Raw genomic sequence first — 48,614 nt, 5'->3', positions numbered from 1 at the left:
CCGGGTGTTGGTGAGGGTGGCGCATTAAAAATGTGCCCGCCCCCCCACGCGCTAAACGGGGCGGGGGGGGGCGGCAGCCTCCCCGGGCTACGCGGCGGTGCGTCCCCGGATGATTGTTGCTATTGAGGCAACATCATGGTCCCTTGGCCGGGCCTACTGCCGATTTCCTTGCGGACCTACGATTTGGGCGTTGTTCAAACACACGCCACACCCGCCCAACAGGGCCGGGACACGCAAATCCACCCAGGGAGTCACCATGAGTCAACGTCTAAACGCTTTCGCGCTATCGCCCGAACTGTTCAAGAAATTCGTCGAATTCGGCATGCTCTTGAAGTCCGGGACGATCGAGCAGTCCATCCTGGATCTGATCGAGATCCGCGCCTCGCAGATCAACGGCTGCGGCTTCTGCCTGGACATGCATGTGAAGCAGGCCAAAATCCACGGTGAACGCGAGCTGCGCCTGCACCATGTTGCAATCTGGCGCGAATCCACCGAGTTCTCGCCGCGCGAGCGCGCCTGCCTGGCCTGGACCGAGGCGCTGACCACCCTGGGCGCGCATGGCGTGCCCGATGAAATCTATGAGCGCGTCCGGACCCAATTGTCCGAAAAGGAAATCTCGGACCTGAGCTTCGCCGTCATGGCGATCAATGGGTGGAATCGCCTGAACGTGGGATTCCAGACCGTGCCTGGCTCGGCCGACAAGGCGTATGGCCTGGACAAAGCCCAATTCAACTAAGGACGCATCATGAAAATCCTGGTAATCGGCGGGACGGGCCTGATCGGCTCCAAACTCGTCAAGCTGCTCACTGAGCGCGGCCACGAAGCCATCGCCGCGTCGCCGGCCACCGGCGTCAATACGATCACTGGCGAAGGCCTGGATGAAGCGCTCGCTGGCGTGCACACCGTGGTGGACGTCGCCAACTCGCCCTCGTTCGAAGACAGGGCCGTGCTGGAGTTCTTCCAGGTTTCAGGCCGCAACCTGCTGGCCGCCGAAGCCAGGGCTGGCGTGCGCCACCACGTCGCGCTGTCGGTCGTCGGTACGCACCGCCTGGCTGAAAGCGGATACTTCCGCGGCAAGATCGCCCAGGAAGCGCTGATTGTCAAAGGCGGCATCCCCTACACCATCGTCCACAGCACGCAGTTCTTCGAGTTTCTGGGCGGCATCGTGCAATCGGGCACCCAGGGCGACGAGGTGCTGCTGTCCCCCGCCTTCGTCCAGCCGATCGCGTCGGACGATGTAGCCCAGGCCATGGCCGATGCCACCCTGGCGGCGCCGGTGAACGGCATCGTCGAAATCGCCGGTCCCGACCGGGTTCGCCTGGCTGAACTGGCACAGCGCTACATGGATCGAATCGGCGATAAACGCACCGTGCGGGCCGACATAGGCGCACGCTATTTCGGTGCGCTGCTCAACGACGAAACACTGGTTCCGGGAGCGGGTCCGTGGCTGGGCAAGATCGACTTCGACACCTGGTTCAGCCGTTCGGGCGTACGAAAGTAGCGGCAACCACGAGGACCTTATGCGCAAACTGCGGCCTCCTCCCCAAAGTCTCCTGGACAAGTACCGGGGCGCGGATTTCCATCCCCTGTACACCACCAGTGTGACGGTGCGCGGCGGAGAGGCCGCACACGGCCGCGCCTCCGGCATCGCCATTTCGGATGACGGCGAGCTGCTGGTGGAACTGCGCTTGCCGCCCGAAATGGGCGGCACGGGCGGGGGCACCAATCCCGAGCAGTTGTTCGCCGCCGGCTACGCGGCGTGCTTTCACGGCGCGCTGAGCATGCTGGCCGAGCGGGCGGGCCTGGCCATTCCGGATGCTTCCGTGACGGCCACCGTTTCGTTCGGCCGCGATCCCGTCGATGGGCTGTATACGCTGACCGCAAACATCAACATCCATCTGCCTGGCGTGGCCCGCGCCGTCGCCGAGGAACTGGTGCGCAACACGGAACGGCTGTGCCCGTATTCCAAGATGGCCCAGGACGGAATCAACAGCGTCGTCGCCTTGACGCAATAGCGTCTTACGCCTCGTTCGGCAACAGGCTTTCCAATATCTGCAGGTCCCGCGCACGGATACCTTCGGTCATGTAGTCGATGAAAACGCGCACGCGCGCTGGCAGGTGTTCCCGGCTAAGGAAGCACAGGTAATGCCCGCGGTCGTCCGGCGCGTATTGCGGCAAGCAGGCAACCAAAGTGCCCGCCCTCAAGTGGTCACAGACCTGGTAGCCCGCCATTTGCGCGATGCCGTGGCCGTCCAGCACCGATTGCAGTACCAGATCGGCATCGTTGAAAGTCAGCATGGCGGGCGGCGCCACCTTGCGCAACTGGCCGCCTACCTTGAACTCCCATTCGTAGACCCGCCCCGACGCGAACAGGAAGTTCACGCATTGATGGTCAGGGATTTCTTCGACGCTGCCCGGCAGGCCATGCCTGGCCGCATAGGCGGGCGACGCGCACAGCATCATCTGCATGGGAATCACCTTCTTGGCGATCACGCGGCTGTCTTCCATGCGGCCGTTGCGAAACGACACGTCGACGCGATCCGTGGTGAAGTCGGTGGGCCCGTCGTCAAGCAACAACTCGACCGAAATGTTCGGATTGGCCTGGCGGAACCCGTGCAGCAGCGGCGCGACGACTTTGCGTCCGAAACCCACCGTGGAACACACGCGCAGTTGCCCCGATGGCGGCCCCTCGCGCAGGTCCCGCATGTCGTCCAGGGCCCGGATGATCCGATCCACGCCCGGATGGCACTCTTCATAGAAGCGTTGGCCCTCGGCGGTCAACGAGGTGCTGCGCGTAGTACGTACGAACAGCCGGATGCCCAGTTGGTCTTCCAGCTTTTGCACACTGCGGCTGACGGCCGACCGGCCGATGCCCAGCCGGTCGCCGGCCTTGGCGAAGTTGCCTTCCACCGCGACGGCGATGAACGCCATGACGCCGGCATAGCTGGTGGCGAAACTGTCGGCCAGGGAGTCCGGGCCAGTGGCCGGGGGAGCAGCCGGGGAAGCGGAGGGAGGTGTCGGCATGATGGCGGCGTCGCAAGTAGGTTGATCCTACCGTTAAGACGGCGCAGCGGGTCATTTTGTGACATCGCCCGACAAAATAAGGGATCGCCCGGGAGGTAACCCCGCATTCCCCGCAATGGTTCGTCCCTTATTTCACGGGGGTCAACACAGGAGCCCCCTCCTTCTTGATCAGAACGACCAGGAACTTGGCGGGCTGCGTCTGACTGGCGTTGCGACCCACGGTGTGGACGTCGTGGGGGCCTTCGTAGAAGGTCTGGCCGGGGGTCAGCGTCACTTCCTTGCCGCCCTTGACCTGCATGACGATGCTGCCTTCAAGCACATAGACGAAGCTATAGGCGTCGTGGCGGTGGACAGGATCGGCCGCGCCGGGCGGGTAGTCGACGACGATCATCAGCGCGTCCTTGCCAGGGATGTCCGGCAGGTCCTTGCTCATCAGCTCCGTGACGATGGCGTCGGCCGGCGCCGCACCGGAGGCGGCGTGGGCAAACGGGCTAAACAGCGCGCCCGCGGCGATAAGCGGCAACGCGAACTTCGTGATCTTTGACATGGCCAATCCTTGGCAGCGTGAAGGAAAGCCCATCGTAGGAGCACCAGCGTTGCTGCGGTAGGTCCGCGCAGGGGATCACCATGTTGCCCCGCAGGCACCAACGCCCGCGCAGGACGCCGGTATCAGTCTTGCGCCAGCGCGGCCGAAATACGCGCAAGCTTGTCCGGATTGCGCTGCACCAGGACCCGCGTCAGACGCTCACCATCCGTTTCGTAGGCCTGCACCGATTCAAGGTGGCCATCAATGAAACGCAACAGGGTCCATTGGCCGTTCACCTGAACGACTTCAGTGCGTAGGCCTTCGCGGTAGCGGCGCTTGCCGGCGTAGAACAGCTGCGCCAGGCGTTTGCCGCCCACCAGACTGGCAAAGCTCGACACCTTGCCGCCGCCGTCGCCGATAAGCTCGGCGTCGTCGCTCAGCAGCGCATGCAGGCCGTGGAAATCGCTGCGCTGCATCGCGTCGGCAAAAGCAAGCAACAGGCGTTGCAACGTCGCACGCGGCACGGTCTGGCGGGGAGTGCCCTGGCTCAACTGCTGCTTGGCGCGGCGCACAAGCTGACGGACCGCGGCCTGCGTCTTATCCAGCGTCTGCGCGATGTCTTCATAGTCGGCGTCAAAGACCTCCCGCATCAGGAAAGCCGCGCGGGCGTCCGGCGACAAGCGCTCCAGCATGTACAGAAAAGCCACCGACACGTCGTCGGCTTGCTCATGGATCTGTTCCGGCGTGGCTGGCGCGGCCATCAGCATCGGCTCGGGCAGCCAGACCCCCACGTAATTCTCGCGTTCGGCCTTGGCCGCGCGCAGGCGGTCGATGGACAAGCGGGTGGTGGCGGTGACCAGCCAGGCTTCGGCGTTCTGCACCGCGGCGCGGTCTGTGCCGTCCCAGCGCAGCCATGCTTCCTGCACGACGTCTTCCGCCTCGGCCACCGCACCCAGCATGCGGTAGGCGATCGCGTACAGGCGAGGACGGTGACGCTCGAAGAGGAGCACGGAGTCAGTCATAGGGAGGGGGTCAACGCCAAGCAAGGCGACGCGGGAGGAAAAGTATTTTGCCGCAGCCGCCCTGCGGCGACAAGCACGATGCGCCGGCGCCGCGCAATCGGATCCTGCCGCACGGGACCCCGTGGACTACAGCACGATCACGTTGGCGGATAGCCCCGGCAGGTCGGCGCTGCCGTGCATCTGCTTCAAGTCCCGCTCGACCATCGTGCTCAGCCGGCTGATGGGCACATCGTTGGCACTGCCTTCGAAGGGGTTTTCCGTGCTTTCGCCCACCTGCTCAAGCGAGGTGTAGATCCACGAGATGATCACGCTGAAAGGCACCGCCAGCCATACCATCTGGCCATGCATGAATCCGCCGACGCTCTGTCCGATCTGATCGAACTGGGCCGCCAGGCCGAACGGCAGCGCCACGCAGAACGAACGCACGAACAAGGTATTGATGATGGCGTACTGGCGCGGGTATGGAAAATTCTTGATGCGCTCGGCCTGCCCCTGCAGATCCAGCAGTTCCCTGATGCGGCTGTTGAGTTCGGCATACTCCGATGCGGTGATGGCGCCCTCGTCCAGCAGGCCCCTGACCGCGCGGCCCTGCATGGCAAGCAGCTGCGCCGCCTTGCCGTCGGCCGGCATCAACGCCGCGATCTCCGGTGTCGGCAGATACCGCGACAGTGCGGACTCCAGCGATTCGACACGTTCCGGGATCACGTACCGTCTCTGGTATTCCGCGTTGGGCCGGCTACCCGCGCTTTCCCAGACGCGGGCCTCGCGCAATTGATAGCGCAGCGCCGTCAACCAGGCCAGATGCCGGTTCACCAGGCCCGCGATCTGGCCCGGATCGCTCACGTAGGTATGGCTGATCACCCCCCAGTAGCGGCTGGCGCTGACGATGCTCATCCAGATCTTCTGCGCTTCGACCGTGCGCGCGTAGGTCTGCACATTCTTGAAGCCGACCACGAAGGTGGTGGCCGTACCCAGCAGCGACACCACCGACAGCGGCAGCGTCAGCCATTTCAGGCCGGCGACCTGGTACAGCAGCACGGGCGCGAGGCCTAGCGCCAACAGGCCATAGAGGCTCCTGCGCGTCCAGATCACGAATTCGCTCAAGCGATAGGATTTTCCCAGATGCATGGTGTCGGCCTTGCGCCATCTGGCGCCCAATCAACGCGCGGTGAGCCGCGCCTTCGAACGTCGCGCGTCTTGCGACCCTCGGGATAAATGCTAGAGGGATCGCTTGCGGGGCGGTAGGGCCGCGACACGACGCATGGTGTTGCCTGGACGACACCAATCCGCTGCTGCATTCCCAATGCCCGTGCCTGTGCCTGTGCCCATTCTCGCAAGCTCGCACGCGGCGCACCGCTGCGCCGCGCGGCGAATTGGTGCGCGCCGCACAACAGCGTGCTTCCCGGCGAGGACCTACCGCGCACCAGGGACGCAGACCTACGATGCCTTCACTTTCCACGCAGCAAGCGCAGCAGCCCCGCAATACCTCCCCACCCCAACCGGAGCACGCCCATGACCCGCAATACCTTCACCACTCAGGACGGCACGCAGATCTACTTCAAGGACTGGGGCGACGGCCCGGTCGTCACCTTCTCGCACGGCTGGCCGCTCAACGCGGATGCCTGGGACGGGCAAATGCACTTCCTGGCGCGCAATGGCTTTCGGGTCATCGCGCACGATCGCCGCGGCCACGGCCGCTCGGCGCAGCCCTCGTCCGGCAACGACATGAATGGCTATGCCGATGACCTGGCGCAGTTGATCGAAACGCTTGATCTGAAAGACATCACGATGGTCGGCCACTCTACCGGCGGCGGCGAAGTGGTGCGCTACATCGGCCGCCACGGTACCCGCCGCGTGGCCCGGGCCGTGCTCATCGGCGCCGTGCCACCCGTGATGCTCAAGTCTGCCGCCAACCCCGAAGGGCTGCCGCTTGAGGTCTTCGACGGCATCCGCGACGGCGTGGCGGGCGACCGCTCGCAGTTCTACAAGGCACTGGCCATCCCGTTCTACGGCGCTAACCGAGACGGCGCCACGGTCTCGCAAGGGCTGCTGGACCAGTTCTGGTTGTGGAGCATGCAAAGCGGCCAGAAGAACGCCTACGAATGCGTCAAGGCCTTCTCGGAAACCGACTTCACGGAAGACCTGAAAAAGATCGACGTGCCGACGCTGTTCATGCACGGCGAAGACGATCAGATCGTGCCGGTACACGATTCGGCGAAGAAGGCGGCGCGGCTGGTCAAGCACGCCAAGGAGATCTATTACCCCGGCGCACCGCACGGCCTCACCGCCACGATGCAAGACCGCGTCAACGCCGACCTGCTCGCCTTTCTTCGCGCCTGATGCCCCTGGCGTCGCACGGCAATTTGCCGCCAGTCGCCTGGCACATCCACGCCGGTTAGTCCGGCCCTCATTCAGGAGATTTCGCTATGCTTTCCACAGACAACACCTTGCATGACAGCAACGTCAAACCCATCGACCTCGTTCCGTCCCGGTACGCGGTGCAGGTGGGCGAGATCGACGCGCTGGTGGTCAGCGACGGCGTGCTGCCGTTGCCCACCTCGACGATGGCCACCAATGCCGACCCCGCTGACCTGGCGGATTGGCTGAGCCACATGTTCATGCCGCCGGATGCCTTCGACTGGCCGCTTAACGTGATGGTGGCCCGCAGCGCGGGCCAGACGATCCTTATCGATGCGGGGCTGGGCGGGCAGTTCCCGGGCTTTCCGCGTGCCGGCCAATTCCCGCAGCGCCTGGAATCCGCCGGCATCGCCCTGGAGTCCGTCACGGACGTGATCATCACCCACATGCACATGGATCACGTAGGCGGTTTGCTCGTCGCCGGCGTGAAGGAACGCTTGCGTCCGGACGTGCGCATCCATGTGTCGGCAACCGAAGTCGCATTCTGGACGTCGCCCGATTTCTCGCACACCGTCATGCCCAAGCCGGTGCCCGACGTGCTCCGTTCAACCGCCACGGCGTTCTACAACGAATATCGCGACCGGCTTGTCATCTTCGAAGACACGCATGAAGTCGCGCCGGGCGTGATCGTGCGCCTAACCGGCGGCCATACCCCGGGGCACAGCGTGGTCGACCTGGTGTCCGGCGGCGAGCGCCTGACCTTTGCCGGTGACGCCATGTTCCCGGTAGGATTTGACCATCCCGACTGGCACAACGGCTTCGAGCATGATCCCGAAGAATCGGCGCGAGTCCGCATCGGCCTCTTTCAAGAGTTGGCCGAGAACGGCGGGCTGCTGGTGGCGGCCCATTTGCCGTTCCCGTCGGTCGGCCGGGTCGCCGTCAACGGCGACGCCTTTCGCTGGGTCCCGGTCATCTGGGATTACTGACCGGGCGCCCCCGTTCAGCGGCAGCGCTCTGTCGGCAAGCCGTAGCCAATGGTGATGGCGTTGACCGGCACGTCCTTGAAGGCGGCCTCGGCAACATCGTCGAACCGGGTCTCGCAGTTGAACTTCGTGTTGATCACGTAGTCATTGCCCGCGGCCTTTTTCATGTGCGCTTCCCACTGGTCGGCGGCATCCGCCGCCTTGCCGCCGGCCAACACCATTTCCATCAGTACCTCCAGCCCGCCCGCCGCACGCGGTGCGACCCACAGCGCATAGGCCGACGGATCCACGGCATTGCCGCATTCCGTCAGGCAACTTGCCGTGTAGCGCTGGCCCCGGCCGAACGCGCCGGGCGTGATGGGCTGGCCGGCCTTGGGCGCATATTCGCCGATGAAGCTTTGCAGGTCGGCTTCGCAGCCATTGGCCAATTCCATGCGCAACGCCGACACCTTGCCCCCGCCGATCGTGGCGGTGATCGGGCAGCTCTGGACGAGGAACAGGTGGTCGTTTCCGTTGGACTCACGCGGAATGCCGGCAACCGATTCGAAATAGCGCTGATTGGTGCCCAGCATGTTGGCGTTGAAGACTTCCTTCACCGTCGCGGCCTGCGAAGCGCCTGCGCCGACCATCAGGATACCCAGGGTCAAAGCCTTGAATTTCATACGAAATGACATTCCATCGTTAATGGGTCGTGCGAAAAGGGAGGTTCCGGCTACAAAAAAACCGGAACGGAATTGTAGTCTGACACCATTATCTTGAAGGATTTGTCCCGCGCCTTGGGACGCGAGTCAGCGTCTGTTGTACGCATCCAGGAAGTCATCGGACGCCACGTGATCGGCCAGCGCGCGCAGCGTGGCGGCAGAATCGCTTCCCAGCACCTCCTCGACGCGCTGGTTGGCCGTGCCCCAGTGCACAAGGGCCTCGTCCAGGCGCTCCATGCCGGCGGGCGTCAGCGCGGCACGCTTGATCCGTCTGTCCAGTTCGTCCGTCTGAAGGGTGATATAGCCGTCGCGAACCAGCGGCCTGAGCGCGTGCGTCACCGCAGAGATCTGGATGGCAAGCTTGACCGCAAGATCCTGCAACGTGGGGGCCTGCCCGTCGCTTGCCGCGGCCATCCGCTGGATCTCCGCCAACAGACTCACCTGGGTAGCCTTCAATCCTAGGGGAGCAAGCGCATCGTCGTACAGATTGCCCAGACGGCGCGCGGCGCGCCTGAGCGCGGTGTTGGTGCAGGCCAACACCTCGAATACGTTTTTTCCATCGCTGGAAACCTTGCAAGCGCCGTCAGCCACCGATGCTGCGCCAGGATTTTTTTTTCCCATGAGGTGAAGATCTTCGCGTGTTGCGCTATTGACAAGCACCAACTATACCGCCATATACTTGAGCACTCAATTAATTAGTTGAGCACTCAAGTTAATCATGGAGATAGGTATGTCACTTTCCAAAAAAACCGCCGTCGTCACGGGTGCGTCCTCCGGGATCGGCGCCGTCTATGCCGACCGGCTGGCGGCCCGCGGGTATGACCTGATTCTGGTCGCGCGGCGTGCCGACCGCCTGACGTCATTGGCGCAAAAGCTGTCATCGGCCCACGGCGTCGGCATCCAGACTCTTGCCGCTGACCTGGGCACCGACACCGGCATTGCGCAGGTGGAAGCCGCGCTTGCAGGCAATCCGGACGTCGGGATCCTGGTGAACAATGCCGGCTCGGCCCGACTGCGTGCCTTGGGGCAGTCTTCCCTGGAAGATTCCTTGTCCCAGATCGCGCTCAACATCACGGCGCTGACGCGATTGACCCACGCGGTGCTTCCGGGCTTCCTCGCCCGCAACGACGGCGCCGTCATCAACATCGCTTCCGTCCTGGCGGTGCATTCGCTCGCCATCAGCTCGGTCTACAGCGGCACGAAGGCCTATGTGCTTGCCTTCAGCCGAGGCCTGCAGCAAGAACTGGCCGATACCAACGTGAAAGTCCAGGTGGTCCTGCCAGCGTCAACCGCGACCGAGATCTGGACCGAGGACGTCTCAGGCGTGCCCCTGTCAGCACTGCGTCCAGAATCGGTGATGAGCACGGAAGATCTGGTGGATGCCGCGCTCGCCGGGTTCGATCAGGGCGAGGCGGTCACCTGGCCTTCGGTTGCCGACGCAAGCCTATGGGAGCGTTTCGACACGGCGCGTGCCAGCCTGTTCGCCGCCACCCAGACCGGCACGCCGGCGCCTCGCTACCGCAAGGCCTGACGGTCGCGCGCGGCTGATTCCGCCCCTGGGCAGCAGATCGGCCGCGCGCACGGAAGTCGGCGAAACCCCGGCTTCGCGTCGCTCAGACACAGATACCGATACAGAGACAACCAAGGAATCCGTAATGTCGCTTCAACAACCAGGCCCAGGGAACATGCCGGCCTATTCCTGGCCAGGCGTCCTGGCTATCGCACTGGGCGCGCTATCGCTCGTCGTCACCGAGTTCCTGCCCGTGGGCCTGCTGCCCGGTATCAGCCGCGACCTGGGCGTGGCCGAGGGCACGGCTGGCCTGGCGGTCACCGCCACCGCCCTGCTTGGATTCCTGGCCGCACCGGTAACGGCGATCGCGATTGGCCGCGCCGACCGGAAAACCGTGATGCTCGGCCTGACCGCACTGCTCATTGTCTCTAGCCTGCTCTCGTGGCAAGCCGGAAGTTTCACCGTGCTTCTCTTTGCGCGGGTGATACTCGGCATTGCGATCGGCGGGTTCTGGGCCATTTCGATTACTGCAGCCGCCAAGCTGGTGCCGCCAGAAAAGGTGCACGCCGCATCGTCACTCGTCTTCGCAGGCATCTCGATCGGATCTGTCATTGCCGTGCCCGCCGGTTCCTATATCGGCGCCCACGCGGACTGGCGCGAGGGCTTCGCCTGGGCAAGCGGGCTTGCCGTGCTGTGCTTCGTATTACAGCTGGCCTGTTTGCCCCCGCTGAAAATGAAGGAAGGCGTGAACGTGCGGGACTTTTTCGGCCTGCTCAAGCACCGCAAGGTGCGCGCAATCTTTCTGACCGTCGTATTCATCGTCGCCGGCCAATACGCGGGCTACACCTTCGTGACGCCGTACCTGGAGCAGATCGCGCATCTGGATACCGCCGTGGTCAGCATCCTGCTGTTGGCGTATGGCATTGCGACGGTCGCCGGAAATTTCGTGGGCGGCGCATTCGCCGGCCGTCATCTGCACAAGACGGTGCTTGCCACGGTGTGGATATACGTGCTGGCGATTTCAGCGATCGCGGCATTCCCGGGAACCCCGCTTTATGCGGGCGCCGCCTTGCTGGTCTGGGCAGTTTCGTGGGGCATGGCGCCTGTCGGTACGCAGCTATGGTTATATAACGCGACACAGCATGCGCCGGAAGCGGCGCAGGCAATGAACACGAGTGTGTTCCAGTTATCCATCGGGCTGGGGTCCCTGGCCGGCGGCATCGCCGTCAATCATCTTGGCTTGCACAGCTCGATGTGGTTGGGCGCCCTGATCCTGGCCCTGGCGGTGGCCATGGTCTACCTGGTCGGCCATATGAACCGGCAGGAAGCCACTGCCTGAATCCGATTCATCCCGGGACGCGGAAGTCCGCGTCCTCGCTTTTCCAAACAAGGAGTGCGCAATGCAGCCGACTGCAATTGTCGTAGGCGTAGGTTCCGAAGAAGGCTTGGGCGCCGCAGTGGCCCGCCGATTCGCCAAAGGCGGTTTTCACGTCCTGGTGGGCGGCCGTACGGTCGCAAAGCTGGAACAGGTGGTGCATAGCCTGGGCCCCGGTAACGGCACGCCAGTGCAACTCGACGCCAGCAAGGAAGAAGATGTCCAACGGCTATTCCGCATGGGGGCCTCGCCTGGCGCAGGACGATCCACGGCCAGCGTCGTTATCTTCAACGCTGGCAACAACCAACATATTCCCTTCGGGGAGATCTCCGCCGCGCAGTTCGAGGAGTTCTGGCGTGTCGGTTGCTTTGCGGGGTTCCTGGTAGGGCGTGAGGCGGCGAAGCTGCTATTGCCCCAGCGTCAAGGCACGATCCTCTTCACCGGCGCCTCGGGCAGCCTGCGTGGGCGTCCCGGCTATGCGCATTTCGCCAGCGCCAAGGCGGGATTGCGCATGTTGAGCCAGAGCATGGCGCGCGAGTTCGGCCCGCAGGGGCTGCACGTGGCTCACGTCGTCATCGATGGCGGCATCAACGGGACGCGCTTGAAAAGCTCGCGCCCCGACGCCGTCGCGCAGCGCGGAACGGATGGATTGCTGGACATAGACGCCATTGCCGAAACGTATTGGCAGCTCCATCTGCAGCACCCGTCCGCCTGGACCCAGGAAATGGACCTGCGCCCATTCAAGGAACCGTTCTGAATCCCCTTCGGCACGGGGCCCCTGCGCCCGGACCGCTCCGGCCGTCCGGGTGCCCGCCCGGCCGTCCCTTCAATTCGAACCGGTGTGCGGCCGGCGTGGACGGGGACACCCTCAAATATAAGAAATAGTTATTTAATTGACCTTATTACCCGCCGTTGGTACATATAGACGCGCAACTGCACTTGGTTCCTGACTATTCTCACAGGAGGATTTTTATGAGCAAGCGAATTGTTGTCGTAGGCGGTGGGGTTGGCGGCACCATGCTGGCCAACCAGCTGGTCTCCAAGCTGTATCCCGAGGTGTCGCGAGGCGAGGTCAGCGTCACGTTGTTGTCGGATTCTCCTGACCACTACTACAAGCCCGCCTTCATGTATGTGGCCTTCAATCTTTTCTTCCAGGAAGAGTTGAAGCGCCCGGAACGTTCTCTGCTGCGCCCCGAGATCCATTTCCACGTCGATAAAGTCACGCGGTTTGAATTCAACAGCCAGGAATTGCTGACGCAGCAGGGCAAGCGCTACGGCTATGACTACCTGGTCATCGCCACGGGCTGCATCCCCGCGCCCGAGCGCATAGAAGGCCTGAAAGAAGCCGGCGATCATTTCTATCAGTACGCGCCGGCGCGCCAATTGGCCAACCGGCTGTCCAAGATCGACAAAGGTCGCATCTTCGTCAGCGTCACCTTCCCGAAGACGCCGAACGTGCCCCACCAATGCGGCATCGCGCCCATTGAAACCACCCTGATGCTGGACGACTATTTGCGCCGTCGCGGCGTGCGCGACAAAGTCGAAATCGTCTACACCTACCCCACCACGTCGCAACTCTTGCGCAACTGCCTGTTCCTGCAACAGCCCACTTGCGAGGTGCTGCCCGCCATCTTCGAGCAGCGCGGCATCAAGTTCCAGCGCGGCTTCACGCTGGCGCGCGTGGACCCGGAGGCACGCGTCGCGTATTCCGCGGAAGGCGGCGAGCAACCGTTCGACATCCTGATGGCGACGCCGCCGATACGCGCCGTCGATGCCGTGCTGGAGTCAGGCGTATCCCAGGCGGAGGACAACGAGGGCTGGCTGCCGACCGATCACGAAACCATGCAGCTCTACGGATTGCGCAATGTCTACGTCATCGGCGATACGGTGGACCTGCCAGTCAGCAAAGCGGGCGGTTCGTGCCACAACCAGGCGCCCGTCATCGCCAACAACATCGCGGGCGAAATCCGGCTGGGCCACCCATGCAGCGTCTACGAAGGCCGGGTGCAAGCCGTTGCCCAGATGGGGCTGAATGCGGGCATGCCCTTGTGGTACGACTACACCCATGACGTGCAGCCCACGCCTCCTACCAAACTGGGCGGGCTGCTTCGGCATGGATTCAACCGGGGGCTGTACTGGGCGGTTGCAAGGGGAATGCTATGAACATGAATAGCCATGATGAAACGCTGCAGGCGCTGGCCGGCAAGCTGCGTCCGCTTGTCGACAGCCAACGGCTGGACAACATCGTCGACCTGATCTCGCTCACTTCCGACCTGGTGGATCTGCTGGACCAGCCCATGGTGGAGAAGCTTGGACTGCTGTCCGAGCAAGCGGCGGGCGCCGCATGGACGGCCGCCAACAGCGTGCGCGCCGCTCACGCGCAAACGCTGGCAGAAGCACATCCGCCCAGCCTCTTGGGCCTGCTGGCGCTGTTGCGTGATGAGGACACGCGACGCGGGGTGGCGCTTGTTCTGCGCTCGCTGCAAAGCGTGGGGCGGCAGATCGGTGCACAGCGGGCCGATTACGCCAACCCCTGAGGCAGTGCATGACTGACGAAAAAAAAGCCCGGCATTGCTGCCGGGCTTTTTCATGCTGCCACCGCTTACTGCAAGGTTCGGGTGAAGACGAATTCGCCGTCCTGCCAGTCCACCGGCACCACGTCGCGCGGGCCGAACTTGCCTTCCAGGATCAGACGGGCCACCGGGTTCTCGATCTGCTGCTGGATCGCACGCTTCAAGGGGCGTGCGCCGAACACCGGATCGAAGCCGGAGCGGGCCAGTTCCGCCAAGGCGGATTCGGTGACTTCCAGCCGCATTTCCTGCTTCTCCAGCCGTGCGCCAAGGCGGCGCAGCTGGATGCGGGCGATGGACTCGATGTGCTGCGCTTCCAGACCGTGGAACACGACCACTTCGTCGATGCGGTTCAGGAATTCAGGCCGCAGGGTCTGCTTGAGCTCACCCCACACCACTTCCTTGACCACGTCGTACGGCTGGCCGGCCAGGCTCTGGATGTGATGCGAGCCCAGGTTGGACGTCATCACGATCACCGTGTTGCGGAAGTCCACCGTACGGCCCTGGCCATCGGTCAGACGGCCGTCGTCCAGCACCTGCAGCAGCACGTTGAAGACATCCGGATGCGCCTTTTCCACTTCGTCCAGCAAGATCACGCTGTACGGCTTGCGGCGCACAGCCTCGGTCAGGTAGCCGCCCTCTTCGTAGCCCACGTATCCGGGCGGCGCGCCGATCAGCCGCGCCACCGAATGCTTCTCCATGAATTCGCTCATGTCGATGCGGATCAGATGCTCTTCGGAGTCGAACATGAATTCGGCCAAGGCACGCGTCAACTCGGTCTTGCCCACGCCGGTCGGGCCCAGGAACAGGAACGAACCGTAAGGCCGCGCCGGGTCCGCCAGGCCCGCGCGTGAACGCCGGATGGCGTCGGAGACCAGGCGCACGGCCTCGTCCTGACCCACCACGCGCTTGTGCAGGAATTCCTCCATGTGCAAGAGCTTCTCGCGTTCGCCCTGCATCATCTTGGACACGGGGATGCCCGTGGCACGCGACACAACTTCGGCGATTTCCTCGGCGCCGACACGAGTGCGCAACAGACGCGGGCGGGATTCGTCGCCCTCGGCGTTTTCAGCAGCCTGCGCAGCCCCCACTTCGGCGGCCTTCAGGCGCGATTCCAGGTCGGGCAGCTTGCCGTATTGCAGCTCGGCCAATTTGTCGAACTGGCCCTTGCGTTGCAATTCGGCCATTTCGGCGCGCACGCTGTCGATCTCTTCCTTGATGGCCTGCGTGCCTTGCACTGCCGCCTTTTCGGCCTTCCAGATTTCCTCGAAGTCGTTGTATTCGCGTTGCAGCTTTTCCAGTTCGTCTTCAATGACACCCAGGCGGCGCTTGGACGCGTCGTCGGTTTCCTTCTTGACGGCTTCGCGCTCGATCTTCAACTGGATGATGCGGCGATCCAGCTTGTCCATCACCTCCGGCTTGGAGTCGATTTCCATGCGGATGCGCGCACCGGCTTCGTCGATCAGGTCGATGGCCTTGTCGGGCAGGAAGCGGTCGGTGATGTAGCGGTGCGACAGTTCCGCCGCGGCCACGATGGCCGGGTCGGTGATCTCGACGCCGTGGTGGATCTCATAGCGTTCCTGCAAGCCGCGCAGGATGGCGATGGTGGATTCCACATCGGGCTCGTCGACCAGCACCTTCTGGAAGCGCCGCTCGAGCGCCGCGTCCTTTTCGATGTACTTGCGGTATTCGTCCAGCGTGGTCGCGCCGATGCAATGCAGTTCGCCGCGTGCAAGCGCCGGCTTGAGCATATTGCCCGCGTCCATCGCGCCTTCGGCCTTGCCCGCGCCGACCATGGTGTGCAGCTCGTCGATGAAGACGATGTTGCTGCCATCGTCCTGGCCCAGCTCTTTCAGCACGGCCTTCAGGCGTTCTTCGAATTCGCCGCGGAACTTGGCGCCGGCCAGCAGCGCGGCCAGATCGAGCGACAGCACGCGCTTACCGCGCAGGCTCTCGGGCACTTCGTCGTTGACGATGCGCTGCGCCAGACCTTCGACGATGGCGGTCTTGCCCACGCCGGGTTCGCCGATCAGGACCGGGTTGTTCTTGGTGCGGCGCTGCAGGATCTGGATGGTGCGGCGGATTTCGTCGTCGCGGCCGATCACCGGATCAAGCTTGCCCTGGCGGGCGCGCTCGGTCAGGTCCATGGTGTATTTGGACAGGGCTTCGCGGTTGGACTCGCCTTCCGCGCCGGATACGTTTTCACCGCCGCGCACGGCGTCCACCGCGGCTTCGAGGGCTTTTTTCTGCAGGCCCGCTTCACGCAGGATGCGGCCGGCCTCGCCCTTGTCGTCGGCCAGCGCCAGCAGGAACAGTTCGCTGGCGATGTAGGTGTCGCCGCGCCGGGCGGCTTCCTTGTCGGTGCGGGTCAGCACCGCGTTGAGTTCGCGGCCGACCTGCACGTTGTCGTCGCCCTGCACTTGCGGCAGCGACTTCATCGCGCTTTCCAGCGCGGGTTGCAGGCGGTTGACCGCTACACCGGCGCGCGCCAGCAGGCTGCCTGCGCCGCTGTCCGGATCGGACAGCAAGGCGGACAACACGTGGACGGGTTCGATGTAGGGATGGTCGTTACGGGCGGCCAGACTTTGGGCGTCGGCCAAGGCTTGCTGGAACTTGGTAGTCAGTTTGTCGAATCGCATAATGGTCGTTTGGCTTGTTGGGGAGCCTGACCGATACGTGCCGGCTGGCTCGATATCCTGAATATGCGGACAGATGAGAGAATTTCAACACCATCCGGCCACTTGTTTTGCTACGACGTGCAGCAACAATCCGACCTATGAGCATATACGTTTTTGTCTACGGCACCCTACGCGCCGGCGAAATCAATGATCTTGCGCAAGCGGTCGCCAAACGGGGCCTGCCCGCCGCCCGGCTGGTGGGTGCGGCGTCCGTGCCCGGCATGCTGGTCGACTTCGGCAACTGGCCTGGTCTGATCCCCGTAGCAGATGGCCGCCGCGTGCGCGGCGATGTCTACCTGGTGGAGCCCGCCCTGATCGCGCTGATGGACGAAATCGAGGAATACGTGCCCGGGCAGCCCTGCTGTTTTGTGCGCCGCGAAATCATCGCGCGCCTGGAATCGGCGGAACGGGGCAACACCGAAATCCGCTGCCAGTATTACCCCATCGACCCGGCGTTGCGGGGCGCCGCGACCGATATCGCCGGCGAGGACTGGATCGCGCACCGGCACGGCCGGACGACCGGCGGCACCTCGTAAGACGGCCGTAGTAACAACAGACTACAATAGCTGTTGTCTTCACGCTTTACACCCGTTTCGCCCTCCCCGGCGCGCAACGGGCACTATAGAGGTCATCGTATGCAAAAACGGGTTCCCGTTGCCCCTGATGGCGCCCACTGTTCCACCTGCATGTTGGGACACGTGTGCGTGCCCGTGGGAATGGCCGCCGCCGAAGTGGAAAAACTGGATGAGCTGGTGAAAGAGCGTGTGCGCCTGGAAAAGGGCAAGACGCTGTATTCGCTGGATCACCCGCTTGATGCCGTCTACAGCGTGCGCTTTGGCAGCATCAAGACCCAGTTGGAAGACGCGACCGGCCAGATCCAGGTCACCGGCTTTCACCTGCCCGGCGAGATCGTCGGCATGGACGGCATGCTGGAAGGCAAGCACGTGTCGGCCGCCGTCGCGCTGGAAGATTCCGAAGTCTGCGTCATCCGCTTGAGCGACGTGGACCGCGTGGCCGCGCACCTGCCGTCGCTGCAGCAGCAGTTCCGGCGCCTGATGAGCCGCGAAATCACGCGTTCGCACCAGATGCTGGCGTCGCTGGGCGCCATGCGTTCCGAACAGCGCCTGGCGGCCTTTCTGCTGAACCTGTCGCAACGTTATGCCTCGCTGGGCTATTCGTCGACCGAATTCGTGCTGCGCATGAGCCGCGAAGAAATCGGCAACTATCTTGGCCTGACGCTGGAAACGGTCAGCCGGCTGTTCTCGCGTTTCGCGCGCGAAGGCCTGATCAAGATCAACCAGCGCGAAGTCCGCATCCTGGATCTGCCTGCGCTCAAGCAGTTGCTGGGCCTAGAGACCTGCTGACGCTACGCCGCGCCATGCGCCGCGCCCCCGCCCCTTCCGCGTCCCGACCCCTGCCGCACGCGCCCGCGCGCCGGCGATTCGGGCGCCGACTGGGCGTCGCGCTGGCCCTGGCCGCGACGCTTGTCCCCTGGGCCCTGCGCGCGCAGACGCCGCTGCCGGACCCCTACGATTACGACGAAACCGTTCCCGCGCCCAAGCGCACCACGCCGTTGCGTTGGCAGACGGTGGAACTGGGCAAGCCAGGGCATCGGTACAAGATGCCGGTCTATGCTAACCGCGACCTGGCCCGCGACGACCTGCGCGATATCAAGCAGGTCCTGATCGTCATCCACGGCGTGAAGCGCGACGCCGACCGTTACTACGACACTGCCGCCGGCCTGCTGGCCCGCAACCCGGACCGGGCGCGCGACACGCTGGTGCTGGCGCCCCGCTTTCCCGGGACCATCGATTCGGGTTTCGGCGGCATGGCCGCATGGCGCAAGGCCAGCTGGGAAGACGGCGAAGAGAGCATCCAGGCCGCCGGGCGGCCCGCCCCCGTCAGCTCGTTCCAGGTGCTGGACGACCTGCTGCGCAGCCTGGACGACCGCAAGCGCCTGCCCACCCTTGCCAACATCGTGCTGGCCGGGCACTCCGCTGGCGCGCAGCTGGTGCAGCGCTACGCCGTGCTGAACAACACCGACGGCCCGCTGCGCCGCGACGGGCTGGCGCTGCGCTACGTGATCGCGAACCCCTCGTCCTACCTGTACCTGACCAACGAGCGCCCGCGCGCTGACGGCAAAGGTTATGCGCCGTACGAACGCGGTATCTGCCCCACCTACAACCAGTACAAGTACGGCACGGACAAGCTGCCGCCGTACGCGCGCGAAACCGACGACACACGGCTGTTCGTCCGTTATGCCGCCCGCGACGTGATCTATCTGCTGGGCGGGGCCGACAACAACCCCGAGCACCGCCTGCTGGACAAGACCTGCGGCGCCGAGGCGCAGGGCGCCACACGCCTGGCCCGCGGCACCGCTTACGTGCAGTACGAATACCTGCTGGCCGCTCGCGGCGCGAAGCCAGTGCCGCTGCACCGCACCACCTTCGAGGTCGGCGGCGTGGGGCACGACAACAAGGGCATGTTCGGCTCCGTCTGCGGTGCGCAGGCCTTGTTGGGCAGCGGCGCCCAGGCCGGCGACCGGGCTGCGGCCTGCGACATCATCAAGCCGCGCGGCAAGTAACGCCGCAGCCGCTTGCAGGGCGCTGGCTCCTCGCCAACCCTGACAAAAACCTGAATGAAAACTGTTCGCCATTACGTGCATTTCAGCGTAGGCAGGCGCAAGATACCGCGATGCATGTTCCATTTCGCGGCTGGCCTTGCGATCTTGACGGGCGAGGACAAGGCGCGGTCGCGTGTCCGGCGACTCCCGACAAGCTCACCCTGAGAACAGCCATGACGCAAACGTATCTCGCCATGCCCGACGCCAAACGCCGCATCAAGGCCATCTTCGTCGGCTCCATGGGCAACCTGGTCGAGTGGTACGACTTCTACGCCTATACCGCCTTCGCCCTGTATTTCGCCCCCGCCTTCTTCCCCTCGCATGACCCCGTCGTCCAGCAATTGAATGCCGCCACGTTGTTCGCGGCCGGCTTCATCGTGCGCCCGCTGGGCGGCTGGCTGTTCGGGCACATCGCCGACCGGCACGGGCGGCGGATATCGCTGATGGTGTCGGTGGTGATGATGTGCGTGGGTTCGCTGATCATCGCCGTCACGCCCACGTACGCGACCATCGGCCTGGCGGCGCCCGCGCTGTTGGCGCTGGCCCGCGTGATCGAAGGCCTGAGCCTGGGCGGCGAGTATGGCGCCAGCGCCACCTACCTGACCGAGATATCAGACCCGGAACACCGCGGCTTCTATTCCAGCTTCCAGTACGTCACCCTGATCGGTGGCCAGCTCTGCGCGATCCTGGTGCTGCTGCTGTTGCAGAACGTGTTCCTGACGCACGAGCAGCTGGTGGAATGGGGCTGGCGCATCCCCTTCGTGATCGGCGCCCTGCTGGCCATCGTGACCGCGCTGATGCGCCGCGACATGCCCGAGACCGACTCGTACAAGGAAGCGCAGAAGACCAAGCCGAAGACCAGCTCGCTGCGCGGCCTGATGAAATATCCGCGCGAGGTCGCGATCGTGGTGGGGCTGACTGCCGGCGGCACCGCGGCGTTCTACACCTTCACCACGTACATGCAGACCTTCGTGCGGCAGACCTCGGGCTTTACCGACATCACCACGACCTACATCATCGCGGCCTCGCTGATCTTCGCGCTGATCCTGCAACCGCTGTATGGCGCGCTGTCGGACAAGATCGGGCGCAAGCCGCTCCTGATCTTCTTCGGCGTGGCGGGGGCCGCGCTGACGGTGCCCATCCTGATGACCTTGTCGAACACCCGTTCGCCCTTCATCGCCTTCCTCTTGATCTGCGGCGCGTGGGTGTTCACAGCCGGGTATACGTCGATCAACGCCGTGGTGAAGGCCGAACTGTTCCCTACCAACATCCGCGCCACCGGCGTCGCCGTGCCCTATGCGGTCACGGTGTCGATCTTCGGCGGCACGGCGCCCGCCATCGCCCTGTTCTTCAAGCAGCAAGGGCACGAAGCGTGGTTCTACTACTACCTGGCCGGCGTGATCTTCCTGTCGCTGCTGGTGTACGCGACGATGCGCGACACGAAGCACCAGTCGGCCATGCACCGGCACGACTAACCTAGGGAAATTCCCGACGCTGCCGGCTTGACGCCGGCAGTTCTTCGGGCGGATACTTAACCTTATGGTTAACTTAAACGATGACACGCTGGACAGCATCTTTTCCGCCCTGGCCGATGGCACCCGCCGGCAGGTGCTGGCTGACCTGGAACGGGGCACGGCATCGGTCAGCGAACTGGCCCGGCCCCATGCCATGTCGCTACCTGCCTTCATGAAGCATCTGCGGGTGCTGGAAGACGCCGGGCTGATCGCCCGCGCCAAGGACGGACGCGTGGTCAGTTGCACGCTATCGCCCGAGCCGATGCGCGCGGCGTCCGACTGGCTGGCCCGCTACGAGAAGTTCTGGAACGGCCAACTGGATTCGCTGGCCCGGTACCTGTACCACGACGAGGAGATCCACCCATGGCAACCCGAACCCGCTCCGACAACGCCCCCCTCGAGCTCCGGCTCACGCGGCGCTTCGCCGCCCCCGTCGACCGCGTCTGGCGCGCCTGGACGGACCCGCAAGCGCTGATGCGCTGGTTCGGCCCGGCCGGCACGCGCGAAGTGCTGGTGGCCGACACCGACGTGCGCGTGGGCGGGGCCTACCTGGTGGGCTTCGTCACCGAGGACGGACAGTCGCATTACGCCAGCGGCGAGTACCACGAGGTGCAGCCGCAGCGCCGGCTGGTTTTTACCTGGGCCTGGCGCGACACCCCCGAAGAAACATCACTGATCACGCTTGAATTTGCTCCCGCGCAGGGCGGCACTGAACTGGCCTTCCTGCAAACCCCGTTTGTCGATCAGGCAACCCGCGACGGCCACGAACACGGCTGGGCAGGTGCGATGGACCGGCTGGCGGACCATCTGGCAAGTGCGGCCTGAATAGCCGTTTACCTTGCCCAGGCCCGAGTGGCCTGCCACGCAAAGGAGTCGTACGATGCAGACCCCCCATCCTGTCGTATCCCGTCCCCAATGGGACGCCGCTCGCGAGGCCCTGCTTGTCCGCGAAAAGGCGATGACACGCGCCCAGGACGCTCTGGCCCGCGACCGGCTTGACCTGCCCTGGGTGCGGGTGGACAAGCCTTACCAATTCCAGAGCGCAGGCGGGCCGCGGGGCTTGGCCGACCTGTTCGACGGCAAGCGCCAACTGATCCTCTACCATTTCATGTACGGCCCGGATTGGGAAGAAGGCTGCGTCGGCTGCTCGTTCCTGGCAGACCATCTGGACAGCGCCCTGATGCACCTGCGTCATCACGACGTATCGGTGGTGGCGGTGTCGCGCGCGCCGCTGGCCAAGCTGGATGCGTTCAAGCAGCGCATGGGCTGGCGCTTCGATTGGTTCTCGTCCGAGGGCTGCGACTTCAACTTCGACTTCCACGCGTCGGTGCCGCAGGCCGATGGCAGCGTGGAAGAACGCTCGGGCGCCAGCGCCTTTTACTCGGACCCGGACGGTGAGATCTTCCACACCTACTCGGCGTTCGAACGCGGCGTGGAGCGCTTGGCCGGCGCCTACAACTATCTGGATTTCGCGCCCCTGGGCCGAAACGAAAACGGCCCCCACTTCAACCTGGGCGACTGGGTCCGTCACCATGACCGGTACGACGACGCCCCGAAGGCGTGCCACGCTTGCGCCTGACGGCGTACGCACCATGGCAGCGCTATGGCTGGCCTGCCTGGTAGCCATGGCGCTGGGCCTGTGGGTCGACACGCGCCAGACGCCTGCGGCGCTGCTGGCCAGCGAATGCGGCGCACCGGGCGGGCTGCTGGACATGGCGTGGCGGCACGCCATCCTGATGCCGGCCAGCAGCGCTGCGATGGCGCTGGCGGCCCTTGCGCCGTGGCCGGTGGGGCGCACCCGCGCGCCGCCGCTGGGCCAACGCCTGCTCTGCGCGCTTTCCATGGCGATAGGGATGGTGCTGGGAGCCCGGCTGGGCGTCGCGGCAGCGCTGATGCTGAACGCGGCGCCCTTTGCCGGCATGGCACTCGGCATGGCGGCCGGCATGGCCGTGGGCCTGGCCCCGGTGCTGGCGTTTAGCGTCGGGCGCCGGTAAGCGGCCGCGCCACCGCCGGCGCGGCTTCGATGGGCGCGGCAAGCGGCGCCTGGATCTCTAGCGGCGACGTGGCGTGCGCAACGCAAGGCAGGATCCAGCCTTCTTCTTTCTCGTCGCGCGACAGGCCGGGCCATTCAATGCGATAGGCCACCGAGCCCTCCAGCATCAGGCACATGCACGCCCGACAGGTGCCATTGCGGCACGAACTGGGCAGCTTGATGCCTGCGGCCTGCGCGGCCAGCAGGACGGACGTGCCCGCGTCGGCCTCGAACCGCAGGCCGGCGGGTTGGACCAGGACCGGGAACGCGGGCATGTCAGCCGGCGTTGTCCTGCCAGTCCAGCTGCCAGGCGCCGGACAGCACGTTCTGCATCCACAGCACGCAGGTCAGCGTCTTGGCGTCGGTGACTTCGCCCTTGCTGCACGCCGCCAGCAATTCGGCGGGGTCCGCGCTGATCACGTCCAGGAATTCGTCCTGGTCCAGTTGCCGGGGACCGGCGCGCAAACCGCGCGCGAAGAAAATGTGGATGATCTCGGTGGAATAGGCGATGGCCAGGTGCAAGGCGCCGGCGTGCGCCCATTGATCGGCGGTGTAGCCGGTTTCTTCCAGCAGTTCGCGTTTGCCGCAAACCAGCGGATCTTCGCCCGGGTCCAGCTTGCCGGCGGGAAACTCGGTCATGACGCGGCCAATCGGGTAGCGGAACTGGCGCTCCAGCAGAACGCGGCCGTCATCCAGCAAGGGGATCACCACGACCGCGCCGGGATGCACGACGTATTCGCGCGTAGCCGTATTGCCGTTGGGCAGGCTGACGGTGTCCCGCCGTATTTTCAGGAAGCTGCCTTCATAAGGCGCTTCGCTGGTCACCAGTGTTTCGACAAGATGGGTATCGGTTGGACGGGTCATGAGGGCGCGTGGGGATCTCTGGGTCTCTTCGAACAATCAGGCGCGAAAGCGCCTTCGGCAAGCAGTGCAGCTTACCATCGCCGCCCGCGCGACCCGCCATTGCGCGCCCTGCCCTGGCCTACTTGGCGACCCGGATGACGACCTTGCCGAAATGGCCGCCGGATGCCAGGTGTTCAAATGCGGCGGGGACTTCATCGAAATCGAATACCCGGTCGATGACGGGCACGATGCCCGCCACTTCCACGAAGCGCGCCACGTCCTCCAGCATCCTGCGGCTGCCGACAAAAATGCCTTGCAATCGTTTGCTGCCGGCAATCAACGCCAAGGGCGACACCGGCACGGCCGCGAACCCGCTGACGCCGCCGATCACCGCGATGGTCCCGCCCATGCGCGCCGCCGTCACGGAGCGCGCCAGCGTGCCTTCGCCGCCCACTTCCAGCACGACGTGCGCGCCCTCGCCAGCGGTCAGGCGCAAGGCTTCGTCCTGCCATTCAGGCGTATCGCGATAGTTGATGAGGCCATCGGCGCCCATGGCCCGGGCCCGCTCCAGCTTGCCCGCGCTGGAGGACGTGATGATGGCGCGCAGGCCCGCCGCCTTCGCCAGTTGCAGGCCCCAGACCGACACGCCCCCCGTCCCCAGGAACAACGCCGTCTGCCCTGCTTTGGCGCCGCCGGCGACAAACAGCGCGTTCCAGGCGGTGACCGCCGCGCAAGGCAGGGTCGAGGCCTGCTCGTCGGTCAACGAGGGCGGCGTGGCCGCCAACGCGGACTCGGCGAAGACGCGTTCAGTGGACAGCACGCCGTCCGTCGCAGCGCCCGGGGCGATGCGCGTCGTGGCCGGCGTGACGTCGCCATCGATCCAATCGGGGAAAAACGAGCCCATCACGCGGTCGCCCGGCGCGAAGCGCGTCACGGCCTTGCCGACCTCGATCACTTCGCCTGCGGCGTCCGAGGCCGGAATGACGGGGTCGGAGGCGCCCTGCAGATAGTCGCCACGCACCACCATCAGGTCGCGAAAGTTCAGCGATACCGCATTGATGCGCACACGCACATCGTGCGGCCCCAGCGCCTGAGGTTCGCGCGTAATACGCGTGAGGGACGCGATGTCTTTGCCGCTGATCACGGTATAGGCCTGCATGATGTACTCCTGTTCGGTTTCAAGACTGGCCGCGTCGGCTGCCGATGACAGCGCGGCCGGGTACCGATAAGATATGCGGAATTCATTTCAACAATGTCAACCCATATTATTTTCAATGGTTCCCATCAAGAACCAATACAGACAGGAAGGGCAGCATGGCCACGACGGGCAACCATGACAGGCTGAGCGGCATCGAAGTCTTCGTGCAGGCTGTGGAGGCCGGCAGCTTCGCGCTGGCGGCCGATCGCCTGAACCTCACGCGGTCCGCAGTGGGCAAATCGGTCGCGCGGCTGGAGGCGCGCCTGGGCGTCCGGCTGTTCCACCGCACGACCCGCCAGCAAAGCCTGACCGACGACGGCCAGGCCTACTACGACCGCTGCATCCGCGCCCTGGCCGAACTGCAGCTTGGCGAAGCCGAACTCGACAGCGGCCGCCGCGAACCCCAAGGACGCTTGCGGGTCAGCGCGCCGCTCGTGTTCGGCCGGCACTGCGTCGCCCCGGTCCTGCGGGAGCTGGCCATGCGCCACCCGCAACTCCAGCTGGACATCTCATTCAATGACCGCGTGGTCGACCTGATCGAGGAAGGCTACGATCTGGGCATCCGCGTGGGCGCCTTGCCCGACAGCGCCAGCCTGGCGGCGCGCAGGCTGGGAATGCAGACCATGGGCATCGGCGCGTCTCCCGCCTACATCCGGGCGCATGGGCGCCCGACGACCATCGACGAACTGAAGCAGCACACCGGCATCATCTACTCGCATGGCGGGGCGGAGCGCGGGTGGGAGGTGAAGGATGCGGAAGGCCAGGTCATCCAGTTGCGGGTGCAGCCGCGGCTGCGGCTGGACGACCTGCAAGCCATTGCGGACGCCGCGATCGCGGGCGCAGGGATCGCCTGGCTGCCGTGCTGGATGCTCACCCACTACGTGCGCACGGGCGAATTGGACGTCCTGATGCATGGTGACCGGATGGCGGCCCAGGAAGTGCACGCGGTCTGGCCACAGGCCCGCTACCTGCCGGCCAAGACACGCACGGCCATCGATGCACTGGCGGCGCGTGTGCCCGCGATGCTGGCGACTTAAGCGGCGGGCCGTTCCAACGCGGTCAGTCGAACTTGCGGCGGGCGTCCAGCGCCAGGCCGGCGCCGATGCTGCCGAACAGGTCGCCTTCAACGCTGCGTGCACCCGGCACCAGCGCCGACACGGTTTCGCGCAGGCGCGGCACGCGGCTGGAACCGCCGGTGAAGAACACCGTATCCACATCGGCCGTGGACACGCCGGCGTCGCGCAGCAGCGCGCCCACCGTGGTCTCGACCTTTTCGATCAGGCGGCCCACGCAGGCATCGAACGACGGACGCGTCACGTCCACGCCCAGTTCCGGCGCGATGCGCGACAGGTCGATGCGGGCCGACGGCGATTCCGACAACGCGATCTTGGCCTCTTCCACCTGCACCGCCACCCAATGGCCCGCGCGCTGCTTCACCAGGTTCAGCAGCAGGTCGATCTTCTCGCGATCGCCGGCTTCGGCGCGGATGTAGGCGAAATGCTCGGCCGCCTTGCGCGTATAAGCCTGATTGATGGTGTGCCAGCAGGCCAGATTACCGTACTGCGTGGACGGCACGTCCTTGCCGCTGCGCAGCTGACTGCCCAAGCCCAGCAAGGGCATGACGTGCGCCAGGCTCAGTTGCTTGTCGAAATCCACCCCACCGATGTGCACGCCGCCATAGGCCAGGATATCGTCGCGGCGGTCGGCCTTTCCAGCACGGTCCGGCCCCAGGCGGATCAGCGAAAAGTCGGACGTGCCGCCGCCGATGTCGATGACCAGCACCAGCTCTTCGCGGTCGATCTGCGATTCATAGTCGAATGCGGCGGCCAGCGGTTCAAACTGGAATTCGATGTCGGTGAACCCCACGCTGCGCGCGATCTCGCCCAAGGTGTCCTGGGCGGTCTGGTCGGCAGTGGAATTGTCGTCCACGAAGAAGACGGGCCGCCCCAGCACGGCGCGCGTGAAATCGCGCCCCGCGGCGGTTTCGGCGCGCCGCTTCAATTCCGCGATGAAGCGGGTCAAGAGGACGCGAAACGGGATCGAACGCCCCTGCACTTCCGTCGAACCGTCGATCAGCGAACTGCCCAAGAGGCTTTTCATCGAGCGCATCAAGCGCCCGTCGTACCCGGCCAGGTAGTCGGAAATGGCGGCGCGGCCATAGCTGACCTCGGCGTCTTCGTCATGGAAAAAGATGGCCGACGGCAAGGTGGTCTTGCCGTCTTCCAGGGCGAGGAGCGCGCGTTGGTCGGGGCGGCTCCAGCCTACGGTGGAGTTGGACGTACCGAAGTCGACGCCGCATGCGGAGGAAATCATGGAGAATTCTGGGGCTTATAGCAAAACGGCGGACAAGTGTACTCGCTTCGCCGCCAGCGGGCAGGCGCCACCCTCGGTGGCCTGACCCGCCCGCCCCGGGCACCGTCGCGTTCAAGCCGGCGCCGCGCGCCGCAAGGCCGTGGCCGTAAACAGCAATGTGACGGCCGCTACCGCCACCCCGCTGGCAAAGCCGCCCCCATAGCCGACCTGGGCGGCCAGGCCCGTCATCATCGACGACGTCAGGATTTCGCCCAGGTCGCGCGCGCTCTGCACCGCCGTCATGTCCGTGCCCGATTGCCGCCCCTGCCGGGCAAAGCGCATCGCCAGCGTCATCAACGCGACCGACGCCGCGCCTGCCCCGAACGACCCCAGGCCTTGCGCCGCGAAGGCCATGCCTGGCCGGACGGACGTCCAGCCTTGGGCCTGCGCCATCCAGGCCAGCGCGGCGGCGCCGGATGCGGCCAGCCCCAGCGCCAGCACCTTGCGCGCACCCAGCTTTCCGATCAGCCAGGCGCCCCCGCCGCACCCCAGCAGCACGGTGACCAAGCCGCCGGCCATGCCGATGCGCCCGACGGCATCAAGCTCCCAGCCGGCGTCCACCAGATACAGCTTGGACAGGCCGTAGCCCGCCACTGCCGTCATCGCCGACAGGAAGGCCGCCACGGCCAGCGCCCACGCGCCACGACGGCGCACGAAGCCCGCGAGCGAGGCGCGCTGGCGCGGCGCAGCCGACTCCCAGCCGTCGAGCGGGGTCTCGCGCCAGGTCGCGGCCATCAGCAGGCTGAACGCCACAACCGCCGTCAACACGGCCAGCGCCCCACCCTGCCCGATGTAGCCCGCCATGATCAACGCGCCCGGGCCGCCAAAGAAGAACCCCACCATCGTTCCGCCCACCTGCACAGCGTTGGCGCGCGCCAGCGCCTGGCCTTCGAAGCGTTCGGCCGTCAAGCCGTCGGTGGCGATGTCCTGCGTGGCGCTGGCCAAGGACGCCGCGGCCATCAACCCCACGACCCAGGCGGCGCTGGCGGACGAAATGCCCAGCAACGCCACGCCCGCCATGCAGGCCAGCACGATGGACTGCATCGGCACTATCCAGCTGCGGCGGCGGCCCACGGACGGCCGCCAGCGGTTGTCGACCTGCGGCGCCCACAGGAACTTCAGCACCCACGGCAAGCCCACCAGCGGCAGCCAGGCCAGGGTGCCCAGCCCCGCGCCGTCGCGGCGAAGCAGCGTGGGTAATGCTTCCATCGCTACGCCCAGCGGGATGCCTTGGGAAAAATACAGGGCGGCGATCATGATGAACAAGCGCCCGTTTGCCAATCGATTCACGGTCAAGGTTTCCTATTGGGGGGATGCCGCCACGCGGCGGTGTTCGCTGCCGTGCCCCGGCGTCACGAACAGGATCTTTCCAGGACAGGCCACGTGCAGCCGGTGCCACACGCCGCGCGGCACCACCGTGCCCTGGCGGTGGTCCAGCGGCACGTCGGTTTGCCCGCCGTCGTCTGCCATCAGGGTCAGCACCACTCGCCCTTCCAGCACGCACAGCATTTCGTCGCCAGCGGGATGGCGTTCCCAGACATCGCCATGCACGTCGGCATCGCTTGCCACGGCCTTGATGCCGACCATCCAGCCGTCTTGCGGCGACAGGCGTCGAAACTTGCCCACCTGGCGCATGCCGCCGCCCTGGCCCAGCGCCATGAAGTGGTCGAGCCAGTCAAAAACGGCCCCCGGCAAAAGGGCTTCTTCGGTATTCATTGTGAAAACTCCCGGTAAGTGAAGCGGGCTGGCGCGGCTTGCACGCCAGCCCGAAGCTGGCGGTCAGTACTGCGCGCGCAGCGTCAGCATCGCGTTGCGCGGTTCGCCGTAGCGGTTGTTCCAGGACGTGCCCGACAGGCTTTGGTAGTAGCCACGGTCGAAGACGTTGTTCAGGTTCAGCGCCACCGTCACGTGCTTGTCCACGCGGTACGCCGCGCGCAAGTCCACCAGCGTGACGCCGCCCTGGCGCAGGGTCACGGGACCCGACACCGTCGAATACCCGGACTGCATCTGCACACCGCCGCCCACGCTCAGGCGCCGGTCCAGCACGGGCAGTGCATAGTTCGTCCAGACGCGGAAGATGTGCTTGGGCGTGAAGCTCGCGAACGGCTGCCCGTTCGAGATGGGATCTTTCACGTATTTGCTGGTGTTGAAGGTGTAGCCGCCGGCCACCGACCAGTTGGGCGTGATCTGCCCGTTGGCCTCGGCTTCGATGCCGCGGCTGCGCACTTCGCCGCCTTGGACGTAGTAGCAGTTGTTGCCCACGCAAGGCCAGTCGGGATCTTGCATCGCGCGGTCCTTCTGCTGGATCTGGAACACCGCCAGCGACACGTTCAGCGCCCCGTCCGCCAGTTCGCCCTTCACGCCGGCTTCATAGTTGGTGCCGGTGACGGGATCCAGCGGCTTGCCTTCGCGCGTCAACTGGCTTTGCGGCTGGAACACTTGCGCATAGCTGCCGTAGAGCGACCATTGCGAGTTCAGGTCCACGATCAGGCCGCCGTAGGGCGTGAATTCGGGATCGATCTGTTGCCGCGCGCCCGGCGCCGACTGGTTCCACCAGCTCATGCGCCCGCCCAGCACCAGGGTGACCGGATCGGCCAGCGAAAAGCGGCCCATGCCGTAGATGCCCTGCTGCTTCAAGCGCGTTTCGCCCGGCGACGCGTACGGGCCGACGCCCGGTTCCGGCACGCCATGCGGGTCCCAGTCGAACACATTCACCGGCACGTTCAACGCCGGAGTGAATTGGCCGGTGTATTGCTCGGACGTGGTGCGTTGCGCATTGCCGCCCAACAGCAGTTCATGGCGGCGGCCGAACAATTGGATCGGGCCGCTGACATAGGCATCCACGCTGGCCTGCGTGTTGTCGAACTTGTAGGCGCCGCCCATCAGGCGGGAGCCCAGCCCGGTCTGACGGTCGATGGCGCCATACGCGCCGGCGTACTTCAGGTTGCTGTCGGCGGTCAGGTAGTTGGCGCTGACCTTGGCGGTCCATCCGTCGCCAAAGCGGTGTTCCAGGTCGGCGAACACCCGGGTGGTGTCCCAGTTGAAGCGGTCCCAGGCGGCATCCAGATACGTGGACCGCGACAAGCCGATATCGCCGCCGTCCTTGTAGCGCGGCACGCCCGCCATATTGGTCGTGGAGCGGATGCGCTGGGTCTGCACACCGGCCGACAGCACGGTCTGCGGCCCCAGGTCCACCTCACCGATGGCATACAGCAACGCCGATTGCTGGTCGGCCACATCGTAGAAATAGCCGCGGTCCTCGACCGCGCTGACGATGCGCCCGCGTACGCTGCCGCTGTCGTTCAAGGGGCCGCCCAGATCGGCTTCGGCCCGATAGCGGTCCCAGCTGCCGGCGCTGACCGAACCATTGAACGAGAACTCGCGCTGCGGCCGCTTGCGCACCAGGTTTACCGTGGCGGCCGGATTGCCCGCGCCATGCATCAGGCCATTCGCGCCGCGCAGGATCTCGACGCGTTCGTACACCGCCATGTCTTGCGGCGACGCGGCCATATTGCCCATCAGCACCGGCACCCCGTCCTGTTCGAACGAATCCACCTTGAAGCCGCGGGCGTAGTACGCCGTGGTCAGCAACTGATAAGGCTGCACCGTGATGCCGGTGGCATGCTGCATCACGTCGTCCAGACTTTGCAGGTTCTGCTCACGCATCTGCTCCTGTCCGATCACCGTGACGGACTGCGGGATTTCGCGCACGGTCAGCGGCAGCTTGGCCACCGTGGGCGCCTCCTGCGCCACGCCTTCGCCGCTTACCGTCACCGCCGGCAGCGATGGCGCATCCTCCGCCATCGCCGGCCCTGCGGCCACCGCCAGCCAGAGCGGCCAATGCCCAACGCGCGCCATGCCCTGCCGCGGTCTGGCCGCCCGTGTTTTCACCTGTTTACGCACCGCCGTTCCTCTTCATTCATTATTGAGAATTATTCTCAAATAATTCTAGAGACGAGGCGATCTGCCCGCTGGCGATTGCGGAAGTTTCACTGGCGATTGCGGAAGTATCCCCGCGGAAGGGCTGCCAGACCGGGTATCAGTTGCGGGCCACGAGGCTGCTGGGCAGCACGCCGTAGCGACGCTGGAAGGCCTTGGTGAAGTGCGAATCGGTGTAGCCGCATGCGTAGGCCGCCTCGGATACAGTCAACGCGCCGGCGGCCAGCAAGGCGTGCGCTTGCTCCATGCGGCGTTCGCGCACAAAGGCGTAGACGCTCTGGCCGAACAGCTTGCGGAACCCTGTCGTCAGCTTGTTCACATTGACGCCCGCCCGCCGGGCCAATTCGGGCAGCGAGGGCGGGTCCTGCAGATCCGCCAGCAGCAGATCGCGGGCGTGATGCAGCCGTTCGACGTCGCCGCGCGACAGACCGCTATCCGGGGTGTTTGCCCGCACGGGCAACAAGGCGTTGAACGCCAACGCGGCCAGTTCCAGCGCCTTGGCAGAAAGGTACATGCGCTTGAGCGCCCCCTGCATAGGGCAGGCCAGCATCTGGTGGCCCAGCGCCAGCAGCGCATGGTTCACGCGCAGGTTGGCATCGGCATAAGACAGGCCGCCGCGCGGAGCCTGCAGCAGCGCGCCCAATTCTGCGGGTTCCATGGCGAAGGCGCCGCGCAATTGGTCCAGGCCGGTGCGCAGGGAAACAAACCGCAGCGCCCTGCCGGCGCCGAACTCGTGCTCCATGCCCATCGCGTCCTGGCACAGGCTCATGTGCAACGATGGTCCGCTGACCTGCGTGGCCGGCGCCCCGCGCACGCTGTAACGCAGGTCGCCGTCCAGCACCAGCACGAGTTTCAGTCCGGGGTCCAGATGCTCATGCACCCGCTCGGCCTGGCCAAAGCACAGTGTGCCGCCCGCCAACGACATCGCGGGCGTGGCGGCGGAGACGGTCCAGTCAAGGTCGGGGCGAGTCGCGGGCACGGTCAGGAAGGCGACCGCGGATCGCGGGCGGGCAGAGTTGATGAGATTGAATATTATTACCGTTTGACCAGAACGGAAAGCCGGCCCTGCCTGCCGCCCAGCGCAGCCCTTACTGCTGGCGGCGCTGCTCCAGCTCTTTCAGGCACTGCGCCACGCCGGCCTGCATCTGCGCGTTCGACACCGCGGCGCGGTCCGAGACCTCGCGGCAACGCACGTACTGGGCCTGGCTTTCCGCCGTATCCCGGATGACGGCAGGCGCCGCGCCCGGCGCTGGCGTGACCGTCATGCGCAAGGTGGAAGGCGGCGACTGGCTGCCGTCCTTGGAAGGCAAGCTGGGATATTGGTATTCCTGCGTGGCCGGCGGGGCGTTCTGCGCCTGCGCGGCGCCCGCCGCGCACAAGGCGGCAAACAGGAAGGCGGAAAGGGTGTGTTTCTTCATGGCGACCTCTCTTCGTATAAGCAATCGCCCTGGGGCGCAGACGCGATGGCCCGCCCCGGGCGAGCCGCCTTATCGTAGCGCCCCCCGCCGACGGGTAACGTGCCAAGACGCTACAGCGGCGGCCGGAGTTGTTTCCCGCCGTTTCGGGCGCTAGGGCTTGGGTGCCGCGGGCCGCGACTTGCGCAACGGCGCCAGCAAGGACGACAGGCCGTTGTGGTCCAGTTCGTGCATCAAGGCCAGCAGCCGGCCCAGCTCACCCGGCGGAAACCCCTTGCGCGCGAACCAGGCCAGATACGGGCCCGGCAGGTCGGCGATCAGCCGCCCTTTGTACTTGCCGAAAGGCATATCCCGCGTGACGAGCAGGTTGAGAAGTTCAGGATCCATCGGTCTTGGGGCGCCGCTTCAGCGGGGCGCGCTGCACGTCAATCACGATCAAAGCGGTTGTCATGGCTATCCACGTTCAGAGAGTGCGGGGAAGTCTACCCCACCCTACCGGTCAAAATTCCAGCCGGCCACGCAACTCGCCGAACGGCACCATCACATGCTGGCGATACGCCGGCCGCGCTTGAAGCCGGTCGTACCAGGCACGCACGTGCGGCAACGGCGGATGCACCTTGCCGTGCGGATTCATGGCCAGGAACGCCGGCGTGTCCAGCTGGCCGAACTGGCCGCCCGCGGGCACATGTTCATAGTCCAGGCCCAGCTCGTCGGCCAGCCACAACACCTTCTGCACGTTGAAGGAACTGCGCCGGCCCCAGATCGTGGTCTTGCCGCAAGCCGCGCTCATTGTGCGAACACGATGCGGGGTTCGCAACGCACGGGAAAATTCACGGAATTCGCGATAAAGCAGAAGTGATGCGCGCGGTCGTGCAATTCGGCGGCCAGCGCCGCGTCGTCGCCCGCGCGTATCGTGACCTCGGGGCGCAAGGTGACGCGGGTGAACGCGCCGCCGCGTGCCGGATCCTCGGCCATGATGCCCTGCGCCTCGTCCCGGTAGGCCTCTACCGTAATGCCTTCGACCGCGCAAAAATGCAGATACCAGAGCTTGTGGCAGGCAGACAGCGAGGCCACCAGCATGTCTTCCGGGTTCCAGCGCGCCGGGTCGCCGCGAAACGCCGGGTCCGACGAGCCGAGCACGTCGGGCTTGCCTTCGGCCTGAATCACGTGGTTGCGCGAGTAGGCCGCGTAGCTTGAGGTGCCCGTGCCAGTATTGCCGGTCCAGTTCACCGTGACGGTGTAGTGATGTTCGCCTTTCGCTTTCGTCATGATGGCTTGGGATTCAGTGCCGTTGCGGCGGGGGAAGAGGTCAAGCGTAGCGCAGATTTCCGCCGCGCTTTACATCCCGTTTCAGCATGCCCCCGTTACTGTCCGTATCGTGGACCTGTATTCCCAACAGGAGCTCGCCATGATGAAAACCACCCTGACCTGCACCCTGAGCCTTGCCCTGCTTGCCGGCTGCGCCCCGTTCAAGTCCCATGACGCCCGCGATACCCCGGCCGACGGACACACTGCACGCAATGCGCTGGACTGGCCCGGCAGCTACGACGGCACCCTGCCCTGCGCCGACTGCCCCGGCATCAAGACCCGGTTGACCTTGATGAAGGGCGACCGCTACGAGCGCCAGACCCAATACCTGGACCGCGAACCGCAGCCCGAGATCGTCTCCGGCACGTTCAGTTGGGAGTCGGACGGCAGCACCATCCGGCTGGACGCATCCGGCGACAGCCAGCGCTACTTCGTCGGCGAAAACCAGGTGACCATGCTGTATCGCGACGGCACGCGCCCGACCGGCCCGCTCGCCCCGCATTACGTGCTGCGGCGCGCGCAATAAGGCATCGCGCAAGCCCCGGGCTTCCGGCTATTCTTCTGGAATCGCCTGCGCCCGGCGGCGCGGCCCCCACCCCAAGGAAGCCATGAAGACCGACCACGAGCTGCTCTCCGCCTTCGCCCCCACCGGGACGTTGCGCGCGTCCATCAACCTGGGCAACCCTATCCTGGCCAACACCGATCCCGCCACCGGCCAGCCCGGCGGCGTGTCGGTGGACCTGGCCACGGAACTGGCGCGACGCCTGGACGTGAAGCTGGAGCTGGTGGTGTTCAAGTCCGCCGGAGAATCCGTGAACGCCGTGGCCGCCGAACAAGCGGACGTGGGCTTTTTCGCCATCGACCCGCTGCGCGGCGAGCAAATCGCTTTCACCGCGCCGTACGTCGTGATCGAAGGTGCCTATCTGGTGCGCCAGGATTCGCCCATCACCGCGATGGATCAGGTCGACAGCAAGGGCCTGCGCGTGGTGGTCGGCAAAGGCAGCGCCTACGACCTGTACCTGACGCGCGAACTGAAACAGGCCGAGATTTTCCGCGCGCCCACGTCTCCCGCCGTCGTGGACACGTTCATGAAAGAGAACATGGAAGTGGCGGCAGGCGTCAAACAGCAGCTGGAAGGCGACGCGCAACGCCTGGGCGGGCTACGCCTGCTGGACGGCCACTTCATGCTGATCCGCCAGGCGATGGGCGTGCCCAAGAGCCGCGGCGACAAGGCCAGTGCCTATCTGGCCGCCTTTGTCGAAGCCATGAAGAAGTCCGGCTTCGTCGCCGAGGCGCTGGCGCGGCACAAGATCCAGGGCGCCGCGGTCGCGCCGCTGGAGGCTTGACGCGCTTCACCCATCCCCCGATCTCCAACGAAAAAGGGCCGGACAATCCGGCCCTTTGCTTGCGGTGCCCCCGCCTGCCTAGTGGCTGATCATCCAGGGCCTTGCGCCCGCGAAGGACTTCGCGCCATCAGCCGTGGTGCGCGTCTTGCCGGAAGCTCGTCCGCCGGAACAACATCCGCAGTTCATCCCGTGGCCCGCTCGGGAACTGCGCGGCTCATTCGCGCTGCGCTCATTGGTGGCGCGCGCCCGATTCACGGCGGACGACAGCGCCGAAATCGCCGGCGCCCCGCCGATGATGCGGCCGGACATCGCGCCGCATTGCGGGCAACCCGCCGGATCGCGCCATTGCGCCAGCGGCCGCAAGGCCGTGAATTCACCGCAATCCGCGCAGGCGTAGTCATACATGGGCATCGTTGGCTCTCCTAGCGGTCGCGCGACAGCGGCATGTCCACCCCGCCCTTGATGTGCTTGATGGGCCCGGACGCCGAAGGCTGAATATCGAAGTCGAAGATCTCGGTCGGCAGCCACAGCGTCGCGCACGAGTTGGGAATATCGACCACCCCGCTGATATGCCCCTGCACCGGTGCGCAGCCCAGCAGCGAATAGGCCTGGGCGCCCGAATAGCCGAACTTCTTCAGGTATTCGATGGCGTTCAGGCACGCCTGCCGGTACGCCACGTTCACGTCCAGGTAATGCTGCTTGCCGGTTTCGTCCACCGAGATACCTTCGAAGATCAGGTAATCCTTGTAGGCGGGCGTGATCGGGCTGGGCTTGAAGATGGGGTTCTTGATGGCGTACTTTTCCATGCCGCCCTTGATCAGCGTCACACGCATATGCACCCAGCCCGCCATTTCGATGGCGCCGCAGAAGGTGATCTCGCCATCACCTTGCGAGAAATGCAGGTCACCCACAGACAGCCCGCCGCCCTTCACGTAGACCGGGAAGAAAACGCGTGCGCCGCGCGACAAGTCCTTGATGTCGCAGTTGCCGCCGTGTTCGCGCGGCGGCACCGTGCGCGCGCCCTCGCCTGCGGCCTTGTCGCGTTCGGCGCCTTGCAACGCACCCATATGCGCCGTCTTGGGCGCCGGCGGATTCGCCAGCGGCGGCACACGGTTGGGATTGGTATCGATCAGCGCCTGCTCGCGCCGGTTCCAGGTGTCCAGCAGCTTCTTGTCGGGCAGGCAGCCGATCAGTCCCGGATGGATCAGGCCCGCGAAATTCACGCCCGGAATATGGCGCGACGACGTGAACATGCCGTGGAAATCCCAGATGGATTTCTGCGCATGCGGAAAATGTTCGGTCAGAAAACCGCCACCGTTGTTGCGGCTGAAGAACCCGTTGAATCCCCAGAGACTGTCGGGCTTGGCGCCGATGTCCAGCAGATCAACGACAAGCAGGTCGCCGGGTTCGGCGCCCTCCACGCCCACCGGGCCCGACAGGAAATGCACCGTGGACAAGTCCACGTCGCGCACGTCGTCGGCGCTGTCGTCGTTCTTGATTGCGCCACCGGTCCAGTCGTAGGTTTCCAGCACGAAATCGTCACCGGGCTTGACCCACACCGCCATCGGGATGTCGGGGTGCCATCGGTTATGGATCTGCTTGTTCTCGTACGGGGACTGTTCCAGATCGACTTTGATGAGCGTGTTCGCCATTCTCTTTCATCTCCAACGTGACGTGTTGATAAAACAGAACTTCAGCCGGATGCGCGTCCAATTTCCTTGCCGGATTGGATCTTCGGGATCGTTGACCTGTTAGCGATGGTAGACGTGTTCAGGCGATTTGCCATACTGGTTTTCCATGCAGTGGCAACGCCCGCGCCGCAACATGCCGGGCGCGTTTTCGCAGCAGTTATGATGCGGAGCATCTTCAGCGCAATACCAAGGTCTTACCGTATGGCAGCATTGCACCGCCGGCCCCTGGCCGCCCTCCTGATCATCGCCGCCTCCGCGGGCGCTTCCGCGCAAGCCGCAGACGACTGCGTGGCCCGGATCGACGCCGGGCTGGCCAGCATCAAGCGCGCGCAAGACATCCAGCGCACGCGCGAGGCGTCCAACGATCTGCAGTTAAATCGCGACCTGTGCCAAGGCCGCCTGGATTTGCTGGATGCGCGCTTTGCGCTCAGCGATGACTTCGAAGCCTGCCGCCGCCAGGGCGCGGCCTTTTCGGATCAGGTGGTCAAGACGCTGACCCGGGCGTCCGACGACCTGACCGATCTGAAGGCCGCCTGGATCCGGACCTGCGGCCCGCAGATGAAAGACTGATCAGGCCGCGACGGCCAGCTCTGCGCTTTTCGGGAAGAAGATGGCGCGGCTGGGATCGAAGCCATAGAGCTCTTCGAAATCCGCGGCGTCCGCAGCCAGCGCCAGCACCGATTCCAGGATGAAGTCCGCCTTGGCATCGGACAGCAGCGCACTGAAATTCAATCGGATGAACCCGGGTTTTTCGATTTCGCGGCCATCAAGAATGGCCTGGCGCATCTGTTGCGACTGAGCCTCGTCGATGTCCAGCAGCCGATGCACATAGGGCCCGGCGCACGCGCAGCCGCCGCGGGCCTGGATGCCGAACCGGTCGCTCAGCATGCGGGTCACCAGTTGCTGATGCACGAAGCCACCCTTGCCGTTGCGCACGCGGAAGGAAAAGATCGGCAGACGGTTCGCCGTCAGCGACCCCAGCAGTTCCAGGTTTTCTGCACCGCGCCAGGCGGCAAGCGCCCGCTGCACGAAGTGGGCGTTGCGTTGCCGCATGAATTCAGCGCCCAAGGCTTCCTTGACCAGCAGGACCAGTGCAGCGCGGATGTCGCCGACCACGTTGGGGGTGCCCGCTTCTTCACGCGATTCCAGGCTGCCGCTGTAATCGTGGCCGGCAGGGGACACGAATTTGACGGTGCCGCCGCCCGGCCACGTGGGCGTGGTCTCGGCCACGGCGTCGTGCCGCACGATCAGCACGCCGGAGGCGCCCGGGCCACCGATGAACTTGTGCGGCGAGAACACGATGGCATCGATCTGCGCATCGGCCGCCGGCGACATCTGGATGGGCAGGTATGGCGCGCCGCCCGCGTAGTCCCACAGCATTTTTGCGCCCGACCGCTTCACCAGCCGCGTGATGGCGGGGACGTCGGCCACAATGCCGGTCACGTTCGAGGCGGCCGACAAGGCGCAGACGACGAGCGTGCCGTCGGGCGCTTCCAAAGCGGCAGCCAATTCGGTGAGGCTCGGTCCGCCTTCAGGGCTTTCGGGCAATTCGATGATGTCGGCGCCGCATTCGCGCCAGGGCAGGATGTTCGAGTGGTGTTCGTACGGGCCGATGATCACGCGGACCTTGCGGCCGGCCGCGATGGCCGCGTGCACGCCGAACAGGTGCACCAGCCGGTTGATGCCTGCCGTTGCGCCAGAGCCGGCAAAAATCACCGCATGCGCGTCGCTCGCGCCGCAACACCGGCCGACCACAGCACGCGCTTCGCGGCGCAGTCGCGTAATGAAGCCGCCGCAAAAGGAAGCTTCGGTGTGCGAATTGGCGTAGTACGGCAGCACTTGTTCAAGGACGAAGCGCTCGACCTGCATCAGCGCGCGGCCCGACGCGACATAGTCGGCGTAGACCAGCGGTTTGACGCCGAACGGGCCTTCGATAACGGCGTCCCTGCCGATGAGCCCTTCGGCGAGCGCCGCCGCGGCATCCCCGGCTTTCAGGCTGTCTTGGAACTGCTGCAGGAGGCTGAGCTTGGCGGGGCGGGTCGCGACGGGCGTATTCATGATGATGCGGGTTCCGGTAAGTACCGAAATATCATACGATGGAACAGCATGAAGAAACATCACCGATATTTTGCGAAAAACCCTCCAAAACAGATCATATGATCGAACAAATGGAAAAAATAGATAAGCTTGATCTTAGTATCATCAGCTGCCTGCAAAAGGACGGCGCACTGTCCCAGCGCGAGCTGGCGGATCGGGTGGGTTTATCGCAGAACGCCTGCTGGCGCAGGCTGCAGCGCTTGAATGCCTGCGGCATCATCCGCGGCACGCGGGCCGAGGTCAGCCTGGTGGCGCTGGGCCTGGACTTGACGGTGTTTGTGATGATCCGCACCAGCCACCACGCCAAGGCCTGGGCCGACGGCTTTCGCCAGCACGTTGAACGCCTGCCAGAGGTCACCGAGTTCTATCGCATTGGCGGGGACTGGGATTACCTGATCAAGGTGGTCTGCCGCGGCATGGCGGGCTATGACCGGTTCTACCAGAAGCTGATCACGGATTTCGAGTTGTCGACGGTAACCGGGTTCTTTGCCATGGAGGCCATCATCGAGAACCGGCCGCCCGACCTCAGGATGCTGGAGGGCTGATGCCCTCCCCCCCAATCGTGGCCTGCCTGCGTTGGATCGCCAGCCGGGCCATAATGGGAACTTTCCCGAGCCACCTGGCTCGAACTTTCCATTCGTCCCCAATCGCGGAGCCCCGACCGGCCATGATTCTTTAAGCCCTCCCCCCTGATCCTCCTTGCCGCAACACGCGGAAAAGGCGTCTCACCGACCCGGAGAGCTTTCCATGGCCCAGTCATTGCACGCGCCGCCTCAGGCGCATTCCCCCAATTCGCCGACGTCGGCGAACCCCCAGCCGCCCGCGGCCTCGCCCTTTCTCAGCCTGCACCACCTGAGCCACGTGCTGCCCGATGGCCGCGTGCTGCTGGATGACATCAGCTACGACTTCGCCACCGCGCGCCACGGCCTGATCGGCCGCAACGGCGTGGGGAAATCGTTGCTGCTGCGGCTGCTGTACGGTGAATTCCCGCCGCAGTCCGGCCGCATCGTGCGCCACGGGCAGATCGCCTACGTGCCCCAGACGCTGCCCGATGAAACCGGGGTGACACTGGCCGACGTGGCCGGCATCGCCGCGATCCTGCGCGCGCTCTCGAACCTGGAATCCGGCAGCGCGCGGCAAGAAGACTTCGATCAGGCCGACGGCCATTGGCTGATCCGCGAGGAATGGGCACGAATGCTGACGGACGCCGGCCTGCCGGCCTGGGCGCCCGAGCATCCCGCCAGCGCGGCAAGCGGCGGCGAGCTGACCCGGGTGGCGCTGGCCGGCGCCCTGCTGCATGCCCCCGACGGCCTGCTGCTGGACGAACCCAGCAACCACCTTGATGCGCGTGCACGCGGTTGGCTGATGGAGCGGATCGCCGCCTTCCGCGGCGGCCTGATCGTCGTCAGCCACGACCGCGCCCTGCTGGACGCCATGTCGCACATCGTGCAACTGGCGCACGGCACGCTGGCCGGGCACGCCGGCAATTACAGCGCGTGGCGTGAGCAGCATGACCGGCAAGCCGCGGCCGCTGAAGCCGCGCTGGCCCATGCCCGCCACGAACGCGACGCCGGCCTGCGCGCCTTGCGCCAGCAACACGATGCGCAGCAGCAGCGCAACGCGCGCCACGCTCGCCAGGCGCGCGACACCAATCAGGCGCCCATCCTGCTGGGCATGAAAAAGGCAAACGCCGAAGGGCATGCGGGTCGGGAACGCTTGCGCCGCGAGCAAGCCCGCGCCAGCCTGGATCAAGCCGTCAACGCCGCCGTGGCCCGTGTGGCCCCATCGTCGGACGTGGCGCTGGCGTTGCCGCAGACGGCGGTGCCGACCGGCCGCCGGGTCTTGCATCTGGAGGACGCCATCGCGCCCTATCCCGAAGACGCCCGCGCGGTGATCCTTACGCTGTCCGGCCCGTTCAGGCTGGCGGTCCAGGGACCGAACGGCTGCGGCAAGAGCACCCTGCTGGCGATGCTGGCGGGCGAACTGGCGCCGCAACGGGGCGTGTGCGACGTCCGCGTCCCCACGGCCCGACTGGACCAGCGGGCGTCAGGGCTGCCGCAAGACCGTTCGCTGCTGCAGACGTTGGACGCGTTGGGCGCGGCGCTGCCGGAAGGCGAACTGCGCAGCCGCCTGGCGCTGCTGGGACTGGGTGCCGCGCAGGTGCAGGCGCCGTCCGCGACGCTCAGCGGCGGCGAACGCATCAAGGCAGCGCTGGCCTGCGCCCTGTGGCGCCAGCAGCCGGCCCAGCTGCTGTTGCTGGACGAGCCCACCAACCATCTGGATCTTGCTTCCGCGCAGGCGCTGGAAGACGCCCTGGCGGACTATCCCGGCGCCATGGCCGTGGTGTCGCACGACGCGGCCTTCCTGGAGGCGATCGCGCCGACGCATACGCTGACGTGGACGCCGGACGGGTGGCGCCTGACGGAACGGGACTAGCCGGCGGCGGCAAACAACTGACAGCGATCACCCGGGCCCGCCTTATTCCTGCGGGTTATCCCGAATGCCTCCATATCGACCGAATATGGTGTCAAACTGTATTTTTGCCCAAATATGTAGTCTGACACCTTAAATTGTTGCGGGCGGCACGGCCACAGCCAGCAGGCGCAAGCGGTTGCCTCGCACCGATGCTGCAATCCGCCGCATATCCATCTTGCCGGTCAAGGCCGCGCTCACGAACAGCACGATGAAATACATGCGCTCGGGCTTGCCCGCCACGATGCGCGCTGGCGGCGTCTCGCCCAACAGAATGCATCGATGCCAGCCACGCCACCGCCGCCAGTACCGGCGCGGCTGTGCTCACCAGCCAACCTGTCAGTTCCAGCAGTTTGCTCTGCTCGACATAGGCCATGTGGTTCAGGTGCGTGCCCAGCACAATGCCCGCCAGCAAGATCAGGATCAACAGCGGCGACGCGCTGATCAATCGTCCGCCATGGTCGCCCAGGTAATCGAGGGTTTGGCGGATGACCCGCAGTATGGGCAGTTTTTGCCGCATGTCTAGCTCCAGGACTTGCGCAGGCCTGCCTGCAAGGACTGCCCGGTGATTGACCGCGCTTGGCTTGGCAATGGATTACCGGGCCGAGGCGAACAGAAAAAGTTCAAGCTGTATTGCTTTCAGAGATATAGCCTGCTATCGCTTTGACACGGCACTCATGCTGCTCGCATCTCAAGAAGCATCCACCTGATAATCGAACATCAGCAGTGCCTGGCCCGGGACGGCATTCCCGTCCTGCATCGCCGGCATCATGCGCATGGCACGAGCGGTCTCGACGGCCGCCTGATCCAGTGCGCTATTCCCCGACGAAAACTGCACGACACTGCGTTGGATCTTGCCCTGCGCGTCCAACTGCACGCGCACCCAGACTTTGCCCTTGGCCGCGCGCGATCTGACTTCCTGCGGATAAGGCAGATTGGGTTTTTCCGTGATGAGCAGGGTTTTCGGCGTGGCCGTGGGCCAAGGCTCCGGCATCGTCTGGGGCGATTGCGGCGCGGGACACCCCAACGGCAGCGTCAACATGGATTGCGGCGCGCAAGGCTGAGCTTCGGGCGCGGCGCGCAGCGCCTGCACCGTCACCAGACCATTGAGCAATTGCGCGCGGGTTGGCTGCGGTTTCTCGTAGGTAGTGCCATCGCGAAAGTCCTTGTACATGAGCGCCAGGCCCATCAGGCAGACCGCCGCCAGCGCAAGCTTCATCTTGTTGGCGATCAGCCATTGCCGTCCCTCCCGGATGCGCGCAAAGCGCGCCGAAGCCACGCGCCAAGCCTGGATGCGCGCCTGCCCCAGATCCAGCACCGTCAGATCGGGCGCGTGGCGCAGCAGCCGCTCAAAATCCCGGCCGTGCCACAACGCTTGCACCGGGTTGGGCACGGCCAACCTGTGGGCCAGAACCAGAACGGCGTCCAGCCGCACGCGCAACGGCAAAGGCAAATGGCTGTAATGCTCGATCTGGTCCAGCAGCATGGCTACCCAGTTGGACAGCTTCGGATCATGCGGAAATGGCACGCTAAAGCCGTTCCAATCGAACACGCGGCGCGCGGTATTGAAAAGCGCTAGGCGGCCGTCGGGTTGTTCGCGCAGGGCCTGGGCCACGCTACGGGCCAGGGCATCCCGGGCTTCCAGATGGCCCAGCATGCCATCGTTCAGGGCACTGTCCAGCGTCTGCGCGACCTCATCGTCGGGCGCTTGCATCAGGCGGCGAATCCAGTGCGCAATGCCCTCTTCCAACTCCGCGCGAGACGGCGGCTGCGGGTCGGCGCGGGAGTCCGATGCCGGCGGCGCATCCTGGCAAGGCTGCTCCGCTTGCGGCCCGGCCAGCACCGGTCTGGAGGTGTGAGCCGGCCCATGCGTCGCATCGAAGATAACGCGCTCACCATCGATCACGGTCCCGGACTCAGGAGCCGCAGCCTGCCGCGCCTGGTGCGACGCCCCCTCTTCGCCGGCCGTCGGGAGGCCGTCCGGGTCCTCCTGCTGATGCTCGGCCCAGGCGCGCGCATACTCGTACGCCCCACGCAGCGCGGCAAAGCCTTCCGGGTCAGCCGCCTGGTCTATGCGCTTGAGCGCCGCTGCGTAGGCGCGGCGGATGGCCTTTTGATCGTTAGTGGGCACGATGCCCAGTCTGGCAAAACTCACTGCGGCCATGGTCCTACTCCCCTTGCGCGGGATCGAAGCCCGGGGCGAACACCGCAGCCCGCTCAAGAATGTCGACCACGCGCCGCAGCCGCTCGCCAGCGCGCGCGGCGGTGCGTTCCTCTTGTGTCTCAAGCGCCTGTTCGAACAGCGCTATTTCGTTGGCCAGCACCTCACGGTCATGGCCGCGTGTCATCTGGTAGATGCGTTCGGCCTGCGCCAGCAGCGCACGGTTGACGGCATGTTCCCGAGGATGGATTTTCAGTTCTGCCAGTTCGGCCAGGCGCCGCTGGATGTCGGCATCGCCCATATGCGTGCCGCCACCCTGGATCACCACGCGCTGCGCCGCGCCGCCTCGCTGCAGCGCGGCCTCGACCTCCAGCAGGCCGTTCACGTCATAGGTAAAACGCACGTTGATAGCGCTTTCGTGGCGCGGGAGGCGCGGCAGCGGCACACGCAGGGTGCCAAGCAGGATGTTGTCACGCACCAGGCGGGACTCGCCCTGATAGATTTGCAGCTCAACCTCGCTCTGCCCGTCTTCAATGGGCGCATAGGTTTCCTCGCGACTGACCGGCACGATGGTGTTGCGCTCGATGATGGGAGAAAACTGCCCTGGCAGGTGCTGGCCGGCGGCCGTGGTGCGCGTGGTGCTGATGCCCAGTGTGTAGGGGCACACGTCGGTCATGACGACCTCTTCCAGCGCCTGGTCCTTCATCTTCAGGCCCGCCATCACCGCCGCGCCCGCGGCCACGACCTGATCAGGGTCCATTTCGGAGTTGGGGAAGCGGCCGAACATGCGCGTGACCAGCTGGCGCACCAGCGGCATGCGCGTGGCGCCGCCCGCCAGCACCACGGTGGCAATGTCGCTGCTCTTGATGTTGGCGTCCCGCAGCGAGCGCTCCACCGGCATACGCAAGCGCGTTAACAACGGTGCGCTCAGCTGCGCCAACAGGTCCTGGCTCAGTTCAAGCGCATGGTCCTCGCTCTGCCAGGACAGCGCGATGCGCGCGTTCGGCTGGGTCGACAACTGCCGCTTGGCGCTTTCGGCCTGCGCCAGCAGTTGCTGCATGAAACGCCTGTCGTCGCGCGCGCTACCCGGCAGGGCGTGGGTCTCGAAGAACTTCTGGACGATCTCGTTGACGAAGTCTTCGCCGCCCAGGAAATTGTCTCCGGCCGTGGCCCGCACTTCCATCACGCCTTCAAACAGTTCCAGCACCGACACGTCGAAAGTGCCGCCACCCAGGTCGAACACAAGGAATTGGGTTTCATCCTCGCTCTGGTGCAAGCCGTAGGCCAGCGCCGCGGCAGTCGGCTCGTTGACCAGGCGCTCGACCTTCAGGCCTGCAAGCTCGCCCGCGTTGCGGGTCGCCTTGCGCTGCGTATCGGAAAAATAGGCCGGCACACTGATCACCGCTTCAGTGACCGCGTGGCCCAGAACGGCTTCAGCGTCCGCCTTCAGCGCGCGCAGCACCAGCGAAGACAGTTCCTCGGCGCGGAATTGCTTGCCCCCCAACACGAACGATTTGTCGCTGCCCATGTGGCGCTTGAACAGCGCGGCGGTGCGTTCCGGATGCGTCTGCCGGCGCTCGCGGGCGGCCTGGCCCACCAGCACGCTGCCGTCTTCGTCCAGGCTGACGCAAGACGGCGTCAGATAACTGCCCAAGGGATTGGCCACCAGGCGGGCCTTGCCGTCCTGCCACAGCGCCACCAAGCTGTTGGTCGTGCCGAGGTCGATACCGATGATCATGAAAGTATTTCCGTTCTTGTTCCGGTGCACCCGCGGAGTTCTAGCGGAAGGCTGTGCGGGCCGCTGCTGTATTTATTACGGCCGGAGATCGGAATAAAAAAGGGGGGACCGAGATTTTCGGGTCGGAAAAGGCAGCCGGGTGCATTTTTTAGCGTGAAGGACGGCTCTCACTGTCCAAACGCATCGCGTGGCTCCGCGAGCCGCAGCAGGCCAGTCTCTGCTGTGGCTCGTAGGCAATCTCGCCGAGAGCCACAAACTAAGGCCGACCTATGAATCCAACAATCGGAAAGACCGGCCGACCATCTCGTTGCTTACGCTAGGGGCCATGGTCTATGCCGAACGGGTACTGGTCCTGACTGAAACGTCGGCGCTGGGGCTCCTGCAAACACCATTGGCAACTGCTAAACCCGCTAGAGGATGCTGATGAATTCGTGGGGAAACCTCAGTGTCAGACTACATTTCCCAAATATGGGGTCCGACACCTCAAGTATCCCAAAGGTTATTTTTAAAACTGGCTTGCTAGATCGAGGGCAACCGCCAGTTTAATTCTATGCTGCCGTGAGCGAAGTGATCTTTCATACTCCCTCACGCTGGTCGTTTCAAAATTAACTAGCTCACCACTCTCTCTTAAAACTTCAATCCGAACCACATCTACCCCATTAACAATTACTGTATACAAATCTTCAGCTTGTTCTGGCGTCCAATTCAGCACAAAAGCACTGTTAATCGTCCCTAGCCTATTTTGCAAGATCGGCAATACTCTGTTGCCCTGCTCACCAAGCCCACTCCATGACCTTGATAGCTCCTGGCGAAACAACTGCTCAGCAAGACTTCCAATTAGCTTCACTTCATAGTTCCCGGAGTAGTTGTTAGTAGGTTACCGAACTTATCAGTAAGAACTCGCAAACATTGCATCAGCAACGACACGTATTACCTCTGGAAGAGAAAATTCTCAGGCGTGCAGGTGTCCGAATTGCAGCGGCTGCACGAGCTAGGGACTGAGAACGCCAAGCTCAAACAAACGTTTGCCGACTTGGCTGCGGAGAATGCCGCGATCACGGAGGCGACACAGTTCGGCGACCGGCATACCTGCTTCGCCCTCCTTCAACACAACAACGAGCTGGCTCTCTGTAAATCTGCTCTTGTTTCAGGGAATCGCCATCTTAGGGAGGGACCGAAATTCTACCGGCTGGTGTCTAGCTGAAGGGAGTGCGTACGGATCGTGCACCTATTGTCCCTGAGAAAGCGAAAACCACAACCCTTCATGGTCCGGAACGAGCTTATCGACTTTCTATTTTTTAATGATCTGATTCGCAATTTCTTCGTGGGACCCTCGATATTCAATGTCAGGAATCCATCCAGCAACACCCGATACAGCCCTTACAGGAACCGCCCCTCTTTGAAGCAGAGCCATTATGCATCGACGTGTGAATTCGTCGAGACCATCTCCCGACAAACCAAAGCTGTCGATGCCGACCGGGATAATTTGCCACAGGCCAACAGCGTCGACATCCAATTCATTTGGAAGCCTAGCGATCCATTCACTCATTGAAATCCCAAAATACTTATCAATTGGTTCTTTAGTCATTGCTGATGAACCTTAAATCCTTTGGGATAACCCGGAATATCAATATCTAAAGTCGCTCCAGAATTGTCAGACATTCTGGGCCCCACGCGCCCGCCACCGGGAAGATCGCACCGAGTTCCCTTGCCACCGGCATATGTACCGGATACTGTAGCGCCATCCAGAAGATCAATTCTCAGCGCATCAAAATCACTCGATGAAACTGTCCTAATGTCAGACGTCGAATATGGTGTCAGACTGCATTTTTTCCCAAATATGTAGTCTGACTTCTTAATTCCAGACTACATTTTCGAGTTCAGAAATGCAGTCTGACACCTTATTCCTTTGCGCCTCCCGTTACCTGGCCGCTCTCGCGATGTGCGCCTAAGACACACCCATACGAGCGAATTCGTTACCGTCCTCAGTAATAATCTGAGACAGCTTAGTCTCTGAATTTCCGCTTTCCAGGAATAAAACCTTTCCGGTGAAATTTCGAGTCGACTCAACGACAACCCGGGGAGTAAATTTTATATTTGAACGATGCACTACCTTGACGGCCAGGGCGCCTTTTATACGCTAAGAAGCCACAAGCTTTCCATCTTTTCCAACCCATATCAAACCAGGTAACTCATAAAAATAGTATGTAAGCTCGACATCACCCCTCTCCTTGACTTCTGCAGGCCACTTGTTGCGAACGAAGCTCATAATTTCACCGACCGGCGCGTTCCATTGTGCATTTGGGTCTTCTATAGTTAATTCTGGTTTAGGATTATCTGAAGAAACATAGCAATCCGCCCCTGGCACTATAAACATCACTCGACCGTCCCTAAGCAGCTTTTCGAGAAGCAAAAAAAACAATTCCTTTTGCTCAGGAAATTTCATGCCTGCATTCCACCCACATACGGCGCCGAAGAGACCTGATATCCATTGCCCAAATGCATCCTTAACAATTTCACTTTCATGCGGAATTTTCATAATTACCTCAGAAATTTAATCTCCGGCCCATAATTCTTTCCTACCGCATCACCCGGAATATCAATCGTCCACGCATCTCCCGATTCCGACATTGTGGAAGCGAAATTTCGCAAAGTGAAGTTTCCCACGGGAGTTTTAACCACATAGATCTTTCCCTTTCCCGGTATATCCCTAGCGGCAGGCATTTCGGAGGCGCCCGACAAGTCTAGAAAATACTGCTGTATCTGCAAATCAGTTGCACCCGAGAAGAGGGCCGCATTTCCCGAATTCGGTAGTTCAGTGAATGTCTGCGCCCCAATCTGAATCGTACCTGGAGTAATCGTGCTAAATAGATCCTTCGCTTGCTGCAATGCCGATGAGTAGCTCTCTGGCCCTTCATTGAATATCAACGCCGGCCCCTGTTCCCCTGGCAACGGCGTAGTCGTCGTAGTCCCCCCCGAAGGCCCATTATTCTCCTGCCCCGGCACCGCAATCGGCCCAACCGCATCACCCGGCCAACTCGGAATCTCCGAACCAAACGTCTCCTTCTCGGAAGGCAGCGGCGGCGGCGTATCCAACCTCACCACCTCGCCAGGCTTACCAGGCAGCGCCGTCTCGCG

The 48,614-nt window shown here is 64.3% G+C and carries 54 protein-coding genes; 25 read left to right on the top strand and 29 right to left on the bottom strand.

Annotation, left to right across the window (positions count from 1 at the left end; genetic code table 11):
- Positions 1 to 256 precede the first annotated feature (256 nt).
- From AC27VE_RS25390 to AC27VE_RS25380, 3 genes are read left to right on the top strand one after another with little or no spacing between them, the layout of a single operon-like run.
- The gene (locus AC27VE_RS25390) at positions 257 to 736 is read left to right on the top strand and encodes a carboxymuconolactone decarboxylase family protein (RefSeq protein WP_488705334.1); all 480 of its coding nucleotides are present in this window, start codon (positions 257 to 259) and stop codon (positions 734 to 736) included.
- 9 nt (positions 737 to 745) lie between these two features.
- Positions 746 to 1,501 (top strand): SDR family oxidoreductase, encoded by a 756-nt coding sequence (locus AC27VE_RS25385; RefSeq protein WP_488705333.1) that lies wholly within the window; start codon positions 746 to 748, stop codon positions 1,499 to 1,501.
- Between the two features lie 19 nt (positions 1,502 to 1,520).
- Positions 1,521 to 2,015 carry an Ohr family peroxiredoxin gene (locus AC27VE_RS25380; RefSeq protein WP_006225395.1) on the top strand — a complete coding sequence of 165 codons (495 nt, stop codon included), beginning with the start codon at positions 1,521 to 1,523 and terminating at the stop codon, positions 2,013 to 2,015.
- A gap of 4 nt (positions 2,016 to 2,019) precedes the next feature.
- Here AC27VE_RS25380 and AC27VE_RS25375 read toward each other — a convergent pair whose 3' ends face one another.
- The 4 genes from AC27VE_RS25375 to AC27VE_RS25360 form a co-directional block, all read right to left on the bottom strand.
- A complete protein-coding gene (locus AC27VE_RS25375; RefSeq protein ID WP_488705332.1) occupies positions 2,020 to 3,024 on the bottom strand; it encodes a LysR family transcriptional regulator in 1,005 nt (334 codons plus the stop codon).
- 127 nt (positions 3,025 to 3,151) lie between these two features.
- Positions 3,152 to 3,571 carry a cupin domain-containing protein gene (locus AC27VE_RS25370; protein WP_488705331.1) on the bottom strand — a complete coding sequence of 140 codons (420 nt, stop codon included), beginning with the start codon at positions 3,569 to 3,571 and terminating at the stop codon, positions 3,152 to 3,154.
- 122 nt (positions 3,572 to 3,693) lie between these two features.
- A complete protein-coding gene (locus tag AC27VE_RS25365) occupies positions 3,694 to 4,572 on the bottom strand; it encodes an RNA polymerase sigma-70 factor (protein WP_006225391.1) in 879 nt (292 codons plus the stop codon).
- A gap of 126 nt (positions 4,573 to 4,698) precedes the next feature.
- Positions 4,699 to 5,700 (bottom strand): bestrophin family protein, encoded by a 1,002-nt coding sequence (locus AC27VE_RS25360; protein WP_488705330.1) that lies wholly within the window; start codon positions 5,698 to 5,700, stop codon positions 4,699 to 4,701.
- A 384-nt stretch (positions 5,701 to 6,084) separates the two neighbouring features.
- Between AC27VE_RS25360 and AC27VE_RS25355 the strand changes: the two genes are divergently transcribed.
- The gene (locus AC27VE_RS25355) at positions 6,085 to 6,912 is read left to right on the top strand and encodes an alpha/beta fold hydrolase (protein ID WP_006225389.1); all 828 of its coding nucleotides are present in this window, start codon (positions 6,085 to 6,087) and stop codon (positions 6,910 to 6,912) included.
- A gap of 86 nt (positions 6,913 to 6,998) precedes the next feature.
- Positions 6,999 to 7,916 carry an MBL fold metallo-hydrolase gene (locus AC27VE_RS25350; RefSeq protein WP_488705329.1) on the top strand — a complete coding sequence of 306 codons (918 nt, stop codon included), beginning with the start codon at positions 6,999 to 7,001 and terminating at the stop codon, positions 7,914 to 7,916.
- Between the two features lie 14 nt (positions 7,917 to 7,930).
- Here the strand turns inward: AC27VE_RS25350 and AC27VE_RS25345 are convergent, their stop codons facing one another.
- Entirely contained in the window at positions 7,931 to 8,575 is a 645-nt protein-coding gene (locus tag AC27VE_RS25345; protein WP_454677349.1) for a hypothetical protein, read from the bottom strand.
- 126 nt (positions 8,576 to 8,701) lie between these two features.
- Positions 8,702 to 9,274, bottom strand: coding sequence for a MarR family winged helix-turn-helix transcriptional regulator (locus AC27VE_RS25340; RefSeq protein ID WP_488705337.1), 573 nt, complete (start codon positions 9,272 to 9,274; stop codon positions 8,702 to 8,704).
- Between the two features lie 70 nt (positions 9,275 to 9,344).
- Between AC27VE_RS25340 and AC27VE_RS25335 the strand changes: the two genes are divergently transcribed.
- From AC27VE_RS25335 to AC27VE_RS25315, 5 genes are all read left to right on the top strand, one after another.
- Complete coding sequence (locus tag AC27VE_RS25335; protein ID WP_488705328.1) at positions 9,345 to 10,145, top strand: SDR family NAD(P)-dependent oxidoreductase; 801 nt, start codon at positions 9,345 to 9,347, stop codon at positions 10,143 to 10,145.
- A gap of 154 nt (positions 10,146 to 10,299) precedes the next feature.
- Positions 10,300 to 11,463, top strand: a complete 1,164-nt coding sequence (locus AC27VE_RS25330; RefSeq protein WP_488705327.1) for an MFS transporter — start codon at positions 10,300 to 10,302, stop codon at positions 11,461 to 11,463.
- Positions 11,464 to 11,524: 61 nt separating this feature from the next.
- A complete protein-coding gene (locus AC27VE_RS25325) occupies positions 11,525 to 12,256 on the top strand; it encodes an SDR family NAD(P)-dependent oxidoreductase (protein ID WP_488705326.1) in 732 nt (243 codons plus the stop codon).
- Between the two features lie 215 nt (positions 12,257 to 12,471).
- Complete coding sequence (locus tag AC27VE_RS25320; RefSeq protein ID WP_488705325.1) at positions 12,472 to 13,662, top strand: NAD(P)/FAD-dependent oxidoreductase; 1,191 nt, start codon at positions 12,472 to 12,474, stop codon at positions 13,660 to 13,662.
- Positions 13,663 to 13,664: 2 nt separating this feature from the next.
- The gene (locus AC27VE_RS25315) at positions 13,665 to 14,036 is read left to right on the top strand and encodes a DUF1641 domain-containing protein (protein WP_488705324.1); all 372 of its coding nucleotides are present in this window, start codon (positions 13,665 to 13,667) and stop codon (positions 14,034 to 14,036) included.
- Positions 14,037 to 14,101: 65 nt separating this feature from the next.
- Here the strand turns inward: AC27VE_RS25315 and clpB are convergent, their stop codons facing one another.
- The gene (clpB, locus tag AC27VE_RS25310; protein ID WP_427958562.1) at positions 14,102 to 16,708 is read right to left on the bottom strand and encodes an ATP-dependent chaperone ClpB; all 2,607 of its coding nucleotides are present in this window, start codon (positions 16,706 to 16,708) and stop codon (positions 14,102 to 14,104) included.
- Positions 16,709 to 16,845: 137 nt separating this feature from the next.
- Between clpB and AC27VE_RS25305 the strand changes: the two genes are divergently transcribed.
- The 8 genes from AC27VE_RS25305 (at position 16,846) to AC27VE_RS25270 (ending at position 22,878) form a co-directional block, all read left to right on the top strand.
- Positions 16,846 to 17,283 carry a gamma-glutamylcyclotransferase family protein gene (locus AC27VE_RS25305; RefSeq protein WP_488705323.1) on the top strand — a complete coding sequence of 146 codons (438 nt, stop codon included), beginning with the start codon at positions 16,846 to 16,848 and terminating at the stop codon, positions 17,281 to 17,283.
- Positions 17,284 to 17,382: 99 nt separating this feature from the next.
- Entirely contained in the window at positions 17,383 to 18,111 is a 729-nt protein-coding gene (locus AC27VE_RS25300) for a helix-turn-helix domain-containing protein (protein WP_006225382.1), read from the top strand.
- A gap of 14 nt (positions 18,112 to 18,125) precedes the next feature.
- Positions 18,126 to 19,331, top strand: coding sequence for a hypothetical protein (locus AC27VE_RS25295; RefSeq protein WP_488705322.1), 1,206 nt, complete (start codon positions 18,126 to 18,128; stop codon positions 19,329 to 19,331).
- Between the two features lie 212 nt (positions 19,332 to 19,543).
- Positions 19,544 to 20,845: an MFS transporter gene (locus AC27VE_RS25290; protein ID WP_006225380.1), complete on the top strand. Its 1,302-nt coding sequence runs from the start codon at positions 19,544 to 19,546 to the stop codon at positions 20,843 to 20,845.
- 64 nt (positions 20,846 to 20,909) lie between these two features.
- Entirely contained in the window at positions 20,910 to 21,359 is a 450-nt protein-coding gene (locus AC27VE_RS25285) for an ArsR/SmtB family transcription factor (protein WP_488705321.1), read from the top strand.
- On the top strand, positions 21,248 to 21,709 hold the full coding sequence (locus tag AC27VE_RS25280) for an SRPBCC family protein (RefSeq protein ID WP_488705320.1): 462 nt from the start codon (positions 21,248 to 21,250) through the stop codon (positions 21,707 to 21,709). The genes AC27VE_RS25285 and AC27VE_RS25280 overlap by 112 nt, the downstream gene beginning before the upstream one ends.
- Positions 21,710 to 21,764: 55 nt before the next feature.
- Positions 21,765 to 22,463 (top strand): DUF899 domain-containing protein, encoded by a 699-nt coding sequence (locus AC27VE_RS25275; RefSeq protein WP_488705319.1) that lies wholly within the window; start codon positions 21,765 to 21,767, stop codon positions 22,461 to 22,463.
- Between the two features lie 13 nt (positions 22,464 to 22,476).
- A complete protein-coding gene (locus AC27VE_RS25270; protein WP_488705318.1) occupies positions 22,477 to 22,878 on the top strand; it encodes a hypothetical protein in 402 nt (133 codons plus the stop codon).
- On the opposite strand, the gene AC27VE_RS25265 is transcribed toward AC27VE_RS25270, so the two are convergent.
- From AC27VE_RS25265 to AC27VE_RS25255, 3 genes are all read right to left on the bottom strand, one after another.
- Positions 22,859 to 23,191 (bottom strand): 2Fe-2S iron-sulfur cluster-binding protein, encoded by a 333-nt coding sequence (locus tag AC27VE_RS25265; RefSeq protein WP_006225375.1) that lies wholly within the window; start codon positions 23,189 to 23,191, stop codon positions 22,859 to 22,861. The genes AC27VE_RS25270 and AC27VE_RS25265 overlap by 20 nt on opposite strands.
- Before the next feature lies 1 nt (position 23,192).
- Entirely contained in the window at positions 23,193 to 23,780 is a 588-nt protein-coding gene (locus tag AC27VE_RS25260; protein ID WP_006225374.1) for an NUDIX domain-containing protein, read from the bottom strand.
- A 118-nt stretch (positions 23,781 to 23,898) separates the two neighbouring features.
- Entirely contained in the window at positions 23,899 to 24,918 is a 1,020-nt protein-coding gene (locus tag AC27VE_RS25255; RefSeq protein ID WP_488705317.1) for a zinc-dependent alcohol dehydrogenase family protein, read from the bottom strand.
- Positions 24,919 to 25,073: 155 nt separating this feature from the next.
- On the opposite strand from AC27VE_RS25255, the gene AC27VE_RS25250 reads away from it, so the two are divergent.
- On the top strand, positions 25,074 to 25,994 hold the full coding sequence (locus AC27VE_RS25250; RefSeq protein WP_088589945.1) for a LysR family transcriptional regulator: 921 nt from the start codon (positions 25,074 to 25,076) through the stop codon (positions 25,992 to 25,994).
- Positions 25,995 to 26,016: 22 nt separating this feature from the next.
- Here AC27VE_RS25250 and AC27VE_RS25245 read toward each other — a convergent pair whose 3' ends face one another.
- The 9 genes from AC27VE_RS25245 to AC27VE_RS25205 form a co-directional block, all read right to left on the bottom strand.
- On the bottom strand, positions 26,017 to 27,270 hold the full coding sequence (locus tag AC27VE_RS25245) for an Hsp70 family protein (protein ID WP_488705316.1): 1,254 nt from the start codon (positions 27,268 to 27,270) through the stop codon (positions 26,017 to 26,019).
- 111 nt (positions 27,271 to 27,381) lie between these two features.
- The gene (locus tag AC27VE_RS25240) at positions 27,382 to 28,566 is read right to left on the bottom strand and encodes a RhtX/FptX family siderophore transporter (protein WP_488705336.1); all 1,185 of its coding nucleotides are present in this window, start codon (positions 28,564 to 28,566) and stop codon (positions 27,382 to 27,384) included.
- Between the two features lie 45 nt (positions 28,567 to 28,611).
- Positions 28,612 to 29,025, bottom strand: coding sequence for a cupin domain-containing protein (locus AC27VE_RS25235; protein ID WP_488705315.1), 414 nt, complete (start codon positions 29,023 to 29,025; stop codon positions 28,612 to 28,614).
- 63 nt (positions 29,026 to 29,088) lie between these two features.
- Complete coding sequence (locus AC27VE_RS25230) at positions 29,089 to 31,167, bottom strand: TonB-dependent siderophore receptor (protein WP_488705314.1); 2,079 nt, start codon at positions 31,165 to 31,167, stop codon at positions 29,089 to 29,091.
- 181 nt (positions 31,168 to 31,348) lie between these two features.
- Positions 31,349 to 32,227 (bottom strand): helix-turn-helix transcriptional regulator, encoded by an 879-nt coding sequence (locus tag AC27VE_RS25225; RefSeq protein ID WP_488705313.1) that lies wholly within the window; start codon positions 32,225 to 32,227, stop codon positions 31,349 to 31,351.
- Positions 32,228 to 32,336: 109 nt separating this feature from the next.
- Positions 32,337 to 32,666, bottom strand: coding sequence for a hypothetical protein (locus AC27VE_RS25220; RefSeq protein ID WP_006225370.1), 330 nt, complete (start codon positions 32,664 to 32,666; stop codon positions 32,337 to 32,339).
- A gap of 150 nt (positions 32,667 to 32,816) precedes the next feature.
- Entirely contained in the window at positions 32,817 to 33,050 is a 234-nt protein-coding gene (locus AC27VE_RS25215; RefSeq protein WP_006225369.1) for a DUF3820 family protein, read from the bottom strand.
- Positions 33,051 to 33,162: 112 nt separating this feature from the next.
- A complete protein-coding gene (locus AC27VE_RS25210) occupies positions 33,163 to 33,453 on the bottom strand; it encodes a glutathione S-transferase N-terminal domain-containing protein (protein WP_488705312.1) in 291 nt (96 codons plus the stop codon).
- Entirely contained in the window at positions 33,450 to 33,932 is a 483-nt protein-coding gene (locus tag AC27VE_RS25205; protein WP_488705311.1) for an OsmC family protein, read from the bottom strand. The genes AC27VE_RS25210 and AC27VE_RS25205 overlap by 4 nt, the downstream gene beginning before the upstream one ends.
- 139 nt (positions 33,933 to 34,071) lie before the next feature.
- Here AC27VE_RS25205 and AC27VE_RS25200 point away from each other — a divergent pair, with 139 nt between their 5' ends.
- Complete coding sequence (locus AC27VE_RS25200; RefSeq protein WP_006225365.1) at positions 34,072 to 34,497, top strand: copper resistance protein NlpE; 426 nt, start codon at positions 34,072 to 34,074, stop codon at positions 34,495 to 34,497.
- A gap of 82 nt (positions 34,498 to 34,579) precedes the next feature.
- Complete coding sequence (locus AC27VE_RS25195; RefSeq protein ID WP_454677360.1) at positions 34,580 to 35,317, top strand: ABC transporter substrate-binding protein; 738 nt, start codon at positions 34,580 to 34,582, stop codon at positions 35,315 to 35,317.
- Between the two features lie 78 nt (positions 35,318 to 35,395).
- Here the strand turns inward: AC27VE_RS25195 and AC27VE_RS25190 are convergent, their stop codons facing one another.
- Together AC27VE_RS25190 and fmdA are read right to left on the bottom strand one after the other, a co-directional pair.
- On the bottom strand, positions 35,396 to 35,728 hold the full coding sequence (locus tag AC27VE_RS25190; RefSeq protein WP_088589937.1) for an FmdB family zinc ribbon protein: 333 nt from the start codon (positions 35,726 to 35,728) through the stop codon (positions 35,396 to 35,398).
- 11 nt (positions 35,729 to 35,739) lie between these two features.
- Positions 35,740 to 36,969, bottom strand: a complete 1,230-nt coding sequence (gene fmdA, locus AC27VE_RS25185; RefSeq protein ID WP_006225362.1) for a formamidase — start codon at positions 36,967 to 36,969, stop codon at positions 35,740 to 35,742.
- A gap of 240 nt (positions 36,970 to 37,209) precedes the next feature.
- On the opposite strand from fmdA, the gene AC27VE_RS25180 reads away from it, so the two are divergent.
- On the top strand, positions 37,210 to 37,578 hold the full coding sequence (locus AC27VE_RS25180) for a hypothetical protein (RefSeq protein ID WP_488705310.1): 369 nt from the start codon (positions 37,210 to 37,212) through the stop codon (positions 37,576 to 37,578).
- On the opposite strand, the gene AC27VE_RS25175 is transcribed toward AC27VE_RS25180, so the two are convergent.
- Complete coding sequence (locus tag AC27VE_RS25175; protein WP_488705309.1) at positions 37,579 to 39,066, bottom strand: aminotransferase class V-fold PLP-dependent enzyme; 1,488 nt, start codon at positions 39,064 to 39,066, stop codon at positions 37,579 to 37,581.
- A gap of 110 nt (positions 39,067 to 39,176) precedes the next feature.
- On the opposite strand from AC27VE_RS25175, the gene AC27VE_RS25170 reads away from it, so the two are divergent.
- Both AC27VE_RS25170 and AC27VE_RS25165 read left to right on the top strand, forming a co-directional pair.
- A complete protein-coding gene (locus AC27VE_RS25170) occupies positions 39,177 to 39,650 on the top strand; it encodes an Lrp/AsnC family transcriptional regulator (RefSeq protein WP_202803400.1) in 474 nt (157 codons plus the stop codon).
- 202 nt (positions 39,651 to 39,852) lie between these two features.
- A complete protein-coding gene (locus tag AC27VE_RS25165; protein ID WP_488705308.1) occupies positions 39,853 to 41,541 on the top strand; it encodes an ABC-F family ATP-binding cassette domain-containing protein in 1,689 nt (562 codons plus the stop codon).
- A 91-nt stretch (positions 41,542 to 41,632) separates the two neighbouring features.
- Here the strand turns inward: AC27VE_RS25165 and AC27VE_RS25160 are convergent, their stop codons facing one another.
- The 4 genes from AC27VE_RS25160 to AC27VE_RS25145 all read right to left on the bottom strand — a co-directional run bounded on the left by AC27VE_RS25160 (position 41,633) and on the right by AC27VE_RS25145 (position 46,323).
- Positions 41,633 to 42,097: a hypothetical protein gene (locus AC27VE_RS25160; protein WP_488705307.1), complete on the bottom strand. Its 465-nt coding sequence runs from the start codon at positions 42,095 to 42,097 to the stop codon at positions 41,633 to 41,635.
- 171 nt (positions 42,098 to 42,268) lie between these two features.
- A complete protein-coding gene (locus AC27VE_RS25155) occupies positions 42,269 to 43,741 on the bottom strand; it encodes an energy transducer TonB (protein WP_488705306.1) in 1,473 nt (490 codons plus the stop codon).
- 4 nt (positions 43,742 to 43,745) lie between these two features.
- A complete protein-coding gene (locus AC27VE_RS25150; RefSeq protein WP_488705305.1) occupies positions 43,746 to 45,476 on the bottom strand; it encodes an Hsp70 family protein in 1,731 nt (576 codons plus the stop codon).
- A 505-nt stretch (positions 45,477 to 45,981) separates the two neighbouring features.
- On the bottom strand, positions 45,982 to 46,323 hold the full coding sequence (locus AC27VE_RS25145; protein ID WP_488705304.1) for a hypothetical protein: 342 nt from the start codon (positions 46,321 to 46,323) through the stop codon (positions 45,982 to 45,984).
- 3 nt (positions 46,324 to 46,326) lie between these two features.
- Here AC27VE_RS25145 and AC27VE_RS25140 point away from each other — a divergent pair, with 3 nt between their 5' ends.
- Positions 46,327 to 46,680, top strand: a complete 354-nt coding sequence (locus AC27VE_RS25140; protein WP_488705335.1) for a transposase — start codon at positions 46,327 to 46,329, stop codon at positions 46,678 to 46,680.
- 87 nt (positions 46,681 to 46,767) lie between these two features.
- On the opposite strand, the gene AC27VE_RS25135 is transcribed toward AC27VE_RS25140, so the two are convergent.
- The 3 genes from AC27VE_RS25135 to AC27VE_RS25125 form a co-directional block, all read right to left on the bottom strand.
- The gene (locus AC27VE_RS25135) at positions 46,768 to 47,064 is read right to left on the bottom strand and encodes a hypothetical protein (protein WP_488705303.1); all 297 of its coding nucleotides are present in this window, start codon (positions 47,062 to 47,064) and stop codon (positions 46,768 to 46,770) included.
- A gap of 552 nt (positions 47,065 to 47,616) precedes the next feature.
- Complete coding sequence (locus AC27VE_RS25130) at positions 47,617 to 48,015, bottom strand: hypothetical protein (RefSeq protein ID WP_488705302.1); 399 nt, start codon at positions 48,013 to 48,015, stop codon at positions 47,617 to 47,619.
- Positions 48,016 to 48,017: 2 nt separating this feature from the next.
- A partial coding sequence (locus AC27VE_RS25125) for a hypothetical protein (protein ID WP_488705301.1) occupies positions 48,018 to 48,614 on the bottom strand: 597 nt, incomplete at its 5' end.

The organism is Achromobacter sp. 18P8.1.1, assembly GCF_057799415.1.
Note: the sequence above shows the minus strand (reverse complement) of the source record. Positions and strands in the feature narration are given on the sequence as shown.

Excerpts from the sequence above, each read along its gene's own strand:
- AC27VE_RS25290 (WP_006225380.1), top strand. The coding sequence starts at position 19,544 with ATGACGCAAACGTATCTCGCCATGCCCGACGCCAAACGCCGCATCAAG.
- AC27VE_RS25235 (WP_488705315.1), bottom strand. The coding sequence starts at position 29,025 with ATGAATACCGAAGAAGCCCTTTTGCCGGGGGCCGTTTTTGACTGGCTC.
- AC27VE_RS25380 (WP_006225395.1), top strand. The coding sequence starts at position 1,521 with ATGCGCAAACTGCGGCCTCCTCCCCAAAGTCTCCTGGACAAGTACCGG.
- AC27VE_RS25215 (WP_006225369.1), bottom strand. The coding sequence starts at position 33,050 with ATGGATCCTGAACTTCTCAACCTGCTCGTCACGCGGGATATGCCTTTC.
- AC27VE_RS25285 (WP_488705321.1), top strand. The coding sequence starts at position 20,910 with ATGGTTAACTTAAACGATGACACGCTGGACAGCATCTTTTCCGCCCTG.
- AC27VE_RS25270 (WP_488705318.1), top strand. The coding sequence starts at position 22,477 with ATGGCAGCGCTATGGCTGGCCTGCCTGGTAGCCATGGCGCTGGGCCTG.
- AC27VE_RS25160 (WP_488705307.1), bottom strand. The coding sequence starts at position 42,097 with ATGCGGCAAAAACTGCCCATACTGCGGGTCATCCGCCAAACCCTCGAT.
- clpB (WP_427958562.1), bottom strand. The coding sequence starts at position 16,708 with ATGCGATTCGACAAACTGACTACCAAGTTCCAGCAAGCCTTGGCCGAC.
- AC27VE_RS25170 (WP_202803400.1), top strand. The coding sequence starts at position 39,177 with ATGGAAAAAATAGATAAGCTTGATCTTAGTATCATCAGCTGCCTGCAA.
- AC27VE_RS25345 (WP_454677349.1), bottom strand. The coding sequence starts at position 8,575 with ATGAAATTCAAGGCTTTGACCCTGGGTATCCTGATGGTCGGCGCAGGC.
- AC27VE_RS25205 (WP_488705311.1), bottom strand. The coding sequence starts at position 33,932 with ATGACGAAAGCGAAAGGCGAACATCACTACACCGTCACGGTGAACTGG.
- fmdA (WP_006225362.1), bottom strand. The coding sequence starts at position 36,969 with ATGGCGAACACGCTCATCAAAGTCGATCTGGAACAGTCCCCGTACGAG.
- AC27VE_RS25220 (WP_006225370.1), bottom strand. The coding sequence starts at position 32,666 with ATGAAGAAACACACCCTTTCCGCCTTCCTGTTTGCCGCCTTGTGCGCG.
- AC27VE_RS25330 (WP_488705327.1), top strand. The coding sequence starts at position 10,300 with ATGCCGGCCTATTCCTGGCCAGGCGTCCTGGCTATCGCACTGGGCGCG.
- AC27VE_RS25250 (WP_088589945.1), top strand. The coding sequence starts at position 25,074 with ATGGCCACGACGGGCAACCATGACAGGCTGAGCGGCATCGAAGTCTTC.
- AC27VE_RS25275 (WP_488705319.1), top strand. The coding sequence starts at position 21,765 with ATGCAGACCCCCCATCCTGTCGTATCCCGTCCCCAATGGGACGCCGCT.
- AC27VE_RS25305 (WP_488705323.1), top strand. The coding sequence starts at position 16,846 with ATGAGCATATACGTTTTTGTCTACGGCACCCTACGCGCCGGCGAAATC.
- AC27VE_RS25260 (WP_006225374.1), bottom strand. The coding sequence starts at position 23,780 with ATGACCCGTCCAACCGATACCCATCTTGTCGAAACACTGGTGACCAGC.
- AC27VE_RS25150 (WP_488705305.1), bottom strand. The coding sequence starts at position 45,476 with ATGATCATCGGTATCGACCTCGGCACGACCAACAGCTTGGTGGCGCTG.
- AC27VE_RS25360 (WP_488705330.1), bottom strand. The coding sequence starts at position 5,700 with ATGCATCTGGGAAAATCCTATCGCTTGAGCGAATTCGTGATCTGGACG.
- AC27VE_RS25195 (WP_454677360.1), top strand. The coding sequence starts at position 34,580 with ATGAAGACCGACCACGAGCTGCTCTCCGCCTTCGCCCCCACCGGGACG.
- AC27VE_RS25300 (WP_006225382.1), top strand. The coding sequence starts at position 17,383 with ATGCAAAAACGGGTTCCCGTTGCCCCTGATGGCGCCCACTGTTCCACC.
- AC27VE_RS25230 (WP_488705314.1), bottom strand. The coding sequence starts at position 31,167 with ATGGCGCGCGTTGGGCATTGGCCGCTCTGGCTGGCGGTGGCCGCAGGG.
- AC27VE_RS25180 (WP_488705310.1), top strand. The coding sequence starts at position 37,210 with ATGGCAGCATTGCACCGCCGGCCCCTGGCCGCCCTCCTGATCATCGCC.
- AC27VE_RS25240 (WP_488705336.1), bottom strand. The coding sequence starts at position 28,566 with ATGATCGCCGCCCTGTATTTTTCCCAAGGCATCCCGCTGGGCGTAGCG.
- AC27VE_RS25200 (WP_006225365.1), top strand. The coding sequence starts at position 34,072 with ATGATGAAAACCACCCTGACCTGCACCCTGAGCCTTGCCCTGCTTGCC.
- AC27VE_RS25135 (WP_488705303.1), bottom strand. The coding sequence starts at position 47,064 with ATGACTAAAGAACCAATTGATAAGTATTTTGGGATTTCAATGAGTGAA.
- AC27VE_RS25355 (WP_006225389.1), top strand. The coding sequence starts at position 6,085 with ATGACCCGCAATACCTTCACCACTCAGGACGGCACGCAGATCTACTTC.
- AC27VE_RS25155 (WP_488705306.1), bottom strand. The coding sequence starts at position 43,741 with ATGGCCGCAGTGAGTTTTGCCAGACTGGGCATCGTGCCCACTAACGAT.
- AC27VE_RS25165 (WP_488705308.1), top strand. The coding sequence starts at position 39,853 with ATGGCCCAGTCATTGCACGCGCCGCCTCAGGCGCATTCCCCCAATTCG.
- AC27VE_RS25175 (WP_488705309.1), bottom strand. The coding sequence starts at position 39,066 with ATGAATACGCCCGTCGCGACCCGCCCCGCCAAGCTCAGCCTCCTGCAG.
- AC27VE_RS25315 (WP_488705324.1), top strand. The coding sequence starts at position 13,665 with ATGAATAGCCATGATGAAACGCTGCAGGCGCTGGCCGGCAAGCTGCGT.
- AC27VE_RS25335 (WP_488705328.1), top strand. The coding sequence starts at position 9,345 with ATGTCACTTTCCAAAAAAACCGCCGTCGTCACGGGTGCGTCCTCCGGG.
- AC27VE_RS25375 (WP_488705332.1), bottom strand. The coding sequence starts at position 3,024 with ATGCCGACACCTCCCTCCGCTTCCCCGGCTGCTCCCCCGGCCACTGGC.
- AC27VE_RS25320 (WP_488705325.1), top strand. The coding sequence starts at position 12,472 with ATGAGCAAGCGAATTGTTGTCGTAGGCGGTGGGGTTGGCGGCACCATG.
- AC27VE_RS25130 (WP_488705302.1), bottom strand. The coding sequence starts at position 48,015 with ATGAAAATTCCGCATGAAAGTGAAATTGTTAAGGATGCATTTGGGCAA.
- AC27VE_RS25365 (WP_006225391.1), bottom strand. The coding sequence starts at position 4,572 with ATGACTGACTCCGTGCTCCTCTTCGAGCGTCACCGTCCTCGCCTGTAC.
- AC27VE_RS25325 (WP_488705326.1), top strand. The coding sequence starts at position 11,525 with ATGCAGCCGACTGCAATTGTCGTAGGCGTAGGTTCCGAAGAAGGCTTG.
- AC27VE_RS25245 (WP_488705316.1), bottom strand. The coding sequence starts at position 27,270 with ATGATTTCCTCCGCATGCGGCGTCGACTTCGGTACGTCCAACTCCACC.
- AC27VE_RS25370 (WP_488705331.1), bottom strand. The coding sequence starts at position 3,571 with ATGTCAAAGATCACGAAGTTCGCGTTGCCGCTTATCGCCGCGGGCGCG.
- AC27VE_RS25190 (WP_088589937.1), bottom strand. The coding sequence starts at position 35,728 with ATGCCCATGTATGACTACGCCTGCGCGGATTGCGGTGAATTCACGGCC.
- AC27VE_RS25280 (WP_488705320.1), top strand. The coding sequence starts at position 21,248 with ATGGCAACCCGAACCCGCTCCGACAACGCCCCCCTCGAGCTCCGGCTC.
- AC27VE_RS25265 (WP_006225375.1), bottom strand. The coding sequence starts at position 23,191 with ATGCCCGCGTTCCCGGTCCTGGTCCAACCCGCCGGCCTGCGGTTCGAG.
- AC27VE_RS25350 (WP_488705329.1), top strand. The coding sequence starts at position 6,999 with ATGCTTTCCACAGACAACACCTTGCATGACAGCAACGTCAAACCCATC.
- AC27VE_RS25385 (WP_488705333.1), top strand. The coding sequence starts at position 746 with ATGAAAATCCTGGTAATCGGCGGGACGGGCCTGATCGGCTCCAAACTC.
- AC27VE_RS25255 (WP_488705317.1), bottom strand. The coding sequence starts at position 24,918 with ATGCAGGCCTATACCGTGATCAGCGGCAAAGACATCGCGTCCCTCACG.
- AC27VE_RS25390 (WP_488705334.1), top strand. The coding sequence starts at position 257 with ATGAGTCAACGTCTAAACGCTTTCGCGCTATCGCCCGAACTGTTCAAG.
- AC27VE_RS25210 (WP_488705312.1), bottom strand. The coding sequence starts at position 33,453 with ATGAGCGCGGCTTGCGGCAAGACCACGATCTGGGGCCGGCGCAGTTCC.
- AC27VE_RS25295 (WP_488705322.1), top strand. The coding sequence starts at position 18,126 with ATGCGCCGCGCCCCCGCCCCTTCCGCGTCCCGACCCCTGCCGCACGCG.